35 protein-coding genes and 1 pseudogene (2 of these 36 cut by a window edge) are annotated in these 57671 nt (G+C 62.7%); 10 read left to right on the top strand and 26 right to left on the bottom strand.

The annotated features are described in order from the left end of the window. Positions 1-431, top strand: the end of a protein-coding gene (locus LCH64_RS26980) for a DUF3772 domain-containing protein (RefSeq protein WP_226501830.1). It extends 1951 nt beyond the left edge of the window; the window shows 431 of its 2382 coding nt (coding positions 1952-2382); the start codon falls outside the window, past its left edge; its stop codon occupies positions 429-431. 176 nt (positions 432-607) lie between these two features. Here the strand turns inward: LCH64_RS26980 and LCH64_RS26975 are convergent, their stop codons facing one another. The 5 genes from LCH64_RS26975 to LCH64_RS26955 form a co-directional block, all read right to left on the bottom strand. Next, positions 608-1372 (bottom strand): ABC transporter permease, encoded by a 765-nt coding sequence (locus LCH64_RS26975; protein ID WP_003224271.1) that lies wholly within the window; start codon positions 1370-1372, stop codon positions 608-610. Then, the gene (locus tag LCH64_RS26970; RefSeq protein WP_226501829.1) at positions 1372-2571 is read right to left on the bottom strand and encodes an ABC transporter substrate-binding protein; all 1200 of its coding nucleotides are present in this window, start codon (positions 2569-2571) and stop codon (positions 1372-1374) included. Before LCH64_RS26970 ends, LCH64_RS26975 begins: the two co-directional genes overlap by 1 nt. Further along, complete coding sequence (locus LCH64_RS26965; RefSeq protein WP_226501828.1) at positions 2537-3379, bottom strand: ABC transporter ATP-binding protein; 843 nt, start codon at positions 3377-3379, stop codon at positions 2537-2539. Before LCH64_RS26965 ends, LCH64_RS26970 begins: the two co-directional genes overlap by 35 nt. After that, positions 3376-4446, bottom strand: coding sequence for an acyl-CoA dehydrogenase family protein (locus LCH64_RS26960; protein ID WP_226501827.1), 1071 nt, complete (start codon positions 4444-4446; stop codon positions 3376-3378). The genes LCH64_RS26965 and LCH64_RS26960 overlap by 4 nt, the downstream gene beginning before the upstream one ends. A 65-nt stretch (positions 4447-4511) precedes the next feature. Continuing rightward, positions 4512-5057 (bottom strand): carboxymuconolactone decarboxylase family protein, encoded by a 546-nt coding sequence (locus tag LCH64_RS26955; protein ID WP_003224264.1) that lies wholly within the window; start codon positions 5055-5057, stop codon positions 4512-4514. 103 nt (positions 5058-5160) lie between these two features. Here LCH64_RS26955 and LCH64_RS26950 point away from each other — a divergent pair, with 103 nt between their 5' ends. The 3 genes from LCH64_RS26950 to LCH64_RS26940 are packed head-to-tail and all read left to right on the top strand — an operon-like array spanning position 5161 to position 6907. Next, complete coding sequence (locus LCH64_RS26950; protein WP_226501826.1) at positions 5161-6072, top strand: AraC family transcriptional regulator; 912 nt, start codon at positions 5161-5163, stop codon at positions 6070-6072. Between the two features lie 38 nt (positions 6073-6110). Further along, a complete protein-coding gene (locus LCH64_RS26945) occupies positions 6111-6392 on the top strand; it encodes a hypothetical protein (protein WP_226501825.1) in 282 nt (93 codons plus the stop codon). Between the two features lie 53 nt (positions 6393-6445). After that, positions 6446-6907: a DUF3574 domain-containing protein gene (locus LCH64_RS26940; protein ID WP_103486633.1), complete on the top strand. Its 462-nt coding sequence runs from the start codon at positions 6446-6448 to the stop codon at positions 6905-6907. Here LCH64_RS26940 and LCH64_RS26935 read toward each other — a convergent pair. The 11 genes from LCH64_RS26935 to LCH64_RS26885 all read right to left on the bottom strand — a co-directional run bounded on the left by LCH64_RS26935 (position 6904) and on the right by LCH64_RS26885 (position 20407). Continuing rightward, a complete protein-coding gene (locus LCH64_RS26935; protein WP_226501824.1) occupies positions 6904-8268 on the bottom strand; it encodes an APC family permease in 1365 nt (454 codons plus the stop codon). The genes LCH64_RS26940 and LCH64_RS26935 overlap by 4 nt on opposite strands. 41 nt (positions 8269-8309) lie before the next feature. Further along, entirely contained in the window at positions 8310-10697 is a 2388-nt protein-coding gene (locus LCH64_RS26930) for a TonB-dependent receptor (RefSeq protein ID WP_226501823.1), read from the bottom strand. Between the two features lie 806 nt (positions 10698-11503). Then, the gene (locus LCH64_RS26925; protein WP_226501822.1) at positions 11504-12169 is read right to left on the bottom strand and encodes a sulfite oxidase-like oxidoreductase; all 666 of its coding nucleotides are present in this window, start codon (positions 12167-12169) and stop codon (positions 11504-11506) included. A gap of 68 nt (positions 12170-12237) precedes the next feature. Next, entirely contained in the window at positions 12238-13293 is a 1056-nt protein-coding gene (locus LCH64_RS26920) for a substrate-binding domain-containing protein (protein WP_226501821.1), read from the bottom strand. A gap of 31 nt (positions 13294-13324) precedes the next feature. Then, entirely contained in the window at positions 13325-14350 is a 1026-nt protein-coding gene (locus tag LCH64_RS26915; protein WP_226501820.1) for an ABC transporter permease, read from the bottom strand. Continuing rightward, on the bottom strand, positions 14343-15893 hold the full coding sequence (locus LCH64_RS26910) for a sugar ABC transporter ATP-binding protein (protein ID WP_226501819.1): 1551 nt from the start codon (positions 15891-15893) through the stop codon (positions 14343-14345). The genes LCH64_RS26915 and LCH64_RS26910 overlap by 8 nt, the downstream gene beginning before the upstream one ends. Before the next feature lie 8 nt (positions 15894-15901). Continuing rightward, a complete protein-coding gene (locus LCH64_RS26905; RefSeq protein ID WP_226501818.1) occupies positions 15902-16573 on the bottom strand; it encodes a methionine ABC transporter permease in 672 nt (223 codons plus the stop codon). Next, positions 16570-17370, bottom strand: coding sequence for a methionine ABC transporter ATP-binding protein (locus tag LCH64_RS26900; protein ID WP_226501817.1), 801 nt, complete (start codon positions 17368-17370; stop codon positions 16570-16572). Before LCH64_RS26900 ends, LCH64_RS26905 begins: the two co-directional genes overlap by 4 nt. Next, the gene (locus LCH64_RS26895; RefSeq protein WP_226501816.1) at positions 17367-18176 is read right to left on the bottom strand and encodes a MetQ/NlpA family ABC transporter substrate-binding protein; all 810 of its coding nucleotides are present in this window, start codon (positions 18174-18176) and stop codon (positions 17367-17369) included. Before LCH64_RS26895 ends, LCH64_RS26900 begins: the two co-directional genes overlap by 4 nt. Positions 18177-18203: 27 nt before the next feature. Then, positions 18204-19256, bottom strand: a complete 1053-nt coding sequence (locus LCH64_RS26890; protein ID WP_226501815.1) for an isopenicillin N synthase family oxygenase — start codon at positions 19254-19256, stop codon at positions 18204-18206. A gap of 215 nt (positions 19257-19471) precedes the next feature. Further along, a complete protein-coding gene (locus LCH64_RS26885) occupies positions 19472-20407 on the bottom strand; it encodes a Gfo/Idh/MocA family oxidoreductase (protein ID WP_226501814.1) in 936 nt (311 codons plus the stop codon). Positions 20408-20586: 179 nt separating this feature from the next. Between LCH64_RS26885 and LCH64_RS26880 the strand changes: the two genes are divergently transcribed. Together LCH64_RS26880 and LCH64_RS26875 are read left to right on the top strand one after the other, a co-directional pair. Further along, complete coding sequence (locus LCH64_RS26880; RefSeq protein WP_225138720.1) at positions 20587-20850, top strand: hypothetical protein; 264 nt, start codon at positions 20587-20589, stop codon at positions 20848-20850. Next, positions 20847-21580 (top strand): annotated as a pseudogene (locus LCH64_RS26875) (Fic family protein). The gene LCH64_RS26880 and the pseudogene LCH64_RS26875 overlap by 4 nt, the downstream one beginning before the upstream one ends. 134 nt (positions 21581-21714) lie before the next feature. On the opposite strand, the gene ycaC reads toward LCH64_RS26875, so the two are convergent. Both ycaC and LCH64_RS26865 read right to left on the bottom strand, forming a co-directional pair. Beyond that, positions 21715-22347, bottom strand: a complete 633-nt coding sequence (gene ycaC, locus LCH64_RS26870) for an isochorismate family cysteine hydrolase YcaC (RefSeq protein ID WP_007966399.1) — start codon at positions 22345-22347, stop codon at positions 21715-21717. 159 nt (positions 22348-22506) lie between these two features. Further along, positions 22507-23424: a universal stress protein gene (locus LCH64_RS26865; RefSeq protein ID WP_226501813.1), complete on the bottom strand. Its 918-nt coding sequence runs from the start codon at positions 23422-23424 to the stop codon at positions 22507-22509. 261 nt (positions 23425-23685) lie between these two features. Between LCH64_RS26865 and fnr the strand changes: the two genes are divergently transcribed. Then, positions 23686-24429 (top strand): fumarate/nitrate reduction transcriptional regulator Fnr, encoded by a 744-nt coding sequence (gene fnr, locus LCH64_RS26860; protein ID WP_226501812.1) that lies wholly within the window; start codon positions 23686-23688, stop codon positions 24427-24429. A gap of 153 nt (positions 24430-24582) precedes the next feature. Continuing rightward, positions 24583-25146: a GNAT family N-acetyltransferase gene (locus LCH64_RS26855; RefSeq protein ID WP_226501811.1), complete on the top strand. Its 564-nt coding sequence runs from the start codon at positions 24583-24585 to the stop codon at positions 25144-25146. Positions 25147-25197: 51 nt separating this feature from the next. Here LCH64_RS26855 and LCH64_RS26850 read toward each other — a convergent pair whose 3' ends face one another. The 4 genes from LCH64_RS26850 to LCH64_RS26835 all read right to left on the bottom strand — a co-directional run bounded on the left by LCH64_RS26850 (position 25198) and on the right by LCH64_RS26835 (position 28835). Continuing rightward, positions 25198-26121, bottom strand: a complete 924-nt coding sequence (locus LCH64_RS26850; protein ID WP_226501810.1) for a universal stress protein — start codon at positions 26119-26121, stop codon at positions 25198-25200. A gap of 117 nt (positions 26122-26238) precedes the next feature. Further along, on the bottom strand, positions 26239-27477 hold the full coding sequence (locus LCH64_RS26845; protein ID WP_226501809.1) for a DUF4010 domain-containing protein: 1239 nt from the start codon (positions 27475-27477) through the stop codon (positions 26239-26241). 38 nt (positions 27478-27515) lie between these two features. After that, positions 27516-27725: a hypothetical protein gene (locus LCH64_RS26840; protein WP_226501808.1), complete on the bottom strand. Its 210-nt coding sequence runs from the start codon at positions 27723-27725 to the stop codon at positions 27516-27518. Between the two features lie 36 nt (positions 27726-27761). After that, a complete protein-coding gene (locus LCH64_RS26835; RefSeq protein ID WP_226501807.1) occupies positions 27762-28835 on the bottom strand; it encodes an NAD(P)-dependent alcohol dehydrogenase in 1074 nt (357 codons plus the stop codon). Positions 28836-29211: 376 nt separating this feature from the next. Here LCH64_RS26835 and LCH64_RS26830 point away from each other — a divergent pair, with 376 nt between their 5' ends. Then, entirely contained in the window at positions 29212-30135 is a 924-nt protein-coding gene (locus tag LCH64_RS26830) for a universal stress protein (RefSeq protein WP_226501806.1), read from the top strand. Positions 30136-30283: 148 nt separating this feature from the next. Then, the gene (locus LCH64_RS26825; protein ID WP_003224228.1) at positions 30284-31042 is read left to right on the top strand and encodes a helix-turn-helix transcriptional regulator; all 759 of its coding nucleotides are present in this window, start codon (positions 30284-30286) and stop codon (positions 31040-31042) included. 913 nt (positions 31043-31955) lie between these two features. Here LCH64_RS26825 and LCH64_RS26820 read toward each other — a convergent pair. The 4 genes from LCH64_RS26820 to LCH64_RS26805 form a co-directional block, all read right to left on the bottom strand. Further along, positions 31956-33911: a MacB family efflux pump subunit gene (locus LCH64_RS26820; protein WP_201137890.1), complete on the bottom strand. Its 1956-nt coding sequence runs from the start codon at positions 33909-33911 to the stop codon at positions 31956-31958. 2 nt (positions 33912-33913) lie between these two features. Next, positions 33914-35062 carry a macrolide transporter subunit MacA gene (macA, locus tag LCH64_RS26815; RefSeq protein WP_226501805.1) on the bottom strand — a complete coding sequence of 383 codons (1149 nt, stop codon included), beginning with the start codon at positions 35060-35062 and terminating at the stop codon, positions 33914-33916. Between the two features lie 66 nt (positions 35063-35128). After that, positions 35129-52972 (bottom strand): non-ribosomal peptide synthase/polyketide synthase, encoded by a 17844-nt coding sequence (locus LCH64_RS26810; RefSeq protein ID WP_226501804.1) that lies wholly within the window; start codon positions 52970-52972, stop codon positions 35129-35131. Beyond that, on the bottom strand, positions 52969-57671 hold the end of the coding sequence (locus LCH64_RS26805) for a non-ribosomal peptide synthetase (RefSeq protein WP_226501803.1). Its footprint extends 8311 nt past the window's final position; the window shows 4703 of its 13014 coding nt (coding positions 8312-13014); its start codon lies off the right edge, out of view; its stop codon occupies positions 52969-52971. Before LCH64_RS26805 ends, LCH64_RS26810 begins: the two co-directional genes overlap by 4 nt.

Genomic DNA, 57671 nt, shown 5'->3' with positions numbered 1-57671 from the left:
TCAGCATCAGCGGCGTCGAGGGCGACATCCGCCGGATCAACGTGCGCGCCACGGAAATCCAGCTCAGCGACCGCTCCATCGTCATCGTGCCCAACTCGCAACTGATCTCGCAGAACCTGCGCAACGTCACCCTCGGCGGCAGCGCCCAAGGGGTGGCGAGCCTGGAGCTGATGTTCCCGCTGGACATCGACCCCGAACAGGTCAAGGAACTGCTGCTGAACACCTACCGCGAAAACGAAAACATCCTCGACAAACCGGCGTCGTACGTACGCTTCAGCAAACTCTCGCCGGATGGCATCACCTTGACGGTGACCGGCTACGTCGGCAGCCCGCGGATTGTGGGCGGGACCAAGAGTGATCTGCTGTTCGAGATTCTCAAGCGGCTGGGGGATGCGGGGATTGCGCTGGCGAAACCAGCCTCCGCCCCGTAACACCCCCCCCCTGTGGGAGCGGGCTTGCTCGCGAAGACGCCGGCACAGGCAAAATCTCCGACAACTGACACACCACTTTCGCGAGCAGGCTCGCTCCCACAAGGGGTTCTGCGCTAAAAACAGAATGCATGCTTGTCATTAATCCATTGTGGGAGCGGGCTTGCTCGCGAAAGGCCTCAGGCCGGCGCCCAGCGCCGATGCAGCCACCGCGCAAACGCATCCAGCGCAAAGCCCAGTACACCGATCAGCAGCACCATCGCCATCAGTTCCGAATACGCCAGCCGATCTCGCGTATCGAGAATGAAGTAGCCCAGCCCGGCGCTGACGCCGAGCATTTCGCACGGCACCAGCACGATCCACAGAATGCCGATCGACAGCCGCACCCCGGTCAGCACATGGCCGAGTACGCCGGGCAGGATCACTTTGCGCAGGGTTTCCCAACGAGTGGCACTGAGGCTGCGACTGAGTTGCAGCCAGCGCGGGTCGAGCTGGCGCACGCCGGCCACGGTGTTGAGCAGGATCGGCCACACCGCAGCGAAGGTCAGCAGGAAGTAGATCGGCTGATCACCGACGCCCAGCAGCATCACCACCACCGGCATCCACGACAACGGTGAGATCATCCGCAGAAACTGAAACGCCGGCGTGGTCGCCGCTTCCAGATGCCGGTAGCTGCCGATCATCAGGCCCAGCGGCACGCCGATCAGCAGCGCCAGCAACAGGCCGACCACAATCCGTTTCAGGCTGACCAGCACATGCTCGTACAGCTCCGGGCGCAGCAGCAGTTCGCCGAGGCTGGCCAGCGTCGCCTCGGGTGAAAAGCGCAACGCCAGGCTGTCGTTGCCACCGAGCAGATGAACGCCCAGCCACCACAGCAGCAACAGGCACAACAGCCCTGCTACGCCCAACAAACCGTGCACGGTCGATGAAGATCGTTGACGCATCAGAGGCTGAACTCCTCGCTGCGTTCGAAGCTTTCCGGCAGGCCGAAGGTCTGCATGCCACCCACCGCCGCAATGGCGTTGCGCACAAAGCGGTCGTCCACCAGATCTTTAGCGGTTTGCTGCGGATCGAGGCTGGCGAGGAAGCCTTTATCACCCTCGATCAAGGTGTCCTTCAGACGCTTGACCAGTTCTTCGGTGTAACTGGGGAACGGGTACGGCTGAAAGTCGATGCGCTGCTCGTCCCACTGGCTGTGCTGGATCGCGCCGCTGGCCAGGTATTGCTCGCGGTCGCTGGTGGCCGGCGACAGCACCCGGTCGAGCACCGGTTGCGCGTGCGGCGTGTAGCGATTGGCGCCGTCCTTGGACAGCAGTTTCGCTGCCTCGGCGCGGTTGTCGCGGGTCCAGACCTGCGCCTTGACGATCGCGTTGACCACTTTCTGCGACCACTCGGGACGGTTGTTCAGATCCTGCTCATGCATGAACACCACGCAGCAGGCGTGATTGCGCCAGACGTCGCCGGTAAAGCGCTGCACGCGGCCGACCTTGAGCTCCTCGGCCAGGGCGTTGAACGGCTCGGCGACGATGTAGCCGGCGATGCGTTTGCTCGCCAGGGCCGGCGGCATATCCGACGGCGGCAGCACCAGCAGATTGACTTCGTTCGGCGCCAGCGCGGCGCTCGCCGACTTGCTCACCGGCACCAGTCCGTGGTCGCGGAACAGTTGCTGCACCACCACGTTATGAATCGAATACCAGAACGGAATCGCCACCGATTGCCCGCCCAGTTGCTTGACCTCGGTGATGCCCGGCGCCACGGTCAGACCCGAGCCGCCGACGTGGTTCCATGCCACGACCTTGGCCGGCACCTTGCTGCCGTAGCGCGCCCACACGGTCATCGGCGACAGCAGGTGAATCACGTTGACCTGTCCGGAAATGAACGCCTCGATCACCTGCGCCCAACTGCGCAGCAGCACCGGGCGTTCAGCCTGAATGCCTTCGGCCTCGAACAGGCCATTGTTGTGTGCGACCAGCAACGGCGTGGCGTCGGTGATCGGCAGATAACCGATGCGCACTGGCGCGTTCGGCTCGGCAGCGGCGCGCGCGCTGAGGCTGTTGAGCAGCGGCAACGCACCGCCGGCAGTCAGCAGCGCGCTGAGTTTGATGAAGTCACGACGTGTGTGAGTGAAGTCGTCCAGGCACATGGTCAATCTCCGACGTAGCGGGCACAGGTTGAGTGAGGGGGTTGCGGCTCGCCCGCCGAAGGGTTTTGAGGATGTCGATGCGCAGCGCGCCCAGTTCCTCGACCAGCTCGGCACGCGGCTGAGGCAGGTCGATGCGCCACTCGCCGAGGATGTGCGCCGGGCTGTTACCCAGTAGCAGAATCCGCTCGGAAAGCAGCAGGGCTTCGTCGATGTCGTGGGTGATCAACACGGCTGCGGTGTGGTGCTCGGCGATCAGTTGTAGGAGCAACTGCTGCATGTCGGCGCGGGTGATTTCATCCAGCGCGCCGAACGGTTCATCGAGCAACAGCACCTGCGGCTGACGGGCCAGACAACGGGCCAACGCGGTGCGTTGGGCCATGCCGCCGGACAACTGCGCCGGGTGCTGCTGACGTGCATGTTCGAGGCCGACCGCAGCGATGGCGTGGTCGATCCGCGCCTTGCGCTGCTCGGCCGTCAGGTGCGGCTGGCGGGCGAAGTCGAGGCCGAAGGCGACGTTCTTTTCCAGGGTCAGCCACGGCAACAGGCTCGGGTCCTGAAACGCCACCGCCACCCGTGGATGCGCGCCGGTCAGCGGTTCGCCAAGCAGGCTCACCCGCCCCTGTTGCGGCGCCTGCAAACCCGCCAGCACTCGCAGCAGACTGGATTTGCCGACACCGCTGGGGCCGAGAATGGTCACCACTTCACCGGGCTGCAATTGCAGGTCGAAGTGTTCCAGCACGGTGTGCCAGCCCTGCTCTCGCGGGTAGCCGAGGCTGATGCCGTGCGCCTCCAGCAACGGCGCAGTCATGCCGTCGCTTCCCGTTTCTGCCGCTGCAATTCGGCGCGAAGTTGCACCAGGCTTGGGGTGACAATCGGCACGAACGCCGACTCGCGCCAGCGCCGGGCGAAACCACTGCCGTGCTCCGTCAGATAGGCCTTGCCGCCGCTCGATTGCAATTCCAGTTGCACGGCATTGGCGGCGGATTCGGCCAGCGCGATGCGGATCTGGAACAACGCGCCCGGCTGGGTCAGGAAACGTCCGTCGTGCAGGCCCTGCTTGAGCGCGTCGACGGTCTGCGCCAGTTGCTCGCGTTGTTCCTGCAACGGCTCCAGCAGGATCGAGCGCCCGTCCTGCAAATGTCCTTCGACCTCGGCCAGTGCCCGTCGCGCCAGACCGATCGCCATACCGCATTGCAGACCGAGAAACGCCGGGCGCACCGCTGGCAGAAACTTGCGTGCATCTTCATGCAGCAACCATTCGCGAGCGACCGCCACTTGGGCAAAATCGATGGCGGCAGTGTTGCTGGATTGCAGTCCCATCAGTTGCAGGTCGGCGGAACGTTGCACACCGGCCGCGTCATCCGCAATCGCCAGCACGAACGGCGAACCGCCCTCCTCGTGCTCGATCGCCGCCGCCACCACAAAACCGCTTTTGCGCAGATTGGTGACCCAGTGCAGGCGCCCGTTCAAGGTCCAGCCGTCTGCGGTGTGGGCGGCGCGCACTTGCAATGCCTCGATGCCGGACAGGTACTTCATCGCGTTGGACAAACCGGTGGCGCCGGCCAGCTCTCCACTGAGCAGCGACGGCAGCAGTTTTTCCCTCAGCGCAGCGTTGGGACTGTGCAGCAGATATTCGATAAAGGCCCGTTGGCCCCAGAACACGAACGCCGCCGCCAGTGAATGGCTGGCGACAGCGGCCAGGGTTTCCACGGCATCACTGACGTGACCGCCGCTGCCGCCCAGCGCCGGGCTGATGCCGACGCGCAGCACCTCGGCTTGCGCCAATTGCGTCAGCACCTGCTGCGGATCGCCGTCGCCCGCATCCAGTGCCTGGGCGTTGTGTTCCAGCCATTGAATCAATGCCGGATTGAGCATGTCGTTTTTCTCCTTTTTACGCAGCCGCATCAACCATAGACGACGCTGCCGGAACCGCTGGCCGATTACGCGCGATACGGGGCCAGCTCGGGGTTGAGCGGCGTGTCGGCGAATACGTTGGCGAAGTTGCACAGGGTCGCCAGGCTGATGCCGAGAATCACTTCCAGCGCATTGCCTTCGGTATAGCCCGCGGCCTTGAACTGGTTGAAGGTCTGATCGCTGACCTTGCCCCGGGTGGCAATCACTTCGCGGGCAAACGCGGCCAGGGTTTCCAGTTTTTCCACGGGGACGGTGGCTTTTTCACGCAGCGCACTGACGACTTCCGGCGGCAGTTTTGCCTTATTCAGCGCGACGGCGGTATGACCTGCGACACAGAAATCGCAACCATGGTGGGTCGCCGCAATCAGTTGCACCACTTCGCGCTCGGCGAGGCTGAGTTCGGACTTGCCATTGAGCGCCGATACCGTAACGTAGGTTTCCAGCGCCGCCGGGGCATTGGCCAGCACGGCCAGCAGGTTCGGAATGAATCCGGAGTTTTTCTGCGCATTTTCCAGAAACGGTTTGGCGGCTTCGGGAGCGCTTTGCACAGTGTGTAGAGTAAGGCGCGACATGGAGTGGACTCCTGCTGTTGAGTGTCCGGCCAGTCTGTTGGTTATAAAAATTTCGATCCATATTCTAAAGTAGCGATTACTTGCTCCTGAGTGTTTCCATTAGATGATTTCGTCCAGCCCACTGGTTGATTGGTTATTAGAAAGCCTCGAACTCGACGCCAGTCTGTTTCACGTCGGCCGCTATTGCGGTGGTTGGCACGCCAGCACCCATGGGCTGGCGCGCGCAAGTTTCCACTTGATCGTGCAGGGGCGCTGCTGGCTGCACATCGACGGGCAGGAGCAGCCAATTCCGCTGAACACCGGGGATGCAGTGTTCCTGCTGCGGGATCTGAATTACCGCCTCTCCAGCGCCGAAGAGGCGAGCATCGCCCAGACGCTGCCGCGCATGGCCATGACCGCGCTCGACAGTCAGGCGCAGGACGGTGTCGGGCTGGTTTGCGGGTTCTTTCATTTCAAGTCGGGATTGTCATCGCTGATCATCGAAGGCTTGCCGGACTGGATCATCCTGCGCGCGGGCGATCCTTCTTCGAGCGCGGCGCGAGCCTTGTTCGAGTTGATCCTGCAAGAGTGCGAACGCCTGCCGGCGCCCTCCTCGGCGCTGCTCGAACGCCTGAGTCATCTGCTGTTTTTGTACGTGTTGCGCCAGCAGATGACCGACAACCAGAGCCTCGGCGGTCTGGTGGCATTGGCGCGCAATCCGCAGTTCGCGCCGTTGCTGGATCTGTTGATCGAACAACCGCAATTGCCGTGGTCGCTGGAGAGCATGGCGGCGAGTATCGGCTTGTCGCGCTCGGCGTTTTTCAAACGCTTCAATGAGCTGGCCGGGCAGTCGCCGGGGCAAGTGCTGCTGGCGTTGCGCATTCGGCATGCCTGCCAGTTGCTGCGGGCCAATCACACGGTGGAACAGGTGTGCGCGGCGGTGGGCTATCAGTCGATCGCCGCGTTTACCCGAGCGTTTGCCAAGTCGGTGGGGGTGCAACCGGGGGCTTATCGCAAGCAGCATGAAGGGCGCTGAGTGGCATATTTATATATGTCTTGATGGTGCGTTTTTCAGTGTCGATCAAGGGATCAGTGTACGCCACCAAACCTGTGGGAGCTGGCCTGCCAGCGATGGCGTTGGTAGATCCAACATCTTTGTTGACTGACCCGGCGCTTTCGCGAGCAAGCCCGCTCCCACAGTGGATGGTGTTGATCAGCGGATCTGTGTACACCGCAAAACCTGTGGGAGCCGGGCTTGCCCGCGAAGGCGGCGGTACATTGAGCATCCAGGACTCGTTGGTTTCTTATTCCATTAATAAACCAAAAAACCACTTTTTAATCTTTTATCGCTATTAAACTCGCCCCTTATAATTGCGCGTCTGCACTTAACTCATAAAAAGGGATGTTCCATGCAAAGACGCCTGTTACTGGCTGCACTGTTTGTCGCTGTCGCCGGGTGCGCCAGTCCTCCTGCTGTTTCGGTGCATACCAAAGACCCCGCCAGTTCGACCCTGCAAGGTGATGCCACGCGTCCGGCGCAGGCACAATGGATCCGCACCGAGCTGTACTTCTCGGTGGGCACCGTGGATGGCAAGGAAGGCGCGGTCAGCCCGGCGCGCTGGCGCGAGTTTCTCGACAAGGAAGTGACGTCGCGGTTTCCCGACGGTTTCACCGTGTTCGATGCCTATGGGCAGTGGCGTGATCATGGGGCGAAAGAGCCTGAGCGGCTGAGCACCAAGGTCATTGTGATCCTGCACGAGAACAGTCCGCAGAACGCCGGCAACATCGAGGCGATTCGTCTGGCGTACAAGCGCATTACCGGGGACCTGTCGGTGCTGCGCCTGTCGCAACCGGCCGACGTATCGTTCTAATCGTTCATCTGTCCGAGAGCTTGCCGAGGCGTCGACGCCAGGCGGCTCGATCCCGCCAGCAGCAGCGCGCCGACCAGCAACACGCCAATCCCCAAAAACGCGCCCCACCCCACCACCGTCACGCTCGAATAGAGCATGTACAGGCACAGCCCGAAAAACAGCAGCGGCAACAGCGGATACAACGGCACCCTGACCGGCCTCGGCACCTCGGGAAAGCGCCGGCGCAGGATGATCAACGCCAGGCTGCTGAAGCTCAGAAACAGCCAGTACACCGGGGTCAGGTACTCGACCATGGTGTTGAAGCCGCTCTGGGTGAAACTGCCGAACAGCACCAGCAACAATGCCACCGCGCCCTCCGCCAGCAAGGCCTTGCGCGGCACGCCGTCGCGTTCGTCCCACTCGCCGAAGTGGCGCAACTGCGGCACATCGCGGGCGGCGGCATAGGTGGTGCGGGCGCCGACCAGCAAGGTCGAGTTGATGCTGGCGATGGCCGCGATGCCGACCATCAGCAGAATCAGCAGCACCCCCGGCGCACCGAATGCACGGTTCAACAGTTCCACGGCTGGTGCGTTGCTCGCTGCCAGTCCAGCGAAACCCAGGCCTCGAACGAGCGCCCAGTTCAGCGCCAGATAAATCGCCATCAGCACCGTCAGCGCACCGAGCATGGCGATGAATATTCCACGTCGACCATCGCGCACTTCCGCCGACAAGGTTGCCGCATCGCTCCAGCCGCCGAACGCCAGAAACACGAAAATCATCGCTGCGGAAAATCCGGCCATACCGGTGTTTTCCGGCGTGACCGAAACGCTCGGTGGCGGTGCTTCAATCCCCTGCCACGCCAGCCACACACCGGCGCTGGCGATGCTCAGAAAGCCCAGCGCCAGCAAACCCACCAATAAGGTCTGGGTGATGAAACCGATGTGCTTGCCGGTGAGATTGAGCAGCACCAGCGAGGCGATGACCCCGCCGGCAAACAGGCCCGAGCCGTACCGACCGAGCGGCACCACGGCATTGACGTAATCGGCAAACATGAACGCCGACAAGGCGATCCAGCCGGTATGCATCACCGAGAAGCGCGACCAGGCAAACAGGAACCCCATGCGCTCGCCATAGGCCGTGCGCAGAAAGTGATAGTCGCCGCCCGGGTGCGGAAATGCGCTGGCCATTTCGGCGAAACACAAGGCCCCGCTCATCGACGCGAGACCGCCGAGCACCCAGACCCAATAGAAATATTCCGGCCCGACGTTCAGCGCCACGGTCGGCGCGGTTTTCAGGATGTCGGTGGTGATCACCATGCCCAGTGTGATCAGCAACGCCTGCAGCACCGGCAGATGGCGCTTGGGGCCGTTGGAGTGATTCATGGAGAGTTCCGCAAAAAGTCCGCCATCCGTGGCGGATCGGCTCAGAAGCCGTAGGTGGCGCTGGCGTAGTAGTACGCGCCGTTGGTGCCGATCGGCGACAGCACGTCATACGGCAGGTTGCCACCGTAGTTGATCGCCGAGCCGGAGCGTTCCGGGTAGTTGTCGGTGAGGTTGTTGCCGCCCAGGGCGACGCTGAATTTCGGGGTGAATTTGTAGGTCACCTCGGCGTCCAGTTGCCACACCGCGCCGTAGGTCTGCTCCGGTTGCGAATCGCCGAAGTCGAACACACGGGTGGTCTCGCCCTGACGGGTCAGACGCCCGAGCAGACCCCAGTGTTCGCTGGCCCAGTTGGCGGAAAACACGAAACGATCCTTGGGCGCGGCGTCGGTCAGGGTGTTGGTTTCTTCGACACCGACCAGTGCATCGTTGCCGATACCCAACGCCGTCAGTTGCGATGGCGTGCCTTTGGTGCTGGTGACTTTGGTGTGGTTGTAGGTGTACGCGGTGGTCAGGCCCAACGTCCCTTCATACAGTGGCTGGTGATAGTTGAGCACCAGTTCGGCGCCGTGGGTGCTGGTGTCGGCGGCGTTGGTGAAGAAGTTCACATCATGCACTCCGGCCACGCCGAAGTTGTCGTTGATGTATTGCTCCATGGCGTCGCTGCCGATGCGCTGCGACAGGGTGATGCGGTCCTTGACGTCGATGCGGAATACATCGAGCGAAGCGTCGAAGCGGTCGTTGAGCTGGAAGGTCAGGCCGAGGCTGAAGTTCTTCGAGGTTTCCGGATCGAGCTTCTCGGCTCCCAGCGCGCGGGCGATCGGGTCGTTGACCGAGAGCACGCGAATATCGGTGAGCGTGCCGCCTTCGCCGAAGTTGCTGGTGGTGTTCTGGAACCCGCTCTGCGCCAGCGACGGCGCGCGGAAGTTGTTCGACACCGCACCGCGCAGCGCCCACTGCTCGGTCAGTTTGTAGCGACCACTGAGCTTGCCGGTGAGTTTGCTGCCGGCATCGTCGTAATGTTCCCAGCGGGTGGCGGCGTCGACGAAGAAGCGGTCGGTGAGATCGCCCGACAACTCGGCGTAAGTCGCGAACACGTTGCGGTCCAGGTCCGACTCTTCGCTGGGGCGCAGACCGTTGGCACCATCAGCGCCGGAGCCAATGTAAGAGGCCTCGTCACCCGCGTAGGTCAGGTAGTTTTCGTAGCGATATTCGCCGCCCAGCGCCAGCACGAACGAGCGTCCGCCCAAGCGCAGTTCGCGGCTGAAATCGAGGTTGGTGGTGGTCTGGCGCAGCTCGTAATCGCCGGTGTCGAATTTCGTCGGCGAGTCCTCGCCGAGGCTGACGTTAAGGGTGCGGCGGGTGGATCCGTCGAAGCGGTTACGGCCATGGGTAACGCTGCTGTCAAAGTCCCAGTCTTCGCCGATCATGCCTTTGAAACCGGCGGTGGCGGAGACGTCCTTGTTGTCGCCCAGCGACTGCGGCAGGTAGCCGTTGGGATAGAACTGCGGCTGCTCGTAGGGGTAGCGATAGAACTCGGCGCCAGTGGTGTGGCGCTGGTTGTAAGTGCCGAAGCTGTAGGCTTTGCCGCCGGCCAGCGGCAGCTCGCTGTTGAACCACAGGTTGACGTCCCGCGCCAGGCCGTCGCCCATCACGTAATTGCGCTGGTCGGGGGTATCGGCAAAGCCATCGAAACCGGCGCGGTTGGTCGGGTTGCGATTTTTGTACTCGGTGCCGCCACGAATGAACCCACCCTCTTCGCCCAGGCGCGTGCCGATCTTGGCCGTGGTCACGCTGTTCTGGCCGTCGGTGGTGGTTCTGCCGATGGCGTCCTGATGGGTGTGAAACGCGCCGTAGCTGGTGGACACTTCGCCGCCCTCGGGAGCGTCGTCGAGGATGATGTTGATCACCCCGGCAATCGCGTCGGAACCGTACTGTGCGCCGGCGCCATCGCGCAGCACTTCGATGCGCTTGATCGCGCTGATGGGGATCGAGTTGAAGTCCACTGGTGCCGTGCCGCGACCGATTTTCGACGAGTCGTTGACCACCGCTGAAGTGTGACGACGCTTGCCATTGACCAGCACCAACACCTGGTCCGGGCTCATGCCGCGCAACTGCGCGGCGCGCACATGGTCAGCGCCACCGGAGTTGGACTGACGCGGCATGCTGAACGATGGCAGCAACGTTTGCAGCGCCTGACCCAGCTCACCGTCGGCCGCGCCGGTGGACTTGAGGTCGGCGGCGGTCAATACGTCAACCGGCACCGGAGAATCCAGCACCGTGCGAGCAGTGCCACGGGTGCCGGTGACCAGCACGGTACCCAGCCGTGTGTCATCGTCAACGCGGGTGGAAGTGTCTTCGGCTTGCGCCGGAACTTGCCAGATCGCACCGACAACCGCGATGGCCAGTAATGAACGGGAACGGTGATACATGTGACAGCTCCTTTATCGCAGCTAATACCCGGCCGTTGCCGACAATAAGGGTTCGGCAATCAATGCACGGCAATGTCTGCTGTAGTTTTAGAAATCAGGAAGGCGGTGAAGGCTGGTTAAACGTATTGAGTTGGTTAAGCGCAGAATCCCCAAAGTTAGTTGTTTCCCCTTGAAGACCGATGCTAGACGGGCTGAGGCTTGCCGTAAAAGAACCAATAACACTTAGGTTAGATCGGGCTGATTAACTGTATTTAGTCCAACACAAGTGTTGCCAGAACAACAGTAGCTCAACTAAGCAGCAACTAACTCAAGCATGAATGCTGCCCCTTGTGGGAGCGGGCTTGCTCGCGAAAACTATCGTTCAGTCGCCGAAAATATCGACTGGGCTGGCCCCTTCGCGAGCAAGCCCGCTCCCACAGGTTTGACTGGGTGAACACTGACTTCTCATCCACCGCAGATCCAATGTAGGAGTGAGCCTGCTCGCAATAGCGGTATATCAGCCACCGAAGCAGTTGAATGTTCGGGCCCCATCGCGAGCAGGCTCACTCCTACAGGTTGATCGGGGTGAACGCATAGCTTTCATCCACCACGGTTCCAATGTAGGAGTGAGCCTGCTCGCGATAGCGGTATATCAGCCACCGAAGCAGTTGAATGTTCGGGCCCCATCGCGAGCAGGCCCACTCCTACAGGTTGATCGGGGTGAACGCATAGCTTTCATCCACCGCAGATCCAATGTGGGAGCGGGCTTGCTCGCGAAGAGGCCAGTCCAGTCCCCCGAGATGTTGACTGCAGACAAGCACAAAACCTCAGTCGAACTCCTTTTCCAGCCAGGCATCCGCGGCAATGTCCAGGGCCTGCGCACTGAAGCGTTGTTCCGCAAAAGGGTCGGCGTGCAGGTGAAAGCCGTTGCGCTCCCAGAAGCCGGGTTGTTCTTCGTCGACAAACTCCAGACCGCGCAGCCATTTGGCACTTTTCCAGAAGTAGCGCCCGGCGACCACCAGCCGCAGCGGCCAGCCGTGCTGGGCGGTCAAGGGTTGGCCGGCGTAATGGGTGGCCAGCAGGCTGTGCGGGTGCAGCAGGTCGTCCAGCAACAGGTTGGTCTGGTAATCGTGATCGGCGTGGGCCATGACAAAACGTGAAGCGGGCTGGATATCGAGCTCGCTCAGCAAATCCTGCAGATGCACCCCGCTCCACTGCGTGTCGAACTTCGACCAGCGTGTCACGCAATGAATGTCACATTGCAACTCGCGCTGCGGCAACCTTTGCAGGTCAGCAAAACTCAACTCGACGACACGCCCGACCTTGCCGAACAGGCGCAGTGACCAGGTTGCCAATTCATACTCCGGCACCGTGCCTTCGTGGAGGATCGGGAAGCGCTCCGTCAACACCTGCCCCGGCGGCAAGCGTTGACCGAGCGCCGGGTCAGCCTTGGGTGCGCGGCTGTTGCGCAAGCGCATGGCTTTGTTGTGCATATTCACTCCCAAGCGCGTCAGGATGCCTGCCGCGCATACAGCGCATCACCCGGTGATAACGGCTGCATTCAGTTCGCCACAGGAATCCACTCGGCCCGCGCCACGTTGGCGCTATCACCGAACGCCGGGAGTTTCTGCGCCAGGTCGCGAACGTTTTTCACGTCAAGATCGAGCAACTGCTGACGGGTGATCAGGGTCGGTGGTACCAGCACCTGATGCCCAGGATTTTCGCCGGCAATCAACATCGCCAGACTGCGCACGCTGATCGCCCCCGCCACTTGCGGATTGACCGCGGCGGTCGCCGCCCAGGCACTGTCCGGTTCTTTCATGATCTGAATGTCGGCGGTGGAAATGTCGGCGCTGTAGATCTTCACCTTGCGCCCCAGCCCGGCCTCATCGACGGCGATTTTCGCGCCTTTGGCGAACTCGTCGAACGGCGCGAAGATCACGCTGATATCCGGATTGGCCCGCAATACCGCGCTGGCCTGATCCGCCACCGAGTTGGCAATCGGCGGGTTGAGCGTGCCGAAACGCGCCTTCTCGATGATGCCCGGATTGGCCTTTTTCACCTGACTCCAGATCTCGTCGCGGCGCTCCATCGGCGTGAAGCCGCTGATGTACACATACCCGGCATCGAACCGCGTGCCGTTGTCCTTCACCGCCTGATCCAGCGCCAGTCGCGCCAGTGCATGGTGATCCTGCTCGACCTGGGTCACTTGCGGGCTGTTCAGATCGACGTCGAACGCCACCACCTTGATGCCTTTGGCGATCGCCCGGTCAATCGGTCCCTTGAGGGTTTCCGCCAGGCCCAGTTGCACGATGATCCCGTCCACGCCGAGGTCGATCGCCTGATCGATCATCTCGCCCTGACTCGCCGCCTGCTGCCGCGCATCGAACACCCGCAGATTGGCGCCCAGCGCCTCGGTCTGTTTCTCCACGCCGCGCAGATAGGCCTCGGGAAAGTCCCCGGAAAACAGATAACCGACCAGCGCGATCTCCACCTGGCCCTTGTCGAACGGCGCCGGAGCACCCGGTAATGCCTTGGCCTGAGCGCTCAACGCCAATGCCGAGAGCACCGCGCCGGCGAGGCAATGGCGTGCGAACTGCTTGATTGAACCGTGCATACATCTTCCTTGCAGCGACAAATGAACCGGCTCAGCGCGCCCGATGCGCGAGGCCGAAGGTGAACATCAGGGCCAGCACCAGCACCAGTCCCTTGACGAAATCCTGCGCGTAGTACGGCGCGTTGAGCATGGTCAGGCCATTGAGCAGCGACGCCACCAACAGTGCGCCGACCAACGTGCCGAAGGCATTGGGCTTCTTCGCGCCGAGCACGGCAAAACCGATCAGCGCAGCGCCAAGCGCGTCGAGCACCAGACCGTTGCCGGAGCTGACATCACCCCGACCCAGGCGCGCCGCCAACAGCAACCCGCCGAGCGAGGCAAGCAATGCCGAGAGCACATACGCGAGCAGCTTGAAGCGCTGCACTGGCGCCCCCGCCAATCGTGCCGCCTGCTCGTTACCGCCAATCGCATAAAACAATCGGCCGATGCGCGTGCGCTCAAGAAACAGCCACACCGCCAGCGCCACCAACGCAGTGATCAACACCGGCACCGGCACCACGTCCCACAAGCGTCCGCGGCCGAGGGCGAGATACGCGGTACTGAACGTGCCCTCGGTTTCCACGCCACTGGGCAAGGTCATGCCCACCGCAATCGAGCGCCCGCCCGTGGGAATCAGTTGCACGCCGATCACCAGAAACATGCTGCCCAGCGTTGCGAGAATGTCCGGCACCCGCAGCTTGACGATCAGCCAGCCATTGAGCAGCCCGACCAGTGCACCACCGGCCAGACTGATCAGCACCGCCGGCACCGCGCCCCAACCGAGCACCACCATCACGTAACTGGCGATCATCAGGCTCATCGCCGCCACCGCCCCAATCGACAGATCAAGTCCGCCGACGGCCATGGTCAGCGTCACACCAAGGGCCAGCAGCGCGACGATCGACACCGACTGCAAGATGCTGAACAGATTGCCGACGCGCAAAAACGCCGGCTCCGCGACACTGAAAAACACCACGATCAGCGCCAGCAGCCACAACAGGCCGTAGCGGATCAGCGCTTGCAGCAGGCGCTCGGCGGGTGCCGTAGCGGCAGACAACAATGAACTCGAATCAGGCACTCGCTCTGCTCCTCGGCGTGGCATGAAAGGGATTTTCGCTAGCGTCGCTGCCGGCCAGCGCGGCGACCAGGGTCGCGCGTTCAAGGCCGGCGCGCGGGTATTCGGCGACCACCGCGTGATCGCGCACCAACAGAATGCGGTCGGCGATTTCCAGGGCTTCGTCGACATCGGCGCAAATCACCAGGGTCGCGCGGCCGCCGGCACTGTCGCGCAGCAGTTGGCCGATCTCGCGGCGGGCGCGCACGTCGACGCCCTGAAACGGCTCGTCGAGGATCAACACCCGGCCTTCTCCGAGCAGCCAACGGCCAAGCACGACCTTCTGTTGATTGCCGCCGGACAGCGCGCTCATCGGCACCTCGATGCCGGCGGTCTTGATCCCCAGCGCCGCGACTTGCGCCTCGACCGCTGCGGCTTCGGCGCGGTTGCGAATGAAACCGGCACGGGTGAAGCGCTCCAGAAACGGCAAGGTCAGTGTGCGGCGCAGGGAAAAGTCGGGCACCAGCGACTGACTGGCGCGATCCTCCGCTGCGAGAAACACACCGCTGTGAATCGCCGCCCTTGGCGAACCCGGCAGCCATTCCACGCCATCGAGTTGCAGGCTGCCGGCCACGGCTTTGCGCAAGCCGAACAGCACTTCGGCTATCTCGCTTTTGCCGGCGCCGAGCAGCCCGGTCAGCACCACCACTTCGCCTTGGTGCAGGTCGAAATCGAAACGCCTGGAGCGCGGCAAAATCTGCAAACCGCGCACACCAAGGACTTTTCGGCCCACGCTGCCGGGCGTGTAGAGATGCCCGTCCAGCGCCTGCCCGAGCATCGCCTGCACCGCCTCGGGTAACTGCCGTGTGCTGAATTCTCCGGCCAGTCGCCCATCGCGCAAGACAATGGCGCGATCCGCCACCCGTTGCAGATCGGACAAGCGATGGGAGATGTAAACAATCGCCACGCCACGGCTGCGCAGGGTGTCGATCAGACCGAACAGCCGTTGCGCCTCGGCGTCCGACAAGGCGGCGGTCGGCTCATCGAGAATCAGCAGACGCGGCTGCAAGGCAAAGGCCCGCGCCAGCACCACCAACTGCCGCTCGGCCTGGCCCAAGTGTTCAATCGGCTGCTCCAGCGGCAACACCAGACCCAGCCCGGCCGCGATACTCGCGGCGCGTTCCAGCAAGCGTTTGCGATTGAGCCAGAAGTCCGCGTCAGGCTTGCACAACTCATCGAGCAACAGGTTTTCCGCCACGCTCAAACCGGGCGCAATGCCCTCGTTGATCTGCTGATGCACCGCGACAATCCCGACCCGACGTGCCGACAGCGGCGAGCTGAATTGCCGGGGCTGCCCGTCGATGAAAATCTCGCCGCCATCGGCGCGCTGGCTGCCGGCGAGTATCTTCACCAGCGTTGATTTGCCGGCACCGTTGGCACCGAGCAACGCCACCACTTCGGCGGGATGAATCTGCAGGCTGACGCGATCCAGTGCGCGGTTCGAGCCAAAAGTTTTGCTTAGTTCACGCACCTGAATCAGCGGCGCGCGGGCCACGACAACACTCATAAAATTCCTTAACGTCGATGGGCCAGCGAACGTACCAGCCGGTCGCCCAGGCTCTGCACGCCCTGCACCAGAATGACCAGCACCACCACGGTGACGACCATCACTACATTGTTGAAACGCTGATAGCCGTAACGGATCGCCAGATCACCGAGGCCGCCACCGCCAATCACCCCGGCCATGGAAGAAAAACCGATCAGCATCACCAGCGTCAGAGTGATCCCCGCCAGCAACGCGGGCAGCGCTTCGGGCAACAGCACTTTGAAAATCACATGACGGATATCGCCGCCCATGGCGAGGATCGCTTCGATGCGGCCCTTGTCGACCTCATCCAGCGCGTTCTCGACGATCCGCGCAAAAAACGGAAACGCGCCAATGGTGATCGGCACCACCGCCGCGGTGCTGCCGAGGGTGGTGCCGACCAGCAGACGCGTCAGCGGAATCAGCGCAATCAACATCACCACAAAGGGCAGCGAGCGCCCAAGATTGACCAGCGAACCCAGCGCGGCATTGAGGCGTGGCAGCGGCCACAGTCCGTCGCGCCGACTGACAAACAGCAACACCCCGAGCGGCAAACCGATCAGCAACGTGAACAGCCCGGCGAGCAAGATCATGTACAGGGTTTCGCCGGTGGCGTTGAACACCAGTTGCAGGATTTCATTCCAGTCGATGCTGCGGTTCATGGCTGCGCCGCCCGTACGCCGTATTGCTTGAGGAAGCTGAGACCGGGAATGTCGTGGCCCAGCGGCAGGCCGCAGGTGGGACGTAACGAAGTGCCGAGACTCGATTGCGGATCGGCGAGCAAGCGCGGCACCGGGCCGGACTCGATCAGACGCCCGTCAGCCATCAACGCCGCGTGATCGCAGATCGACTTGACCACCTCCAGCTCATGGGTGATCAGCACAATGGTCACGCCCAGTTGCCGATTGATATCGCGCAGCAGGTCGAGAATCGACGCGGTGGTTTCCGGATCCAGCGCGCTGGTGGCTTCGTCCGACAGCAGATACGCCGGCTCGGCGGCCAGGGCGCGGGCAATCCCCACCCGCTGTTTTTGCCCACCGGACAACTGCGAGGGAAAGGCTTGCGCCTTGTCAGTTAAGCCGACCAGTTCCAGCAGCTCGCGCACCCGCACATGGCGCCACGGTTTGCCGACGTTGGCGATTTCCAGCGGCACGGCGATGTTGTCGAACACGGTGCGCGAGTGCAGCAGATTGAAGCCTTGGAAGATCATGCCGATGCGCTGACGCTGGCGGCGCAGGTCGCTGGCAGACAGCGTCAGCAGGTTCACGCCGTCGATCAGGATTCGCCCGCTGTCCGGGCGTTCGAGCAGATTGAGACAGCGCAACAGGGTCGACTTGCCCGCTCCGCTGCGCCCGAGGATGCCGTAGATCGCACCATCGGGAATGCTCAGCGACACCTGATCCAGTGCCGGCGTCGGCGCTGACGGGTAGGTCTTGCTGACCTGCTCGACGACGATCATGGCTTGGCATCCACCACCGGGATCACCGAACCCTTGAAGTTATCGGTGATGTATTTCGCCACTTGCGGCGAGGTCAGGTCCTTGGCCAGTTGCGCGATGCGCGGATCGTTCTGCAGTTTCGGCGTGGTCACCAGAATGTTGGCGTACGGATTGTGTTCGGCCTTCTCCAGCCCCAGCGCATCCTTGGCCGGCACCAGTCCGGCTTCCAGTGCGTAGTTGCCGTTGATCACCGCAAGGTCAACGTCGTCCAGCGCCCGAGGAATTTGCGGCGATTCGATTTCAAGGATCTTCAGCTGTTTCGGGTTCTCGGCGATGTCCTTGGGCGTGGCCTGATCGGCTGCCGGATCCTTGAAGCCGGGCTTGAGTTTGATCAACCCGTTGTCCTGTAACAGGTACAGCGCACGGCTCAGGTTGGTGACGTTGTTGGGCACCGCCACGGTGCCTTTTTCCGGCACGTCGGCGAAGCTTTTGTGCCGGCGCGAAAAGATGCCCAGCGGCTCGATATGCACGGTGGCGGCCACCGCGAGTTTCTGCCCCAGCGCTTGCTCCTGGGATTTCAGATACGGCAGATGCTGGAAGTAATTGGCATCGACATCGCCATGCACCAGCAGCTCGTTGGAGTTCACGCCGTTGGGAATCTCGATGACCTTGAGGTTGAGTTGCGGATCGATTGTCTGGATGTACGCGAGAATCTGCGCGTGCGGCACCGGGTCGGCAGCCACCCGCAACGGCTCCAGTGCCTGCGCGCCGAACGAAGTCACCAGCGCGCCGAGCACGGCCAGGGTCAAACCTGCTTTTTTCAACATGTGCGGAGTCCTTGAGCGAGTGATGAATCAGGCGTTGGCGGTCTTGCGCAGCGGTGCTGCAGGAATCAATGCATCGGCATAAAAGCGCCGGGCGACGTCGGGGTGCGAGCGCAAACGACCCTTGAGGTAGTTCCAGCCGACATCGCGAAACAACGGATTGAGCGGATCACTCGCCGGGCCACGCGCTTCGCGCAACAGCACGGTGGGCAACGGATACAGCGGCACCACGGCATCGAGTTGCGCGCCGAGGAAGAAGGCGATGGATAAGCGCTCGCTGCCTGCGGGCGGCGACACCACCCGATGCACCGTGGCGCGCAGATAACCGTTGGTGGCCAGCTCCAGCAGTTCGCCGATGTTCACCACCAGCGTGTTGTCGCGGGGCAGCGCATCGATCCAGCGCCCTTCCTCGACCTCCACTTGCAGACCGGCCTGCTGGTCTTGCAGCAGAAAGCTCAGGAAGCCCGAATCCTTGTGCGCGCCGACGCCTTGCTGGCTCGCGTTGGCGGCCTGGCCTGGATAGCGCATCAACTTGATGTGTTCGTTGGGCTTGTCGCCGTACAACTGATCGAACGCGTCCGCCCGCAGCGACAGCGCCTGGGCAAAGGCACGCAGCAGACGCAACGCCATGCGCGTCATCGCCTGTTGCCATTCGAGCAGCAGCGGTTTTAGTTCTGGCAGCGCCGCCGGCCATTGGTTGGGCCCCTGCAAGCGCGCCCACAACGGGCTTTCCGCGTCCAACGGCAACGCTTCGCGCTCGGCGCCGAGATCGAACTGCTCACGCCAGTCGGGTTGACCACGGGTGATCTCGGAAGCGGCACGGTTGTAACCGCGAAAGTGCGGCGAATTGATCATGCCGACGGCGGTCTTTTCTTGCTCGGGCAAGGCGAAGAACTGCCGGGCGTGATCCTGCACCTGCTTGAGCAGGTGGCTGTCGATGCCATGGCCGGTGAGATAGAAAAAGCCGACGTCACGCGCGGCGTGACGCAGGTTTTCAAGAAATTCATAACGCTGTTGCGCGGTGCCTTCGAACAACGAAAGGTCCAGCGTCGGCAGCGTGGTGATATCGAGGGTATGCGGCATGATTCACTCCCGTGTGAATCAAACCTGAAGAGCCTTTGATCGATTCAGCGTGTGCCGTCATGGCAATCGGGGGTCTATCGGTTTGATGCGTTTGATTCGTCGTGAGACAAAACTAAACGATCTTAAAAACCACGAACAAATACCCTTTTTGCATTAGCTTAGGCCTGACGCTCAAGTTCGCTGTCATCGCGCAAACGCTACCCCGCTTCGACTGGTCAACGTGCCGGATCATAAAACGGTTCGACTGCCACCCGGCTGCCGACAAAAAAACTGTCAGCCACCAGCCGCAGTGGCTGCAGATCCACGTCGCTGGCCCGATCGCCAATCAGTTGCTGGAAGTGTCGATACACCGCCGTGTACTCGCCCTCTTCCGACACCGCCTGGCGCACGCCGTCGATGCTCAGCAGCGCCCCGCCATTGTCCAGGCGCAGCAGCCCTTCGGCGCAGCGAATCTCGATGCTCCAGAGTTCGTCGTGACCGTGGTCGAAATCGAATTCGGCCCGCACGTCGAGTCTGCTGGCATCGGACATCTTGATCGACGCGGCAATCGGCGACTGGCAGTTGTCCGGTACGCGCAGTTCGGCGGACTTCACAAACAGTGGCTGCGTCAGCAGATAGGTGACAATCGACAAGGCATTGATGCCCGGATCGAAAACGCCCAGACCACCGGGTTGCCAGATCCACGTCTGACCGGGATGCCACTTGCGCACGTCTTCCTTCCAGTCGATCTGCACGCTTTGCAGCGTGCGGCTGGCGAGCCAGTCGCGGGCGGCTTCGATACCGGGGGCGTAGCGCGAATGCCAGGCGAACAACGCACTGACACCCTGTTGCTGCGCTTGATTGACCAAAGCTATCGCCTCGCCCAGCGTGGCGCACGGCGGTTTTTCCACCAACACATGTTTGCCGGCGGCCAGCGCCTGCTGCACCAGTGCGAACCGCCCCTGCGGCGGCGTACAAAACGCAATCGCATCCACCTCGGGGCCGTTCTCCAGCAACTCGCTCAACGAGTGAAAGTTCTCCACCCCGGCACAGGGTTTACCTTGCGTGGCGACCGCCACCAGGTGAAACCCGGGATTGGCGTTGATCGCCGGCACATGTTGATCCTGGGCAATCTTGCCGTAGCCCACCAGACCGAGACGGATCGGTTGCATCAGTGACTCCTGTTTTTGTCTTGTTGTCGTCAGCGAGTGCGCAGATTAGCCGTAAACGTCAGGGAATACCCAGCTGTGTCTGATCATTTGCGTATCTTCCCAGCTAGCTGCACGTTAGCTGGCACGCTCACAGAAACGACGCCGTGCTATGCTCCGGGAGAGAAAACGAGGGGTTTCAAATGACCAGATCAGCCACTGAGAGCGTCGCGACTGAAGTTCGCCTGCTCGCCAAAGCCCACAAGGTTACCGCCGACCGTGACAACCTCAGTTGCATGGCGGTGACCATCACACGCCTGGCCGGTGATGTCGTGGAACTGGACGGTGTTGAGCAATTGCTCGTCAACCTCAAAAGAAAAGGCGTTCTGAGCAAGACAGAAATCATGGCCCTGCAAGGCCGCTACCTGCAGGAAAAAAGGCGTTGCAACAAGCAACTCAGCGCATGAATTTCGACCCCTTCGGCGATTTTGAGACTGAAGGCTATCTTCAAAACTCGCTCAAACTCAAAGATCCCACTGAAGTCAAAGAATCCGAGCACCTCTCATTTGAAGCCAGTATCGACGACGCTCTCGCCTATCTCGCCAAGAAAAAGCCCATTGACTACAAGGCAGTCCTGAAAACACACGAAATACTTTTCTCGGGCTTTTACCCTTGGGCCGGGAAAGACAGAAATGAGCTAGTCCCCCATCTGGCAGTTTTCAAGGGATCGAAAGATGATCCTCATCACACGATATTTGAGCGTCCGGAGCTGATCAAACGGTCGGTCGAATACGCCCTCGAACTCGCGGCAAACAAAAAACGCTTCCGTGCTCGGCCTGGGGAAGTCATGGGTCAACTGGCTTCTGCGCACCCTTTTCTGGACGGCAATGGGCGCACGATCCTGCTCGTGTACATGGAGCTGTGCTTTCGGACCTCGCCATCAACTGGTCAATGACAAATAAAGATGACTATCTGCGGGCTCTCAGCGACGAGATTCGAGATCCTTTCCAAGGCCATCTGGATCGTTACCTGACACCTTTCATCATCGACATCTCCAGCCGTGAAGAGTGGCCTGAAATGATTGGCGGCATAAAAGGACTCGATGGTCTGGATAAAGAGGGCATCACCTACGAAAGCCTGGATGATCCTGAGGTTCAGCGGCTCTATAAAACTTATAGAGCGCAGCCCATTGAGTAAGCGTCAGTTGTGAAGCCCCCCCTTCCCTGCAGATCTTCATCATATTTGAGGTGTGCCACACGCCTGCAGCAGACTGAAACCGAAAAACAAAAGCCTGCCTTTGAGGGCAGGCTTTCACGTTCACAACGCTGCAGTCACTTCTGCTGCGCGGTCAACGCCGAGTAACTGTTCATCAAGTTCCGATAGTTCGGAATCCGCTGCGACAGCAGATTGCCCAGCCCTTCGATGTCGTTGCGCCAGTCGCGGTGCAGCTCACAGGCGACCGAGAACCAGTTCATCATTTGTGCGCCGGCCTGGGTCATGCGGCTCCAGGCGGCTTGCTGAACGGTGGTGTTGAAGGTGCCGGAGGCGTCGGTGACGACGAATACGTCGAAGCCTTCAGCCAGTGCCGACAGGGTCGGGAACGCTACGCAGACGTCGGTCACGACACCGGCGATGATGATCTGCTTGCGGCCGGTGGCCTTGATCGCCTTGACGAAGTCTTCGTTGTCCCAGGCGTTGATCTGGCCCGGGCGGGCGATGTACGGCGCATCGGGGAACATTTCTTTCAGTTCCGGGACCAGCGGGCCGTTGGGGCCTTGTTCGAAACTGGTGGTGAGGATGGTCGGCAGATTGAAGAATTTCGCCAGGTCGGCCAAGGCCAGGACGTTGTTCTTGAACTCGTTCGGCGAGAAGTCCTGAACCAGAGAAATCAGACCGGTCTGGTGGTCGACCAGCAGGACTACGGCGTCGTCTTTGTTCAGGCGGTTGTAGGTTGCAGTGCTCATGGTTGAATCCCTTTTCTTGGTTGAGGTAGTTGGCGTTGCGTTGAACATGGGCACAGATTACTGACACGACCGGGACCGATAAATCGGTTGAAAAGTGTTTCACTGTCAACTCATAACGGACAATCCTGGCGACATAACACTGACTTGCCAGCCTCCAACTCAGTTCGGCTCGAGAATTGGTTTGGCGATCATCAAACTGCACGGCGCCCGGTTCAGGACACTCTCGACGGTTGCACCGATGAAGTTCGGGCCTTGCGGGTAGGCGGTACCGAGCACCAGCATGTCGAACGCGTTCTGGCGGGCGAACTGCTCGATCATCTTGTGTGGTATTCCGGTCACCTGGTGTCGACGGTGAGACTCGATTGCGTAACGCTCGGCCAGAGCCTCAAAAGCCTCTTTCTGAGTGTCGTTGATCGCCTCGCACAAGCTGTGATCCAGACTCAGGGTCGGCACGCTCGTCGCCGCATCGCCCAGCACTGACCAGTGGCTGACATTGAGTACATGCAGGGCCGCGCCACAGGCGTGTGCCAGCGTTGCCGCCAGTTCGAGGATGCGCTCGTTGAGGCCTTGGGTCAGATACTCCAGATGCGACAAATCGACGGCGGCGAGAATTTTCAGCGGCAGTGGATGACGGGCTTCGGTGACCAGATGCACCGGAGTCGGACAGTCGCGCAGCAACAGCCAGTCCAGCGGTCGATGGAAAGCCCGATTCAGCGCCGGGACATGATGGGTATCTTTGATCACCAGATCGGCCCGATAGTCGTTGATGTACTCCAGCATGTGCGCCGGCGTGGCCCTGGCCCACACCACTTCGCTGCTGACCTGTACGCCGCTGCCCGCCTGGAACCGCGCCTGTTGCTCCAGCCAGTGGCGGTGCACCTGCAAATAGCCCTCGCGCGCCTGGGCCATCGCGTCGTGGTCAAACAGACCGGCCACCGCCAGCGCCTGCACGTAATCGAACGCCACTATGTGCAGCGCCGCACCGGTTGCCCGGGCCAGGGCAACCGCGCGATCGAAGGCCGGGGTGCGGGTCATTTCGGTGGGGGCAATCAACAACATTCGTTTGAGTCTGAGCATACGAACCTCGTCCTGGCAGTGCGGTACTGACGCAAGGGCCAGCCTGACATCCCTGTCGATCGGGTATCGACGACTTGCTCGGCCAGTATCCGGCGCCGCTCCCTGACGGCTCTGATTTTTATCAAGCAATGGTCGATCAGGGTCAGCCCGTGTCGGGGTTTGTGTCCGTTCGTCACTTGGCGCTGCCGGGACATGAATGAGATCGGTGTCCGGGTGGGTGACACCTATGCTTAACCCACCCCCGCCAGCGTGATCTCCCCCATGTCAGAAGCACCGGTTCTCCAGGCACAGCACCTCAAGACTGCTTGCTCCAACTGCAGCGTACTGGAGTTGTGTCTGCCGATCGGCATGAACGGTGCGGAGGTCGAGCGCCTGGATACGCTGATCGTGCAACGGGTCAAGGTCAAAAAAGGCGCGGCGCTGTACCGCACAGGCGATCCGCTGCGCTCGCTGTACGCCGTGCGAATCGGTTCGTTCAAGACCAGCATGCTGTCGGTGGACGGTCGTGAACAGGTTACCGGCTTTCACATCCCCGGCGAGATGCTCGGGCTGGACGCTATCAGCGCCGACGAGCATGCCTGCAACGCCTTTGCCCTGGAGGACAGCGAGGTCTGCCCGATCCACTTTGCGCAGCTGGAAAAGCTCGCGCAAAGCCTGCCGTCGCTGCAGCACAACCTCAACCGGTTGCTAAGCCGTGAAATCGTGCGCGACCACAGCATGTTGATGCTGATGGGCAACATGAACTCGGATGAGCGGCTGGCGGCGTTTCTGCTCAACCTGTCGCAACGCCTGAGCCTGCGCGGTTACTCGGCAAAGGATTTCGTGCTGAAAATGCGCCGCGAGGAAATCGGCTCCTATCTGGGGCTGCGCCTGGAAACTATCTGCCGGGGCATCGCCCACCTGCGGGATCAGGAGCTGGTGGAAATCAGCGGCCGCGACGTGCGGATCCAGAACATGGACGGTCTCAAGCAACTGGTTGCCGGCTGCTACCGCTCACCGCGCTGAGCCAATTGCCCCCTGCCCGAACGCCTCAATCGGCGACGCCATCGCGTGCGTCTGATCCAGATCAGATCCAGCCACCGGCAACCGCGTAGAAAAGAGTGAAAGAACGGTGCGTCTTCGCGCGTCAGCGTTTCAAACCGGATGGAGGATTACCCCATGCTTACTGTCAAAGATCACAACGATCGGGCCGTGGCCGCCTACGCCGCAGTCTCCGGGCAATACTGGATTGAAGCCGTGAAGGATGGACGTCATGTGTTGATCCGTCCGTTGGCGGAAAAGGATCGCGAGCGCGAATACGCCTTCATCCAGCGCCTGTCGCCCGAGTCCCGGCACATGCGCTTTCTGGCGCAGATCAGGGAGCCCGGCGCGGCAATGCTCGACCAATTGATGGACACCGATAACCGGCAGCGCACGGCGTTCATCGCACTGGTGCATGAAAACGGCCAACTGATCGAAATCGGCATCAGCCGTTATGCCGCCACCGCCGAACATGAATGCGAATGCGCCGTAACCGTTGCCGATGAATGGCAACACCTGGGCCTGGGGACGCTGTTGATGGAGCATCTGATCAAGGCTGCGCGCAGAAACGGCTTTCTCCAGATGTATTCAGTGGACTCCGCCAGCAACGAAGCGATGCGTGAACTGGCGCGGAACCTGAACTTCGAAACCCATCACGATCCTGACGACAGCCGTCAGGTCATACACCGTCTTCAGCTGTAAAAAATCGCCCGGTGCCGAGTCTGCAAACGACTCGCCACCGGGCGATTTTTTTCACGATTGCAAGGTATGTCCCGGCTTGATCGCCAGCACACTGCAAGGCGCACGATGCAGGATCTGTTCGGCAGTGGTGCCCAACAACTTGTTCAACCCATGGTGCTGCACCGTGCCCAACACGATCACGTCAATGTGATGTTCGACGGCAAACTCGCAAATACTCGGTACCGGAGGCCCCTCGACAAAGTGTCGGCAGGCCGTCGGCACACCCTGGCGTTCGGCCAGGGCAGCAAATGCTTCGTGTTGCGCGCTGCCCAAGGCTTCATAAATTCCGGTGGCCAGCGGCAAGGCGCCGTAGCCCATGTCGGAGGCATACACCGCCGCCCAGTCGTAGACATGCAGCAATTCGAGCCTGGCATCGCACTGCTCGGCCAAGCGCACGGCCGCTTCGACAATCTGATCGTTGAAGCGCAGATCCTGATCCTCGCTGCGCAGCACATCGATGATCGCCAGCACACTGCGTGGCCGTGGATGCACGTCATCGGTCACCAGATGCACCGGCACCGGGCAATCGCGCAGCAGTTGCCAATCCAGCGGGGTGTAAAACACTCGCTTCAACGCCGACTCCTGCTGCGCATCCTTGATGATCAGCGCCAACGGCATCTCGTTGACGAACTGCAGGACTTCTTCGTACGGGTGTTGCACCCAGACCACCTCACTGGTGACCTCGATGCCATGGCGCTCAAGCAATGTGGCCTGCTCGGCCAGCCACTGGCGATGCGTGCGCAGATAACCGTCCCGGGCCAGACGGATTTGCTCAGGGGCGAACAGGCCCGCCACCGCCAGCGCCTGCAGATAATCGAAGGCGACGATATGCAACGGCAATTGCATGGCGACTGACAGTGCAGCGGCCCGCTCGAACGCCGGTGTGTGGCTCATGGTAGGGGGAGCAATCAACAATAAACGTTGGGTCTGCGACATGGGGCACCTCGGCACGACGGCCATCTGGATCGAGTGAACAGATATCCAGATTGCGCGCTCCTGCTGCCGGCGAGTTGATCTTGATCAGTTCTGCATCGAACCTTCGCCGCCACTGTTTCAGTGCCACAAGGTGCCGGCCCACATCGCCAGTGTCAGCAACACCTGCCCGGGGATGACAATCGCAGCGAAACGCCTGCCTCCGCTGACCCAGGCCACCACGCATTTGCTCAACGAGTTGCTGCTGATCGCGATCAGCGCGGGACCGACAATCGCTTCCACCGGTAACAGACCGGCCTTGGCCAGCCCGGCGATAGAGGCGGTAGACGCGTGCGCATCGGCGAATCCGCTGAAGGTTGCGGTGAGCATCACGCCCACCTGGCCAAATTGGCTGAGCATGGCCGACGACACCAGGGTGATCGCCGTCATGGTCAATGCGATGATCACGGCGAGTTTCAGATTGAATGCGCCGCCCGCCGGCAGCATCTCGTCAGTGCCTTGGGTCGGTCGGGGAAACATCAGACCAGCGCTGTAAATCAGCGCCGCCACGCTGCCGGACACTAACGGCAGCCACAGGCTGCGCAACAAGGCTGGATCGACGGTGGCGAGAATCAGCCCGGTCTGAATCATGGTGGCCAGATTGGACAGCAGCGCCGCCGCGCTGAGGATCCGCAGATTATTCGGTTCCCGGGCGACCCGTTGGCCCATGGTCGCAATGGTCAGGGTGCTGGAAGCGAAACCCGAAGCCATGGCGCTGATGACGTAGCCATAACGAATGCCCAGCGTACGAACGGCGATGTGCCCTGCCGCTCCCACCAGCATCAGTAATACCGTCAAGGTGCAGATGGTGCGTAGATTGAGCGCGGCGTACGGCCCGATGTAGCGATCCGGCGTCAACGGCAGCACCACCAGCGCGGTAATCAGCAAGACCAGGCCGTCGCGCATTTCGGTTTCGCTCAACTGAGTGATCGCGAAGTGATGCAGCTTTTCGCGATACGTCAGCAATCCCGCCACCACCACGCCAATCGCCACCGCCAGTTCGGGAGCGAGTGTGCACAAAGCGCCCAGTATGAGCACGATGATCAGCGCCACTTCACTGGTCACGCCGGGGTCGTCATCGCGTCCACGCCAATAGGCGACGGTGATCAGCAAGGTCAAACCGATCGCGACAATGCCCACCAACAGCGCCGCCCCCACCACCATCGCGGCGTAGCCCAGCAATGCGCTGATCGCAAACGTGCGCAAACCTGCGCTGCCTCGACGGTCGCCGCAGCCCTTGTGCCGTTCGCGCTCAAGACCGATGAGCATGCCGATGCCCAGGGCAGCCGCCGCCTGCATGATGCCAAGGGATTCATTCATCGTCGATCCGCCCTGCCCCGTCCATCAGCCCAACGGATTCAGCCGGCGACAGCGTCCGCTGCTCTGGCCGGCTGGCCTGCCCCTTGGCGCTCGCTGGCCTGCGGCCAGGGGTGCGGAGCCTCGATGCGGGCCCTGAGCCGACTGACGAATGCCCGCGCGTCTTCGAGGTGATCGAAGCTCACCTGCCAATCGTCCAGGGACACGATCCAGCCATGCGGCGCCGCTGTTGCACTGATATCAATGTTCATCGAAAAGCCTCCGTCGAGTCGGAAAAAGGCCCTTGTTCAAGGGCTGATCGCGACCTTCATGACCCCGTCGCGCTGATGCGCAAACAGCTCGTACGCTGCCTCGATGTCATCGAGTTTGAAGCGATGGGTCACCAGCGGCGATAGATCGACCGCGCCGCTTTGCACCACCGCCATCAAGCGGCGCATGCGTTCCTTGCCACCGGGGCACAGGGTCGAGACGATGCTGTAATCGCCCAGCCCGGCGGCAAAGGCATTGAGCGGGATGCGCAGGTCGCTGGAATACACCCCCAGGCTCGACAAACGTCCACCGGGACGCAGCACCCGCAATGCCGATTCGAACGTGCCCTGGGTACCCAGCGCTTCGATGGACACGTCGACCCCGCGGCCAGCAGTCAGGGCCATGATCTGCTCGACCACGTCGCCGTCCTTGAAGTTGACCACATGGGTCGCGCCCAGCCGGCGGGCCATGTTCATGCGCTCCGGCACGCCATCGACGCCAATGATCGTGGTGGCGCCCTTGAGGCGCGCACCCGCCACGGCACACAAGCCGATCGGCCCGAGGGCAAATACCGCGACGGCATCGCCGATATTGATCTCGCCGCGCTCCGCCCCGGAAAACCCGGTGGACATGATGTCCGGGCACATCAACACCTGTTCGTCGCTGAGGCCGTCAGGGATCGGACACAGATTGGCCAGGGCGTCCGGCACCAGCACGTATTCGGACTGGCAGCCGTCGATGGTGTTGCCGAACTTCCAGCCGCCAATCGCTTTGAAGCCGTGGCGAGTGTCCGGGCCGTCCTGTGAGCCGCAACCGCACAGACAGGCGTAACTCTGTCCGCTGGGCGTAATGGCCCCGGCGATTACCCGTTGCCCTTCGACGAAACCACGCACCTGAGAACCCAGCCGCTCGATGACGCCCACCGGCTCATGACCGATGGTCAGCCCTTTGGCCACCGGGTATTCGCCGCGCAGGATATGCACGTCGGTGCCGCAGATGGTCGTGGTGGTGACGCGCACCAGCGCATCCAGTGGGCCGACTTCCGGAATCGGCTTGTCTTCAAGCACGATGCGGTTCTTTTCGACGAATATCGCCGCTTTCATGGTGGCCATGGTCAATTCCCCTGAGCGAGTCGCACCTTGAGATGCCCTCAAGCCTGCGCCGTCGTCACGGCGCCGAAGTTGATAATGGTCAAACAATGCGTGGATCAGCCCACCGCTTTCGCGAGCAAGCCCGCTCCCACACTGGATCACGGGCAGTCACCCAACCCGTGAACATCGCATACCCCCGTGGGAGCGGGCTTGCTCGCGAAGGGGCCATTACAGTCACCACATACCGCGCGTCCGATGAGCTGTACTGCCGAATCGTCCCGTTGACAAATATCAATCCCGCCCGCCACACCGGCGCCACGATGGGCGCAAGGCTCACGGCCCGAACACCGCGCCGCCTTTTCGCGTCGTGTGTGCGATCAACCACGGGAGATTTGTCATGTCTGAGCAATCGCGTTTCATGCTGGTGGTTTCGCCCCTGATGAAAAACAGCCCGGCTTTCGAACGCGCCGCTGCGCTGGCCAAGGCGTCTGACGCGGCCTTGCACATCGTTGCGTTCGATTATCTGGAAGGTCTGGCGACCGCGGGGCTGGTCAACGAACAGGCGCTGGAACAGATGCGCCTGGGCTACGTCGAGCGCCATCACCAATGGCTTGAAGACCAGGCCCGGCCGCTGCGCAAACTCGGGGTCCACATCACCACCGAGGTGGTCTGGGTCGAAAGGCCGCTGCAGGAAATCCTCATTCACCTGCGCGAACAGCCGATGGCGGCGCTGATCAAGGCACTGGAGCACGAATCGCTGCTATCGCGTCTTATGTTCACCCCGCTGGATGTGCACCTGCTGCGCGAATGCCCGGTGCCGCTGCACTTTGTCAGCCATGTGCAACATGCTCTGCCACGGCGTATTGTCGCGGCGGTCGACCCGTTCCATCGCGATGGGCAGTATCAGGGTCTGAACGACCGGATTCTGTACGAGGCCGATAAACTGGCGACGACGTGTAACGCGCAACTCGACGTGATTTACGCCCATGACCTGTCCTCGATCAGCGCCGCCGAATTCGGTTTCAATCATGCCTCGGCGTTCTTTTCCTCCAGCGCCGCCAAGGCGCTGTTCGATGCTCAGGGCGAAGCCTTCCGTGAACTGGCCGAGCGCAACGATATTCCGGCAGAAAACCAGCACATGATCATGGGCGACCCGGCCAAGGTGCTGGCCAGCTACGCCGATGCTTATGACATTGATGTGATCGTCATGGGCCGCGTCGCGCATCGCGGCATGGGCCGTCTGATCGGTAGCACCGTCGAACACCTGCTGTACCGGATGCCATGCAGTGTGTGGGTGGTGGCGCCGGAAAAGCTCGAATGAGGTTATGAGCTAATAACACCTTCATTAAACCGTCTTTCAAACGTTGTACTAGGATAGGATCCACATCCTGACATTGCGCCGACCAGGGAACATGCGCGACGCAGGTCAGGAATGGGACTGTTTCACCTGCAACTCATGGATGATGTTTATGAACTCACACCTGTTTCCCCACATCGGTAAAGTCATCGCCAGCACCGGCAGCCGGCACTTTCCGCGGATGCTGCATGACCTGATCCAGACGCAATTGGCGGTGGACGCCACCCACATTCGCCAGATGCGCGTCGAGCCGGTGGGCCGCCCCGCCCATCGCAACCCGCCGGAAACCGGCAAAGACTCGGCCCAGCAGGCTGAAACGGTATTCTGCGAACAGATTGCCGCACGCTCGAGCGAGCCGATGGACCCGCCAGCCTCGGCCAGCGCCGATGCCTCGCAGCTGCACCTGACCCGGCGCAAGGACGGCTACCGCTACGTGATTTCGGTGTATCGCAACGACCAGTCGCAGCGATTCTCGGCTCAGGAGCAGAGTTTGTTGCAGGACATTTCTCCGGTGCTGTTGCCGATGCTGGAAAAACACATTCACGCCCTGCAACCCCAGCAGGCCAACACAGAAGACCCGTCGCCCGGCGCTGACGGCGCACAACAGGGCCTGGAAAACCTGCGGCTGCGCTTCAACGAGCGTTTACAGCAACTGGGCCTGAGCCTGTCCAATCGCGAAACCGAAGTGTGCATCGGCCTGCTCGCCGGACGCACCGCGCCGGAACTGGCCGAGCAATTGCAGTTGAAGGTCAACACGGTGGAAAGCTATCTCAAGCGCGCGGCGATCAAACTGGGAATCAGTGGCCGGCATTCGTTGATGCGCTGGATGTATTCGCCGGAGGACACCAGCCACGCCACCAGCGCAGCCTGAGTCCGAAGCTGAACAGAAAACCGCCGCCCTCCCCGGACGGCGGTTTTTTACATTGGGGGCCTAATCCTTCGGCACGACTCTATCCAGCGCCTGATTCACCGCCAACTCCCCCAGCATCACCACCTAAACGCAATGCCCATACGGAATTGGATCGACGTCCGGGGGGTTGGGTGTGGCTTTGAACATAAATGAAACTCCAATTTGAACAATAGGAGCCATCCCCCTCGCTACCAAACGGCGGGTGGCGGCCATGCGCGGGTTGGTAGACCGGTCGAATTGGGAAACCCGGCGCTCACGAATGAGCCCCACGCATGCCCACCATACAAAGCTATTCCTCAAAAAAGGGACAGCAATGAAGGTGTCGCAATACAACTCGAGACGGGCTACCAAACCCCATCACTGTTTTGCAGTGACAGGGAAACGATATAACCCGGCCCATAGCCGTGTAAGCCGGCGGATTCTGGCGTACGCGTAGGTAACGGCGCAAAGCGTTGTAGCCGTTATGGCGTAACGGTTCGTGTACTTTAAACGTGGTTGCAGGGGTGCGTTTATGTGCGGGGTCTGCTCTGTTGTTTTGATGTTGTCTGGCAGGCCGCTTTCGCGAGCAGGCTCGCTCCCACAGTTGGAATGAGCGCATTCAGTTGGGAGGGTGATCGGCTTGTGGGCCGTCATCGCTGGCAAGCCAGCTCCCACTATTTGACCGAGAGCATTCAGTCAGGGATTGGTCGGCTCGTAGGCCGTCATCGCCAGCAGGCTGGCTCCCACAATTGGATTGGGTGCATTCAGTTGGGGACCGGTTGGTTGTCAGGCCGCCATCGCCAGCAGGCCTGGACGAAAAACAGGGACGGGTTCATGACCCGTCCCTTTCGATTTGTGCACTTCAGGCACGAGCCCGGCCAATCAGCTCCGGCAATCAGTCCCGCGCCAGCGCCTCGATCGGGTCCAGGCGCGAAGCATTTCGCGCCGGGACGAAGCCGAAAACGATGCCAATCAGCGTCGAGCAGATCACCGCCGTCACCACCGAGGCCATGGAGAACACCATCTCCCACTCCTTGATGAACACCGAAAACAGGTGGCCGATGGCATACGACAGGGAAATGCCGATGGCCCCGCCGAGCAGGCAGACCATCACCGCTTCCACCAGAAACTGCTGACGAATGTCCGACTGGCGGGCGCCGACCGCCATGCGAATGCCGATCTCGCGGGTGCGCTCGGTGACCGACACCAGCATGATGTTCATCACGCCAATGCCGCCGACCACCAGCGAAATCACCGCGATCAGCGACAGCAGCAAGGCCAGCGAGCGGCTGGTTTTCTGCACGGTCTGCATCACGCTGTCGAGGTTGTTGGTGTAGAAATCCTTGATGCCGTGGCGTTGCAGCATCAATTGGGTGACGTGATTTTCCACGACTTTGCTCGACTGGCCGTCCTTGATCCGCACGCTGATGCTGTCGAGAAAGCGCTGGCCGAGCAGGCGCCCGGCAGCGGTTTCGTAGGGCACCCAGACGTTGAGGGTCTTGCCTGAGGCAAACAGGTTTTTGTTCTCGGCTGCGACGCCGATCACGGTGCACGGCAGGTTGCCGATCAGGATCACCTGGCCCAGCGGATCGACGCCCTCGGCGAACAGCCGATGCCGGGTGTTGTAGTCGATCACCACCACCTGCGCCTGGCGCCGTGCATCACTCTCGCTGAAGGTGATGCCCGCCTCCAGTTTGATTCCGCGCACTTGAAAGTACTGCTCGCTGACGCCGTTGATCTGCGCGTCGAGGTCGATGTTGCGATAGCGCAGGAGCATGCTGCGGCCGACCACCGGGGTGGCGCTGTCGACGTAATACAGTTGATTCAGCGCGGTGACATCCGCCGGCACCAGTGTCTCGATCGAGGCGGCCCGCTTGTCACCGAAACTGGTGCCGGAATAGATGTCGATGGTGTTGCTGCCGATCGCCGAAATGTCCTTGAGCACGTAGTTTTTCGCGCCCTCGCCGATCGCCGAAATCGACACCACCGAAGTGATGCCGATGACGATCCCGAGCATGGTCAGCAAGGTGCGCATACGGTGTGAAATCAGCGCCACCCAGGCCATGTTGAAGGCTTCCTTGAACAGCCCGAGGCTGGCCACCAGGCGGCGGGTCGCCGGGGGCTTTGGCGGCACGTCTTCACCCGGCAGTTGCCCGGTATCGCGCTGGTTGCGGCGGTCGCTGAGGATTTCACCGTCGCTGACTTCGATGATGCGCTCGGCGTTGGCCGCGACTTTCGGGTCGTGGGTCACCAGAATCACCGTGTGCCCGGCCGCGTGCAGCTCCAGCAGGATGCGCATCACTTCCTTGCCGCTGGCGGTGTCGAGGGCGCCGGTGGGTTCGTCGGCGAGGATCACTTCCCCGCCGTTCATCAAGGCCCGGGCGATACTCACCCGCTGCTGCTGACCACCGGAGAGCTGGCTCGGCCGGTGGGTCAGGTGCCCATCGAGACCCAGACGCGCCAGCAGCTCGCGGGCGCGGGCGTGGCGTTGCGGCGCGGGGATGCCAGCGTAAATTGCCGGCATCTCGACGTTGTGCATCGCGCTCAGGTGCGGCAGCAAGTGATAGCGCTGGAAGATGAAACCGAAGTAATCGCGGCGCAGCTCAGCCAGCGCCTGATCATCAAGGTCGCGGGTCTCCTGACCGTTGATCTTGTAGCTGCCGGCGGTGGCGTAATCGAGACAGCCGAGGATGTTCATCAAGGTTGACTTGCCGGAGCCGGAGGCGCCGATGATCGCCACCATTTCCCCGGCATTGATCGTCAGGTTGATGTTCTTCAGTGCGAGAAATTCACGGTCGCCGGCGGTAAAACTGCGGGTGATGCCGGTCAGTTGCAGTAGCGGCTGCGTCATGCTCAAGCCCCCGCCACGGCGGGCAGCGGATCACCGATCACCACCCGTTCGCCTTCGCTGAGGCCCTGATTGATCTGCACTTTGACGTTGTTGTTGATCCCGGTCTGCACGTTGCGCGACTGCGCCTGGCCCTTGGCGTCCAGCACCCGCACCGGAAAACTGCCATCGGCGTTGCGTGGCCCGAGCGCGGCCACCGGCACGGTCAGTACCGATTGCGCAGTATCGAGGACGATGCGCACCTGCGCGGTCATCGAGATACGCAAGCGATGGTCGGGGTTGGGCACCTCGAACAACGCGTTGTAGAACACCGCGGTGTTTTGTTTCGGCGTACCGGCCGGCGGTGTTTCGAGGAAGTTCTGCGGTGCCGGCTCGGTGCCGCGCAGCTTGCCGTAATAGCGTTTTTCCTCGCCGAGAATGGTGAAATACACCTCCTGCCCCGGCGCAATGTGGATCACGTCGGCTTCCGACACTTGGGCCTTGATGGTCATGGTGTCCAGATCTGCCAGTTTCAGCAGCACGGGTGCCAACTGATTGGCAATCACGGTCTGGCCTTCCTGGGTGACGATGCCGACCACATCGCCATCGATCGGCGCGACGATCCGCGTATACGCGAGGTTGACCTTGGCAGTGTCGATCTGGATGTGCGCGCTCTTGATCTGCGCGTCCAGCGACAGCAGATTGGCCTGCTGCACCTCGTAGTTCGATTGCGCGGTCTCGAAATCCTGACGCGAGATCGAGGCGTCTTCCTGCAGGTTCTGATAACGCTCGTAAATCGCTTTGGTCTGCTTGAGCTGGGCTTGCGTGGCACGCTTTTGCGCCTGCAGGTTTTCCTCATCGACCTGAGCCTGACGCAGGGTGTTCTGCAGCACCAGCGGATCGATCTCGGCCAGCCACTGGCCCTTCTTCACCTTGTCGCCGACCTTGACCTTGAGCGACTTCAACTGCCCCGACACCTGAGCGCCGACGTCCACCTGCTTGACGCCTTCGAGCAAACCGGTGGCAAGCACGGTGTTTTCGATATCCGTGCGTTCGACCGGCGCCGTCTGGTATTTCGGCGCTTCGGCGGGTGCCTGCACCGTGTACAGCACCAACCCGGCCACCGCCGCCAACGCCAATCCCATACCGACTTTGCGCAACTTCGACTTTTCCATAAATAACCACAAGTCCGTTCAGGGATGAACCCGGCCAGTGGCCGGGTCTTGATAGAGAAACAACACTCAGGACAGCACTTCGCCGACCGCCAGCGACAGACCGTCATGCCACCACGCAGCGAAACTGAAGACGTTGGGCGCCTTGAGAATCGTGAAGTGGTTGCCCGGCCCGTACCACACCGCCAGATCGCTGACCTGTCGCTGCCAGCCTGCAAGCACCGCCGCCTGTTCGCGCTGATTGCCCCACTCGTCCAGCGTCGGGTCATCGACCAGCACCAGCCGCACCGGCCCGGTGTAGGCCAGACGCGGTTGATAGACCGTGCGCAAGGCACTGGCGAAGGTCCGCACCGGGCCGTGCATCGCGTTCGGCGCCGCCCGCTCCGACAACACCCCGGCGCGCACCATGCCTTCGTGCAGCAGGCGCAGTTGCGTGCTGTCATCGGCGTTGGCGAAGGTCGCAGGATCGATGCCCAGCGATTTGCCACAGGACAGTTGCAGGGTGTCGATCAACCGTTGCAGCGCAGCAGTGGCCGTGTACGGCTTGCCCGCCGTGCCGTCACCGCCCGGTGCCTCGCTGTCGATCAACGTCAGCGATGCCACCTCGCGCCCGGCCGCCTGCAACTGCGCGGCCATGGCGTGCGCGACCCAGCCGCCGAACGAATGACCGATCAGGTGCAGCGGCCCTTGCGGGTGAATCTGCTCGATGGCCTGCAGGTAGAACGCGGCAGCGGCTTCGACCGCGCTGTGCGGCACACTGGCGCCGTCCAGCCCGCGCGGTTGCAGACCGATGATCGGCCATTCCGGGCCGATGGCCTCGGTCAGGTGAATGAACCCGGTGACACTGTCACCCGCCCCCGGCACACAGAAAATCGGCGCATGCCCCGGCTGCCCGGTCTGAATCGTAAGCAGCGGTTGATACAGCGTCGGTTCCGGCGTCACCAGGGTTTCCAGCGCCTGGGTAATGGCCTGGCCGAGTGCCTGGATGTGCGGGTGCTTCATCATGGTCCGGTGATCGCCGGGGATGTCGATGCAGTGCAGCAAGCCAATATCGAAGCGCTCTTCCCAGCCGCGCGTCGGGCTCGGCAGCGACTGGCCGTCCATCAACTCCTGTGCACGGAACAGATGGATCGTCTGGCTCGCCGGGCTGACCCGGTAATGCGCCAGCGCCAGGCGATGCGCCGCTTCGCGATCAAAGTAATGCCAAGCGTCCGTCGCGCTGACCGCCGCCAGTTCCGGATCGGTCAGTTGCTGTGCCTGGCAGCGCTTGAACAGCTCGGGGAAATCCAGTTGTTCGACTTGCGCTTCCAGCGCTTGCACCGCCGCCAATGCTGCCTCGCTTTCGGCACCGAGCATCAGCGAACGGCCACGGCAATGGCCAAGCAACTGGCGCTTGTCGAGGCCCTCGCCGCTCCACATTGCCTTGTCCTGGGCGAGCGGGTTTGGCGCATAGCTGTCGAGCATGCCGATGAAATCCACCGGCTCATCGAGGCCGAGCAATTGCTGCGCGACCTCATGCGCCAGCACCCCGCCGAACGACCAGCCCGCCAGTCGATACGGCCCGTGTGGCTGCACGGCGCGGATGATCCCGACCATGCGCTGTGCCATGCACTCCAGCGTGCGCAATTGCGCTTGCCCCAGCGGTACGCCGGGCAGGCCGTAAATCGGGAACTCGCCACCAATGTGCTGGGCCAGCGTCGGGAAATACACGTCCCTGCCGCTGAATTCGTGCATCAGGAACAGCGGCGTACCGTGCGTCCCGGCACGCACCACGACCAGCCCTTCAGGCTGACTGACCGCCTCGCCCTGACTGAGCAGCGCAGCGGCAGACTCGACGCTCGGATGCTGGAACAGTTCGGCCAGCGACAGTGGCAGCCCGGCCCGTTGCATCAGATTGACCAGCTTCACCGCCAGCAACGAATGCCCGCCCAGTTCGAAGAAGTTGTCATGGCGACCGACCTGTTCGACGCCGAGGACTTCACCCCAGATCTGCGCCAGCGCGGTTTCGACTTCACCCTGTGGCGCCACGTATGGGCGGTTGATCACCGCGTCTGCACCCGGTTCCGGCAAGGCTTTGCGATCGATCTTGTCGTTCGGTGTCAGCGGCAAGGCGTCGAGCAACACGAACGCGCCCGGCACCATGTACTCCGGCAGACGCTCCAGCACATGGCTGCGCAACGTCTCAAGACTCGGTGCTTCCACGCCGGAACGCACGGTGTACCAGGCCACCAGACGCTCATCACGGACCATCACCACCGCCTCGCGAATCGCCGGATGTTCGATCAGCCGCGCCTCGATTTCCCCCGGCTCCAGGCGCAAGCCACGCAGCTTGATCTGGAAGTCGTTGCGGCCGAGGAATTCCAGTTCACCGTGGTTGTTGTAGCGCGCCAGATCTCCCGTGCGGTACAGGCGATCACCCGGCACAAACGGGCTGTCGATGAAGCGCTCGGCCTGCATTTCCGGCAAACCGTGATAACCGCGCGCCACGCCGACGCCGCCGATGTGCAACTCACCGCTGACGCCTTGTGGCACCGGTTGACCGTACGCATCGAGCACGTACAGCCGCGTGTTGCTCAAGGCTGTGCCGATCGGCACCACGCTCTCCGGCACTGGCATGTCCGGTTCCAGCGTCCAGCCCGTGCTGTCCACCGTGGTTTCAGTCGGTCCATAAACGTTGTGCAACCGCACCCACGGCAGGCGATCGCGCACCTGGCGGGCCAGCGCTGCACTGAGTTCGCCGCCACCATTGAGTACATCGGTCAGGCTGGTGCACTGCTCGACACCGTCCTGTTCGATGAACTGCTGCAGCAGCGCAGGAACGAACTTGACCACCGTCACCTGCTGCTCACGAATGGTCTGCACCACATAGGCCGAATCGCGGTTGCCATCCGGTCGCGCCAATACCAGACGCATCCCCGAACACAGCGGCCAGAAAATCTCCCACACCGAACTGTCGAAGCTGAACGGTGCCTTTTGCAGCAGCGCGCCGTGTTCGGTCGGCGGCGAAATCTGCGAACCCCAATGCACCATGTTGCAGGCGCTGCGATGCTCGATCATCACGCCCTTCGGCAGCCCGGTCGAACCCGAGGTGTAGATCATGTACGCAAGGTTCGAAGCACTGAGGCCCGGCACTGGCGAATCGTGATCCGGCAGGTGCTGCCAGGTACTGCGGTCAAGGTCGATCACCGTGGCGGCCGCTTCATCGAACAACCCGCGAGTAGCGGTCTGCACCAGCACCGCCACTGGCGCGCTGTCCTTGAGCATGTACGCCAGACGCTCCGCCGGATACCCCGGATCCAGCGGCACATACGCACCACCGGCCTTGAGAATGCCGAGCAGACCGACTACCAGATCCAGCCCACGCTCGACGCAGATCGCCACCCGCGCGTCCGGCTGCACACCGAGTTCGCGCAGGTGCTGCGCCAAACGGTTAGCACGCTGATTGAGCTCGCGGTAGGTCAGGTTTCCTTGCTCCGATTGCAGCGCGACAGCGTCCGGTTTGCGCCGCACTTGCGCTTCAAACAGCGTGTGCAACGGCTGCTCCAGCGGGCACTCGACCTCGCTGGCATTGAAGTCGATGAGCAAGCGCTGTTGCTCCTGCCGGTCCAGCAACGGCACTTGCGCAAGCACGGCCTGATCGTCGTTGACCAGTGCCGCCAGCAGCCGCTGGAAGTAGCCGACAAAACGCTGCACCGTCGACTCATCGAACAAGGCCGTGGCGTAGCGTAGCGAGCCGCGAATCCCGTCGGGCGAATCGCCGAGGCTCAGCGACAGGTCGAACTTCACAAAATGGCTTTCGCCGGCCACGCCTTCCAGGGTCAGGTCGCCGAGGGTCAGCCTCGGACCTTCGTTGTTGTCCCAACTGAGCATGGTCTGGAACAGCGCGCTGTGCGACAGACTGCGGACCGGTTTGCTGATGTCCACCACTTGTTCGAACGGCAGATCCTGATGCGCCTGAGCGTCCAGAGTCTGCGCCTTGACCCGCGCCAGCAGCGTCTCGCCGCTCGGCTCGCCCGAGGTATCGATGCGCAGCGCCAGGGTGTTGACGAACATGCCGATCAGGCCTTCGATCTCGGCGCGGGTGCGGTTGGCCACTGGCGAGCCAATCACCACGTCGTTCTGCCCGGACAAACGACTGAGCAACATCGCCCAGGCGCTCATGATCACCATGTACGGCGTCACCGCGCGACGCTGACACAAGGCTTTCAAACCGGCGCTCAACTGTTCATCGAGCAGCATGTCGACGCGGCTGCCGGAATAGTCCTGCTGTGGCGGACGCGGACGGTCAGTGGGCAGGGTCAGCAGGGCTGGCGCGCCGGCCAGGGTCTGCTGCCAGTAATCGCTCTGGCGCTGCAGCACCTCGCCACTGAGCCAGCGCCGCTGCCACACGGCGTAGTCGGTGTATTGCAGCGCCAGCGGCGGCAGCGGATCGTCTTCGCCACGGCTGAACGCTTGATACAACGCGGCCAGCTCGCGGGTCAGCACGCCCATCGACCAGCCATCGGCGATGATGTGGTGCAGCGTCAGCAACAGCACATGATGATCATCCGCCAGACGCACCAGACGTCCGCGCAGCAGCGCATCGTGCTGCAGATTGAACGAAGCGCAGGCCTGTTCCTCGATCAGGCCGCGCAAGGCGTTATCAGCCTGCGGGTGCTGACGCAGGTCTTCTACCGGCAGCAACAGACCGGTGTCCGCCGGCAGAATCAGCACCTGCGGTTGATCATCGATCTGGCTGAAGCGGCTGCGCAGGGTTTCGTGACGCGCGACGATGTGTGCCAGTGCCCGTTGCAGCGCGTCTTCATCCAGCCGACCGCGCAAGCGCAGACCGACCGGGATGTTGTAGGCGCTGTTGCCGCCGTCCATCTGCGCCAGGAACCACAGGCGTTGCTGAGCGAAAGACAGCGGCAATAGCTGATCGCGGGGCGCCGGCAAAATCTCCGGCAAGGTGCTGCGCCCCGCCCGGCTCAGCACCTCGGCGACAGCGGCCAGCTCGGGGTTGGCGAACAACTCGGCGAGTGTCAGCTCGACGCCCAACTGCTGGCGTACCTGCGACAGCATGCGCATTGCCAGCAACGAGTGCCCGCCCAGTTCGAAGAAGTTGTCGTGACGACCGACCTGTTCGAGCTGCAGCAAACCGGCCCAGATCCGCGCCAAATGTTGTTCCAGCGCCGAGATCGGCGCGACATACACCCGGCTGAGCATCGCTGCCTGGGTCGGCGCCGGCAGCGCCTTGCGGTCGACCTTGCCGTTGTTGTTCAACGGCAGCCCATCCAGTTGCACCCACGCGCTCGGCACCATGTATTCCGGCAGTCGTGCCAGCAACTGCGCGTGCAGATCGGCGCTGTCCAGGCGGCCGGCGTGCGCGGAGTAGTACGCCACCAGACGCGTGATGTCCTGACCATCGCGGCGCGCCAGCACCACCGCTTCCTTGATCCCCTGGCAGTTGAGCAGGCGGTTTTCGATTTCGCCCAGTTCGATACGGAAACCACGAATCTTCACCTGATCGTCATTGCGCCCGATGCAATCGAGCTGCCCCGGCGCCAGCCAGCGTGCGAGGTCGCCCGTGCGATACAGCAGCGCGCCCGGCTGATCGCTGAACGGATCGCGCAGGAACTTCTCGGCGGTCAGATCGGCGCGGTTCAGGTAACCCAGCGCCACGCCCTGCCCGCCGATGTACAACTCGCCGGTCACGCCCATCGGCACCGGTTGCTGATGCGCGTCGAGCACATACACCTGGGTGTTGGAGATCGGCCCGCCAATCGGCACGCTCTCGGCGTTTTCCGCCACTTCACGCACTTCGAAGGTGGTGGCGTAAGTGGTGGTTTCGGTCGGGCCGTAGCAGTGCACGATGCGTAGCGCGGGCGCCTCGGCCAACAGTCGACGGAACGCCGCCGGGTCGCCGCGCTCACCGCCGCACAGCAGAATGCGCAAGCCTTTCAGGGCCTGCGGAATCAGTTGCACGTATTGGTTGAACAGCGCAGTGGTGACGAACAGCACGGTCGCCCCGGAGGCGCTCAACTCACGACCGAATGCGTTTGGATCAAGCAAGGTCTGATGATCAATCACCAGCACCCGCCCGCCGTTGAGCAGCGGCCCCCAGATGTCCATGGTGCTGGCGTCGAACGCCGGGTTGGAAGCGAACACCACGCGGTCCTGCGCATTGAAATCGGCGTAACCGTTGTTCAGCACCAGGCGGCCGATGGCGCGGTGCGGAACCATCACGCCTTTCGGCGTGCCAGTGGAACCGGAGGTGTACATGATGTACGCCAGCGCTTCCGAGGATTGCAGCAGGTTCGGGTTGTGCGTCGGTTGGCCGCTGAGGATCAAGCGGTCAAGGTCGATGCGTGGCGCAGCGTAGTCGATGACTTCACGGCTGAGGGTCAGCAACGCTGCGGCCTGACAGTCCTCGACCATAAATGCCTGACGCTCGCTCGGGGCGTTGATGTCCAGCGGCACATAGGCCGCCGCGCATTTGGCAATCGCCAGTTGCGCCACCAGCAGCTCCAGCGAGCGTGGCAGCAGGATCGCCACGTGATCGCCCGGCTGTACGCCTTGGCTGATCAAGTGATGCGCCAGACGGTTGGCCTGGGCGTTCAGCTCAAAGTAGCTCAACGAATGCTCGCCATGCACCGCCGCCACTGCCTTCGGATGCGCCGCTGCCTGCTGCTGGAAAATCCCGTGCACGGTCAGCGTTTGCGGGTATTCGCGCGCCGTGGCATTGAAGTCGTACAGCAAGCGCTGACGCTCAGACTCGGCGAGTAACGGCACCCGCTCCAGCACGGTCTGCTCATCGTTGACCATCGCCGCCAGCAGGCGCTGCAAGTAGCCGACGTAACGCTCGACGGTCGATTGTTCGAACAACGCCGTGGCGTATTCCAGCGATCCGCGAATCACCCCGTTGACCTCACCCAGCGTCAAAGTCAGGTCGAACTTGGCCACCCGGCCCGGCGCAGCCACACCTTCGAGGCGCAGATCGCCCAGCGCCAGGTTCGGCCCGACGCTGCTGTCCCAGCTCAGCGTGCTCTGGAACAACGGGCTGTGCGCCAGACTGCGCGCCGGCCGGGTGATTTCCACCACTTGCTCGAACGGCAGATCCTGATGCGCCTGCGCCTCCAGCGTGCGCGCCTTGACCCGCGCCAACAGCGTGGCCACGCTCGGTTCACCCGAGGTGTCGATGCGCAGCGCCAGGGTGTTGACGAACATGCCGATCAGGCCTTCGATCTCGGCGCGGGTGCGGTTGGCCACCGGCGAGCCGATCACCACGTCGGACTGCCCGGACAAACGACTCAGCAACAGCGACCAGGCACTCATCAGGGTCATGAACAGGGTCACGCCGTGACGCTGACTCAAGGCTTTGAGCCCGGCGCTCAGACGCTCATCCAGCCGTACTTCGACGCTGCTGCCGGCAAAGTCCTGCTGCGCCGGACGCGGACGGTCGGTGGGCAGGGTCAGCAAGGCCGGCGCGCCGTCGAGGGTCTGCTGCCAGTAATCGCTTTGCCGCTGCAGCACCTCGCCGCTGAGCCAGCGCCGTTGCCACACGGCGTAGTCGCCGTATTGCAGCGTCAACGGTGGCAATGGATCCGGCTGACCGTGACTGAAGGCCTGATACAGCGCCATCAGTTCACGGGTGAGCACGCCCATCGACCAACCGTCAGCGACGATGTGATGCACGGTCAGCAACAGCACATGGTGTTCGTCGGCCAGACGTATCAGGCGTCCGCGAATCAGTGGATCGCGTTGTAGATCGAAGGCTGTCGCGGCTTCCTGCGCGAGCAGCGCCTGCACGCTGGCTTCGGCCTGTGGGTCTTGGCGCAGGTCTTCAATCGGCAACAGCAGACCGCTATCGACCGGGGCAATCAGCACCTGCGCCTGATCGTCGATGCTGACGAAACGGCTGCGCAGGGTTGCGTGGCGCGCAACGATCTGCGCCAGTGCGCGTTGCAGCGCTTCGCCATCGAGTTGCCCGCGCAGGCGCAGACCAAGCGGAATGTTGTACGCCGAGTTGCCGCCGTCCATTTGCGCGAGGAACCACAGGCGCTGCTGGGCGAAGGACAGTGGCAGCGCTTGATCAGGCGCCGCCGCGACGATCTCCGGCAGCGTGCTGCGCCCGGCACGATTCAACACCTCGGCCACTGCGCTGAGATGCGGATCGGCAAACAACTCGCTCAGGGGCAGTTCGACGCCGAGACGTTGACGCACCTGCGACAGCATGCGCATCGCCAGCAACGAATGCCCGCCGAGTTCGAAGAAGTGGTCATGGCGGCCGATCTGTTCGACTTGCAGGGTCTCGGCCCAGATCTGCGCCAGCGCGGTTTCCAGTTCACCTTGCGGCGCAACGTATTCGCGGGTGAACAACGCCGCAGCATCCGGTTCGGGCAAGGCTTTGCGATCAACCTTGCCGTTGTTGTTCAGCGGCAAGGCATCGAGCTGCACCCAGGCACTCGGCACCATGTATTCCGGCAACTGCGCCTGCAAATGCTCACGCAAGTCGGCGAGGTCCAGCGTGCCGTCGTGCGCGGTGTAGTAGGCCACCAGCCGCAGCGGTTCCTGACCATCGCGACGGGCGAGCACCACCGCTTCGTTGATCCCCAGGTAGCCCAGCAGACGATTTTCGATCTCGCCGAGTTCGATGCGGAAACCACGGATTTTCACCTGATCGTCATTGCGTCCGATGCAATCGAGCTGCCCCGGCGCCAGCCAGCGCACGAGGTCGCCGGTGCGGTAGAGCAACGCGCCCGGACGGTCGCTGAACGGATCGGGCAGGAATTTTTCCGCCGTCAGATCGGCACGGTTCAAGTAACCGAGGGCCACGCCCTGCCCGCCGATGTACAACTCGCCGGTCACGCCCATCGGCACCGGTTGCTGCTGCGCATCGAGCACATACACCTGGGTGTTGGAGATCGGCCCGCCAATCGGCACGCTTTCGGCATTTTCCGCCACTTCGTGCACTTCAAACGTGGTGGCGTAAGTGGTGGTTTCGGTCGGGCCGTAGCAATGCACGATGCGCAACTGTGGCGCCTCGGCCCGCAAGCGACGGAAGCTTGCCGGATCGCCGCGTTCACCGCCGCACAGAACCATGCGCAAGCCTTTCAGGGCCTGCGGAATCAGTTGCACGTACTGGTTGAACAGCGCCGTGGTGACAAACAGGATTGTCGCGCCGCTGGCGCTCAATTCACGAGCGAGCGCGTGCGGATCCAGCAGGGTCTGGTGATCGATCACCACCACGCGTCCGCCGTTGAGCAGTGGCCCCCAGATGTCCATGGTGCTGGCGTCGAACGCCGGGTTGGAGGCAAACGCCACGCGATCCTGCGGGTTGAAATCGGCGTAACCGTTGTTCAGCACCAGGCGAGCGATGCCACGGTGCGGCACCATCACACCCTTCGGCGTACCGGTGGAACCGGAGGTGTACATGATGTACGCCAGCGTCTCCGAGGACTGCGCCAGGTTCGGGTTGTGCGCAGGCTGGTCGTTCAGCGTCAGGGCATCCAGATCGATGCGCTGCAGTGGATAGTCGATGTTTTCGCCACGCAGGGTCAGCAACGCCACGGCGCGGCTGTCTTCGAGCATGAACGCCTGCCGCTCGCTCGGCGCGTTGATGTCCAGCGGCACATAGGCCGCTGCGCACTTGGCAACCGCCAGCTGCGCGAGCAACAGCTCCCGCGAGCGCGGCAGCAGGATCGCCACATGATCGCCCGGCTGTACGCCTTGAGCGATCAGGTAGTGGGCCAAGCGGTTGGCCCGATCATTCAAATCGCCATAACTCGACGTTTGCCCGCGATGCACGACAGCGATGGCGTGTGGATCTGCCGCCACTTGCCTTTCGAACAATGCGTGCACGGTCAGCGCACGTGGGTATTCCCGCTCGGTGGTGTTGAACTCGACCAGCAATTGCCGGCGTTCGTCCGGCGCCAGGATCGACACCTGGTCAACGCTCACTTGCGGTGTCTGCTCCAGTGCCTGCAGCAGGTTGCTCACCGCTCGCTGCAAATACTCGCAGATGCGTGCGGGATCAATGCCGGGGGCAGCCAGTGCGGTGAAGCCGAAACCTTCGCCGAGGTCATCGACACTCACGCTCAACTGGTAATTGGTGTGCTCCTGGGTATTGAGCAACTGCATGCCTTGCCACGCGTTCGCCGCCTCCGGGGAAGGCGTGCCGGCAGTTGCGCTGTGGCGATAGTTGAACAGCGTGCTGAACAACGGCGTGCCGGCGGGCATACCACTGCAACGCTGGGCCAGTGCCAATTGCGCATGCTCATGTTGCAGCAGCGCGTTCAACTGTTGGTGGGTGGCGAGCGCGGCTTCCTGCGCCGAGCGTTGCCCGAGATCGACGCGCAGCGGCAAGGTGTTGATGAACACCCCCAGCGCGCGTTCGGCGCCCTCACCCGCCTGCAACCGCCCCAGCAACACGGTGCCGAACACCACCGCGTCACGCCCGGAGAGTTTTCCCAGCACCTGCGCCCAGGCCAGATGCATCAGGCTCGCGGCGCTGATCCCCAAACGCCGGGCCTTGGCCCTGACGCGCTGACTCAGATCGAGGTCGAGTACCCGTCGTGCTTCTGCGGCGTGGCCCTCGGCAATGCTCTGCTGGCCGTACGGCGCGCTCGCTTCGCTGACGTCACCGAGCATTTCGCGGAAGAACGCTTCATGCGCCTGATCACTGATTGCGCCACGGCTGTGCGCCACGTAATTGCGATACGGCACCGGTTCGGCCAGACGTTGCGGCTGGCCGCTGAGGAACGCCTGCATTTCGTGTTGCAGCACCTCCAGTGCCACGTGGTCCATCACCAGGTGATGGAACAGCAACAACGCCACCACACGTTGATTGGCTGCATCCCGCGCATGTACCACGCGCATCAGCGGCGCCTGATTGACGGCCATGCGGTATTGCGCAGCGTCGAAGCGTTGGCGCAATTGCTCCAGTACATCGCCGTCCGCGTCATGCAGTTCCAGGCATTCGCACGCCAGCGGCGCCTCACGCCAGACCACTTGCACCGGGTCTTGCAGTCCGTCCCAGAACAGCGAAGTGCGCAGGATGTCGTGGCGCTGGATTACGTTCTGCAAGGCTTGGGTAAAAGTGTTCAGGCGTTGTTCATCGGCAAATGCAAACTGCGCCTGCAACACATACGGATCGCCCTGCGCGGCGGACAGATGATGGAACAGGATCCCCGTCTGCAACGGCGCCAGCGGGTAAATATCCTGCACGTTGGCCACGCCGCCGGGGATGCTGGCGACGATGCGGTCGATGCTCGACTGATCGAGCGCCACCAGTGGCAACAGCTCCGGGGTGATGCGCGTGCAGTTCGCCGTGATCAGGTTGGCCGCGACTTCGGCCTCGGGCTCGCCACCCACGGCAGCGGCCAGTGCAGCCAGGGTCGGCTGGTTGAACAGCACGCGGATGTCGGCGGTCAGGCCGGCACGGCGCATCCGCGCCACCAGATTCACCGCCAGCAGCGAGTGGCCGCCGAGTTCAAAGAAATGGTCATGGCGCCCTACCCGCTCGACCTTGAGCAATTCAGCCCAGAGCTGCGCAAGGACGATTTCCACTTCGCCGACCGGCGCTTCGTATTCACGGGCGGTCAGCGCCGCCAGATCCGGGGCCGGCAGTGCCTTGCGGTCGAGTTTGCCGTTGGGGCTGAGCGGCAGTGCATCGAGATGCACGAATACGGCGGGCACCATGTAGTCCGGCAGATTTTCCAACAAGTGGCCGCGCAGTGTTTCAATTTCCAGCGGTGCGCCGGTGTAGTAAGCGACCAGACGCTTGTCGCCCGGCACGTCCTCGCGGGCCAGCACGGCGGCTTCCTGCACGCCGTCGATCTGCGTCAGGCGTGCCTGAATCTCGCCAAGTTCGATGCGCAAACCACGGATCTTCACCTGATCGTCGTTGCGGCCGAGGTATTCGATATTGCCGTCCGGCAGATAGCGGGCGACGTCGCCGGTGCGGTACATCCGCCCATTGGCCTGGAACGGATCGTTGAGGAAGCGTTCGGCATTCAGCTCCGGGCGATTCAGATAACCGCGCGCCACCTGCACGCCACCGATGTACAACTCGCCAACCACGCCGTGCGGCACCGGTTGTTGCTGGGCATCGAGGATGTACATGCGGGTGTTGGCGATCGGTTTGCCGATCGGCGTGTTGTCCGGGGTGCTTTCCAGCGGCCCGGCGCAATTCCATGCGGTCACGTCCACCGCGGCCTCGGTCGGGCCATAGAGGTTGTGCAATTGGCTGGCCGGCAGTTGCTGCTTGAAGCGCCGTACCACGCTGCCCGGCAAGGCTTCGCCGCTGCACATGACTTGCCGCAGACTGCTGCAACGTGCGGTGTCAGCATGAGCTAGGAACACATCGAGCATCGACGGAACAAAGTGCAGCGTGGTGATGTGTTCGCGTTCGATGATTTCGCTGAGGTACTGCGGATCCTTATGCCCCTCGGGCCGGGCCATGACCAGACGTGCACCGGTCATCAGCGGCCAGAAGAACTCCCAAACCGACACGTCGAAGCTGAACGGGGTCTTCTGCAACACAGTATCGGCTGCCGACAGTTGATAGGCGTCCTGCATCCACAGCAAGCGGTTGACCACCCCGGCGTGTTCGTTGATCACACCTTTCGGTTGGCCAGTGGAACCGGAGGTGTAAATCACGTAAGCGGTGTGCTGCGGGGTTAGTTCGGCTATCGCAAGATTGTCAGTCGGCAGCGATTGCCAGTGCGGCTGATCCAGATCGATCACCGGCACGGCGACTTCGCCGAGCAACGAACGCGTCGACCCCTGCACCAGCACCGCCAATGGCGCGCTGTCTTCCAGCATGTAGGCCAGACGCTCCAGCGGATACGCCGGATCCAGCGGCACATAACCGCCACCGGCCTTGAGGATCGCCAACAGCCCGACCACCATGTCCAGACCGCGTTCGACGCAGATCGCCACCCGCGCATCCGGCCCTACGCCCAAATCACGCAGATGCCGCGCCAGTTGATTGGCCCGGGCATTGAGTTCGGCAAAGCTCAGGCGCTGCGCCTCACTTTGCAGCGCAATGGCCTGCGGCGTGCGCGCCACTTGCGCCTCGAACAGACCGTGAATGGTCTGATCGAGGTTGTACTCGACCGCCGTGTCATTGAACTCGACCAGCAAGCGCTGCTGTTCTTCCTGCGCCAGCAGCGGCGCGTGTTCCAGCACTGCCTGATCGTTGATGACCATCGCCTGCAACAGGCGCAGGAAGTAACCGGTGAAGCGCTCGACCGTGCTCTGGTCAAACAACGCCGTGGCGTATTCCAGCGATCCGCGAATGCTGCCGTTGGACTCACTGAGGCTCAGCGACAGGTCGAACTTGGCGAAGTGGCTCGGCTCGGCCACGCCTTCCAGCGTCAGTTCGCCGAGGGCCAGCGCCGGGCTTTCTAGGCCATCCCAACTGAGCAAGGTCTGGAACAACGGGCTGTGCGCCAGGCTGCGCACCGGCCGGGTGATTTCCACCACTTGCTCGAACGGCAGATCCTGATGCGCCTGCGCTTGCAGGGTTTGCGCCTTGACCCGCGCCAGCAGCGCTTCGACGCTCAGCTCGCCGGAGGTGTCGATGCGCAGCGCCAGGGTGTTGACGAACATGCCGATCAGGCCTTCGATTTCGGCGCGGGTGCGGTTGGCCACTGGCGAACCGATCACCACTTCAGCCTGCCCGGACAAACGGCTGAGCAGCATCGCCCAGGCACTCATCAGCGTCATGTACAGGGTCACGCCGTGGCGCTGACCCAAGGCTTTGAGCCCGGCGCTCAAGCGTTCGTCGAGCACGACGGCAACGCTGCTGCCGGCATAGTCCTGCTGCGCCGGGCGCGGCCGATCGGTCGGCAGCATCAGCAGTGCCGGGGCACCAGCGAGGGTCTGTTGCCAGTACTCGCTCTGGCGTTGCAGCACTTCGCCGCTGAGCCAGCGCCGTTGCCACACCGCGTAGTCGGTGTATTGCAGCGCCAGTGGCGGCAGCGGATCCGGCTGGCCATGACTGAACGCCTGATACAGCGCCATCAGTTCGCGGGTCAAAACACCCATCGACCAGCCGTCGGAGATGATGTGGTGCAGGGTCAGCAACAGCACATGGTGATCGTCGGCCAGACGTACCAGTCGCCCGCGAATCAACGGATCGTCCTGCAAGTCGAACGGCCCCGAAGCTTCGCCCTGAATCAGCGCCTGCAGGGTTTCCTCAGGTTGCGGGTGCTGGCGCAGGTCTTCGACCCGCAGCAGCAGACCGGTGTCCACCGGGGCGATCAGCACCTGCGCTTCGTCGTTGAATTGCGCGAAGCGGCTGCGCAGGGTTTCGTGGCGGGCGACGATCCGTGCCAGTGCGCGTTGCAGCGCCGCGTCATCGAGACGGCCACGCAGACGCAGGGCCACGGGAATGTTGTAGGCGGTGTTGGCGCCTTCCATTTGCGCGAGGAACCACAGGCGTTGCTGGGCGAACGACAGCGGCAACGCGCCGTCACGCGGGACCGGCACGATCTGCGGTTGTGCACAGCGCCCGGCCTCGCTCAGCACTGCCGCGACCGCCGCCAGTTCGGCATTGGCGAACAGATCGCTCAGCGCCAGCTCGACACCCAGGCGCTGGCGCACTTGCGAGACCATGCGCATCGCCAGCAACGAATGCCCGCCGAGTTCGAAAAAGTGATCCTGCCGCCCGACCCGCTCGACCTGCAGCACGTCGGCCCAGATCTGCGCCAGCGCGGTTTCCACCTCGCCTTCGGGCGCCGCGTACTCGCGAGTGAACAGCGCTGCCAGATCCGGCGCCGGCAAGGCCTTGCGGTCGACCTTGCCATTGGCGGTCAGCGGCAGCGCGGCGAGTTTGACGAACGCCGTCGGCACCATGTACTCCGGCAAACGGCTGAGCAGTTGCGCACGCAACTCGCCCACCGGCAGCGCTTCGACCTGCGCCTGTTCGGTGAAGTAAGCCACCAGTCGCGGCTGGCCGGGTTGATCTTCGCGGGCCAGCAGCACCGCTTCCTGAATCCCCGGCAACTGGTTGAGGCAGGTTTCGATCTCGCCCAGCTCGATGCGCACGCCACGGATTTTCACCTGATCGTCGTTTCGCCCCAAGTACTCGATATTGCCGTCCTCGCGCCAGCGTGCGAGGTCGCCGGTGCGGTACATCCGTGCATTCGGCGCGCGGCTGAACGGGTCACGCAGAAAACGTTCGGCAGTCATGTCCGGGCGATTCAGGTAGCCACGGGCGACCCCGGCACCGCCAACGTACAACTCGCCAGCCACGCCAATTGGCACCGGGCGCTGTAGTTCGTCGAGCAGGTACACCGTGGCATTGCTCAGCGGTTTGCCGATGTGCAGCGCATCGCCGCTTTGCACCAGACCTGAAGTCGCGACCACCGTGGCCTCGGTCGGCCCGTAGTTGTTGATTACGTCGAAATGCTGGTTGCGATTGAACTGACGCAAGCGGTCGCCGCCGATCAACAACGTGCGCAGGGTCGGGTGTTCGAGGTTCTGGCTGAAGGCGTATTCGGCCACCGGCGTCGGCAGGAAGCTCACGTCCAGCGGCTGCGCGCACCACCACGCGAGCAAGGCATCGATGTCCTCGCCGCCATCGTGGGTCGGTGCCAGATGCAGGGTCGCGCCCGCGCACAATGCCGGCCAGACTTCCCAGGCCATCGCATCGAAACCGAAACCGGCGAGGCTTGAGGTGTGACGCCCGGCGCACAGGTCGAACGCGGTGCAGTGCCAGTCGACCAGATTGCTCAGCGTGTGGTGCTCGACCATCACCCCCTTGGGCAGGCCGGTGGAGCCGGAGGTGTAGATCACGTAGGCCAGATTTGCGGTGCTCAGGCCGGGAACGTCCGGGTCATGGGTAACGCCCTGCGGCCAGCTGCAGCGGTCGAGTTCGAGCACCGGCACGGTCAGCGTCGGCAAGCGCTCGCGCAGATTGCTTTGGGTCAGCACCGCCACCGGCGCGCTGTCGTCGAGCAGGTAGTTCAAACGCTCGGCCGGGTGCGCCGGATCAATCGGCACGTAACCTGCGCCGGCCTTGAGAATCGCCACCAGTCCGATCAGGGTGTCCAGCCCACGGCGGGCGACGATGGCGACACGATCATCGGGTTTCACACCTTGTTCGATCAGGTGATGCGCCAAAGCGTTGGCCTGACGGTTGAGTTCGGCGTAGGTCAAATGCGCGTCGGCGAACACTGCCGCCAGCGCGTCCGGCCGTTCGGCCACCTGCGCCTCGAAACGTTGCTGGATGGTCTGTGCAGTCGGGAAATCCACCTGGGTGGCATTGAAGTCGAGCAGTACCTGCGCAAGCTCCGCCGCCGGCAGGATCGGCAGTTGATTGACCGGTGTCTGCGGCGCCTGCTCCAAAGCGAGCAGCAGGTTTTCCAGCGCGCAGTGCAGGTAATCGCAGATGCGCTGCGGATCGGTCTGGGTGCTGGCCAGCAGGGTCAGGCTGAAACCGTCACCGAGGTCATCGACACTCATCGTCAGCGGATAGTTGGTGCGCTCTTCTGAGTGCAGGGTGGTGATGCCCTGCCACGCCGCGAGGGTTTCGGCGCTGGCAGTGGCCACGTTGTGGCTGTGACGATAATTGAGCAGTGTGCTGAACAGCGGGGTCGGCGCCACCACGTGGCTGCAGCGCTGAGCCAGGGCCAGCGGTGCGTGTTCGTGACGCATCAGCGTGGTCAACCGTGCGTGGGTGGCGTTGACCGCCGCGCGCACATCCTGCCCGTCGATATTCACCCGCAACGGCAAGGTGTTGATGAAAATCCCCAGCGCCCGGTCAATCGCCTCGGCACCCTGCATGCGGCCCATCAGCACGGTGCCAAACACCACCTGCTGCTTGCCGGTCAGCGCGGCCAGCACCTGCGCCCAGCCGAGGTGGAACAAGCTCGCGACACTCACGCCAAGGGTTCGCGCCTGCGCCCGCAGACGCTGGCCCAATAACGTTGGCACCGGCACGCTGAGTTCGACGATTTCACTGCCGTCACCCTGCACATCCTGCAGACCATAAGGCAGCGTCGGCTCGTCGATATCGCTGAGCATCTCGCGGAAAAACGCCTCGTGCTCGGCTTCGCTGACGCCCAGACGCGCCTGCGCCACGTAGTTGCGAAACGGCACCGGGCGCCCGAGCAGCTCACTCTGTCCGGTGAGGCACGCGCGCATTTCGTGGCGCACCACGTCGAGCGCCGAGTGGTCGAGCGCCATGTGATGGAACAACAGCGTGGCGATCACCCGTTGCCCGGCTTCATCCCAGGCGTGGGCCAGACGCATCAGCGGCGCCTGAGTGACGTCGAGGCGGAAGTGCCGGGCGTCGAAGCGCTCGTGCAGATACGCCAAAACGTCGCTGGCGGCATCTGGCAGCGTCACTTCTTCCACCGGCAGTTCGGCCCGACGCCAGACCACCTGCACCGGCGCGTCCAGCCCTGCCCAATGAACAGCGGTGCGCAGAATGTCATGGCGATCGATCACCGCTTGCAGCGCTTGGGCAAACGCCTGAAAACGCTCGCGGCTGGCAAAGGCGAAATGCGACTGCATGACATACGGATCACCCTCGCCACCGCTGACGTGGTGATACAGGATGCCTTCCTGCAATGGCGCCAGCGGGTAGATGTCCTGCACGTTGGCCGCGCCGCCAGGGACTTGTGCGACGAGGTGGTCGATGGTGGCTTGGTCGAGCTCGACCAGCGTCAGCATCGCCGGGGTGATGTGCGTGGTGCCCGCAACGATGCCGTTGGCCGGCAATTCGACCTGGCCGTGCTTGCTGGCCGAGTACTGCCCGGCCTTGATCAGCTCGATCAGCGCCGGTTTGTGCTCGCGCAACAGCGCCAGCAACGCCGGGTCGTTCAGCGCCTGCTTGTTGCCATTGACCCGCAATTGGTCGTCCGCGACCGCCAGCTGGATATCTTTAGCCTTCAATGTGGCCAACAGTTCGATCACGTTCACAGGACGATCTCCATTCGTTCGGTAATTGCGGCGTAGCCGGCCAGGGTCGGATGTTCGAACAGCGACCTGACATCGGCTTCCATGCCTTCCTGACGCAGCCGGCCGATCAGACTGACCGCCAGCAGCGAGTGACCACCCAGTTCAAAGAAATGATCGTGGCGCCCTACCCGCTCGACGTTGAGCAACTCGGCCCAGAGCCGTGCGAGGGTGATTTCCACCTCGCCCACCGGGGCTTCGTATTCGCGCACAGGCAGTGCGGCCTGATCCGGCGCCGGCAGCGCCTTGCGGTCGAGTTTGCCGTTGGGGCTGAGCGGCAAGGCATCGAGATGCACGAACACGGCGGGCACCATGTAGTCCGGCAGATGCTCCAGCAAGTGGCTGCGCAGCACGTCGATTTCCAGACGTGCGCCGATGTAGTACGCCACCAGACGCTTGTCGCCGGATGCATCTTCGCGGGCCAGTACAGCGGCTTCCTGAATGCCGTCGATCTGGGTCAGGCGTGCCTGAATCTCGCCGAGTTCGATGCGCAGGCCACGGATCTTCACCTGATCGTCGTTACGGCCGAGGTATTCGATATTGCCGTCCGGCAGGTAACGCGCAACGTCGCCGGTGCGGTACATCCGTCCATTACTCTGGAACGGATCATTGAGGAAGCGTTCGGCGTTCAGTTCCGGGCGATTCAGATAACCGCGCGCCACCTGCACGCCACCGATGTACAACTCACCAACCACGCCATGCGGCACCGGTTGCTGCTGGGCATCGAGGATGTACATGCGGGTGTTGGCAATCGGCTTGCCGATCGGCGTGTTGTCCGGCGTTTGCTCTAGCGGCCCGGCGCAATTCCACGCCGTTACGTCCACTGCGGCCTCGGTCGGGCCATAGAGGTTGTGCAATTGGCTGGCCGGCAGTTGCTGTTTGAAGCGCCGTACCACGCTGCCCGGCAACGCTTCGCCGCTGCACATGACTTGCCGCAGGCTGTTGCAGCGTGCGGTGTCGGCGTGAGCGAGGAATACGTCGAGCATCGACGGAACAAAGTGCAGCGTGGTGATGTGTTCGCGTTCGATGATTTCGCTGAGGTACTGCGGATCCTTGTGCCCCTCAGGTCGGGCCATGACCAATCGGGCGCCGGTCATCAACGGCCAGAAGAACTCCCATACCGAGACGTCAAAACTGAACGGGGTTTTCTGCAACACCGTGTCGCTGGCGGTGAGTTGATAGGCGTCCTGCATCCACAGCAGGCGGTTGACCACCCCGCGATGTTCGTTGATCACGCCTTTCGGTTGGCCAGTGGAACCGGAGGTGTAGATCACGTAGGCGGTGTGATTCGGGGTCAGCTCAGTGGCCTGCAGGTTTTCCGCTGGCAACGACTGCCAGTGCGGCTGATCCAGATCGATCACCGGCACGCAAACGTCACCGAGCAACGAACGCGTCGAACCCTGCACCAGCACCGCCAGCGGCGCGCTGTCCTCGAGCATGTAAGCCAGACGCTCCAGCGGATACGCCGGATCCAGCGGCACATAACCGCCGCCAGCCTTGAGGATCGCCAGCAGCCCGACCACCATGTCCAGACCACGCTCGACGCAGATCGCCACCCGGGCATCCGGCCCTACGCCCAAATTACGCAGATGCCGCGCCAGTTGATTGGCCCGGGCATTGAGTTCGGCAAAGCTCAGTTGCTGGTCACCCGCAACCACGGCGGGCGCGTGCGGCGAACGCGCCACTTGCGCTTCAAACAAGCCATGAATGGTCTGCTCAAGGTCGTAATCGACGTCCGTGGCATTGAGGCCGAACAGCAACTGCTGGCGCTCGGCATCCGCCAGTACCGGCAGGCGGTTCAAGGCCTGCTGCGGCGCTTGCTCCAGCGCCTCGACCAGCCCCGCCAACGCCTGCTGCATGTAGCCACACACCCGCGCCGCGCCAATCTGCGCAGGGGTCATGGCCGTGAGGTCAAAGCCCTGACCCAGGTCATCGACGTTGAAGCTCAGCGGGTAGTTGGTTCGTTCCTCGCTGGAGAGGTTTTCGATGCCTTGCCAGGCCAGGCGATTGGCCTGCAACTGTTCCTCGCTGACGCTGTGCCGGTAGTTGAGCATGGCGCTGAACAGCGGCGACGGCGCCGCCACCCCGCTGCAACGCTGGGCCAATGCCAGTGACGCATGTTCATGGCCGAGCAATGCGGTCAGTTGCGCATGGGTGGCGCGCACCCCGGCACGCACCGAAACATCGCCCAGATCCACCCGCAGCGGCAGCGTGTTGATGAACATTCCCAGACCGCGATCAGCGCCGGTACCGCCCTGCATCCGCCCCAGCAGCACGGTGCCGAATACCACGCGGTCATGCCCGGAGGTCGCCGCCAATACCTGGGCAAACGCCAGATGAAACAGGCTCGCGACACTCACGCCCATCTGCCGCGCCTGGCTGCGCAAGCGCCGCGCCAAGGCATCGGGCACCCGCTGCCGGACTTCTTCGATGTCATGGCCGTCACCGTGCACATCGAGCAGACCGAACGGCAGCGTCGGTTCGTCAATTTCGCCGAGCATCGCGCGGAAAAACGCTTCGTGCTCCTGCTCGCTGACACCCAGCCGGGTCTGCGCCACGTAATTGCGATACGGCACGGCGGGGATCAGGGCTTCGCCGTGACCGAAGAGCAGCGCCTGCAGTTCCTGCTGCACCACTTCCAGCGCCGTGTGATCCATGGCGATGTGATGGAACAGCAGCATGGCGACCACCCGGTCGTTGGCCGGATCCTGCGCATACACCAGGCGAATCAGCGGCGCCTGACTGAGGTCGATGCGGAAATGCCGCGCGTCGAAATGCTCAAACAATTGCGCGAGTACGTCACCGGCGGCCGGGTCGAGTGCGACTTCCTGCAGCGGCAGTTGAGCTTCGCGCCAGACCACTTGCACCGGCGTCGCCAACCCTTCCCAGACCACTCCGGTACGCAGAATGTCGTGACGTGTCATGACCTGGCGCAGCGCGGCGGCAAAGGCCTGCAAGCGTTCAAGGCTGTCGAATGCCAGGCGCGATTGCAGCAGGTATGGATCGCCCTGTTCGGCGCTCAGGTGGTGATAAAGAATGCCTTCCTGCAACGGCGCCAGCGGATAGATGTCCTGCACGTTGGCGGCCCCGCCTGGCACCGTGGCGACGATGCGCTCGATGCTGGCCTGATACAGTTGTACCAGCGGTAGCAGGTCCGGGGTAATGCGCGTGCAACCGGGCGCAATCAGGTTGGCCGGCACCGCGACTTCGCGACCACTGCCAACGGCGGCGGCCAGCGCGGCGAGGGTTGGCTGGCTGAACAGCACGCGCACATCGGTGCTCAGGCCGAGCTGACGCATGCGCTCGATCAGGGTCACCGCCAGCAGCGAATGCCCGCCCAGTTCGAAGAAGTTGTCGTGACGTCCGACTTGTTCGACTTGCAGCACCTCGGCCCAGACCTGCGCCAGCGCGGTTTCCACCGGCCCTTGCGGCGCGGCGTATTCGCGGCTGAGCCAGGCGTCCTGATCCGGTTCGGGCAAGGCCTTGCGGTCGAGTTTGCCGTTGGCGGTCAGCGGCAGCGCCGCAAGCCGCACGTAGGCTGCCGGCACCAGTGCCTGCGGCAGGCGCGCTTGCAGATGGCTGCGCAGGTCCTCGATATCGACCGTTGTGCGGGCAGTGAACCAGGCGATCAACCGCGCCTCGCGCACCAGCACCACCGCGTCCTGCACTGCCGGATGGCTGGACAGCGCGGCTTCGATTTCACCCAGCTCCACCCGCACGCCGCGCAGTTTGACCTGATCGTCGTTACGTCCCAGGTACTCGATATTGCCGTCGGCCAACCAGCGCGCGAAGTCGCCAGTGCGGTACATGCGCGCCTGTGGCTCGTCACTGAACGGGTCTTCGAGGAAGCGTTCGGCGGTCAGCTCGGGGCGGTTCAGATAACCACGGGCGACACCCGCGCCACCGACGTACAACTCACCCGTAACGCCAACCGGCACCGGACGCTGCTGTTCATCGAGCAAGTAGATCCGGGCGTTGCTGATGGGCCGGCCGATGTGCAGCAGCGCGCCGACGGCGACCGGGCCGGAGGTGGCGACCACCGTGGCCTCGGTCGGGCCGTAGTTGTTGATCACGGCAAACGTCTGCTCACGCGAGAACTGCCGCAACTTGTCGCCGCCGATCAACAGCGTGCGCAAGGTCGGATGACCCAACTCACGACTGAAGGCGTATTCGGCAATCGGCGTCGGCAGGAAGCTCACCTGCAACGGTTGCGCGCGCCACCAGTCGAGCAGTTCATCGAGGTGTTCGTTGCTGATCGACGGCGGCGGCAGGTGCAGGGTCGCGCCGACACACAGCGCCGGCCAGACTTCCCAGGCCATCGCGTCGAAACCGCAACCGGCGACGCTCGCTGTGTGGCTGCCGGCACGCAGGTCGAACGCCTCGCAGTGCCAGTGCACAAGGTTTTCCAGGGTCGCGTGCTCGACCATCACGCCTTTCGGCTGACCGGTCGAACCCGAGGTGTAGATCACGTAGGCCAGATGCGCCGGGGTCAGCGTCGGCAGTTGCGGATTGGTAGCCGGCAGGTGTTGCCAGAGGGCGTTGTCCAGATCGATCACCGGCACCCGGCCCAGCAACTCGCGGGTCGAACCCTGCGCCAGCACCGCCACCGGATCGCTGTCCTGCAACAGGTAGGCGATGCGTTCGGCCGGGTACGCCGGATCGA

Origin of the sequence: Pseudomonas sp. MWU16-30322, assembly GCF_020515535.1 — a bacterium.
Lineage (GTDB): Bacteria > Pseudomonadota > Gammaproteobacteria > Pseudomonadales > Pseudomonadaceae > Aquipseudomonas > Aquipseudomonas fluorescens_H.
This window is presented reverse-complemented; position numbering and strand designations above follow the sequence as displayed.

Bases quoted from the DNA above. Each gene is read 5' to 3' on its own strand.
- LCH64_RS26845 (WP_226501809.1), bottom strand. From the start codon at position 27,477: ATGAATGAATCCCTTGGCATCATGCAGGCGGCGGCTGCCCTGGGCATC.
- LCH64_RS26820 (WP_201137890.1), bottom strand. From the start codon at position 33,911: ATGACGCAGCCGCTACTGCAACTGACCGGCATCACCCGCAGTTTTACC.
- LCH64_RS26865 (WP_226501813.1), bottom strand. From the start codon at position 23,424: ATGCTCAGACTCAAACGAATGTTGTTGATTGCCCCCACCGAAATGACC.
- LCH64_RS26840 (WP_226501808.1), bottom strand. From the start codon at position 27,725: ATGAACATTGATATCAGTGCAACAGCGGCGCCGCATGGCTGGATCGTG.
- LCH64_RS26970 (WP_226501829.1), bottom strand. From the start codon at position 2,571: ATGTGCCTGGACGACTTCACTCACACACGTCGTGACTTCATCAAACTC.
- LCH64_RS26930 (WP_226501823.1), bottom strand. From the start codon at position 10,697: ATGTATCACCGTTCCCGTTCATTACTGGCCATCGCGGTTGTCGGTGCG.
- LCH64_RS26880 (WP_225138720.1), top strand. From the start codon at position 20,587: ATGACCAGATCAGCCACTGAGAGCGTCGCGACTGAAGTTCGCCTGCTC.
- fnr (WP_226501812.1), top strand. From the start codon at position 23,686: ATGTCAGAAGCACCGGTTCTCCAGGCACAGCACCTCAAGACTGCTTGC.
- LCH64_RS26975 (WP_003224271.1), bottom strand. From the start codon at position 1,372: ATGCGTCAACGATCTTCATCGACCGTGCACGGTTTGTTGGGCGTAGCA.
- LCH64_RS26950 (WP_226501826.1), top strand. From the start codon at position 5,161: ATGATTTCGTCCAGCCCACTGGTTGATTGGTTATTAGAAAGCCTCGAA.
- LCH64_RS26960 (WP_226501827.1), bottom strand. From the start codon at position 4,446: ATGCTCAATCCGGCATTGATTCAATGGCTGGAACACAACGCCCAGGCA.
- LCH64_RS26890 (WP_226501815.1), bottom strand. From the start codon at position 19,256: ATGCCGCATACCCTCGATATCACCACGCTGCCGACGCTGGACCTTTCG.
- ycaC (WP_007966399.1), bottom strand. From the start codon at position 22,347: ATGAGCACTGCAACCTACAACCGCCTGAACAAAGACGACGCCGTAGTC.
- LCH64_RS26825 (WP_003224228.1), top strand. From the start codon at position 30,284: ATGAACTCACACCTGTTTCCCCACATCGGTAAAGTCATCGCCAGCACC.
- LCH64_RS26900 (WP_226501817.1), bottom strand. From the start codon at position 17,370: ATGATCGTCGTCGAGCAGGTCAGCAAGACCTACCCGTCAGCGCCGACG.
- LCH64_RS26935 (WP_226501824.1), bottom strand. From the start codon at position 8,268: ATGAATCACTCCAACGGCCCCAAGCGCCATCTGCCGGTGCTGCAGGCG.
- LCH64_RS26895 (WP_226501816.1), bottom strand. From the start codon at position 18,176: ATGTTGAAAAAAGCAGGTTTGACCCTGGCCGTGCTCGGCGCGCTGGTG.
- LCH64_RS26905 (WP_226501818.1), bottom strand. From the start codon at position 16,573: ATGAACCGCAGCATCGACTGGAATGAAATCCTGCAACTGGTGTTCAAC.
- LCH64_RS26830 (WP_226501806.1), top strand. From the start codon at position 29,212: ATGTCTGAGCAATCGCGTTTCATGCTGGTGGTTTCGCCCCTGATGAAA.
- LCH64_RS26855 (WP_226501811.1), top strand. From the start codon at position 24,583: ATGCTTACTGTCAAAGATCACAACGATCGGGCCGTGGCCGCCTACGCC.
- LCH64_RS26955 (WP_003224264.1), bottom strand. From the start codon at position 5,057: ATGTCGCGCCTTACTCTACACACTGTGCAAAGCGCTCCCGAAGCCGCC.
- LCH64_RS26835 (WP_226501807.1), bottom strand. From the start codon at position 28,835: ATGGCCACCATGAAAGCGGCGATATTCGTCGAAAAGAACCGCATCGTG.
- LCH64_RS26885 (WP_226501814.1), bottom strand. From the start codon at position 20,407: ATGCAACCGATCCGTCTCGGTCTGGTGGGCTACGGCAAGATTGCCCAG.
- LCH64_RS26910 (WP_226501819.1), bottom strand. From the start codon at position 15,893: ATGAGTGTTGTCGTGGCCCGCGCGCCGCTGATTCAGGTGCGTGAACTA.
- macA (WP_226501805.1), bottom strand. From the start codon at position 35,062: ATGGAAAAGTCGAAGTTGCGCAAAGTCGGTATGGGATTGGCGTTGGCG.
- LCH64_RS26925 (WP_226501822.1), bottom strand. From the start codon at position 12,169: ATGCACAACAAAGCCATGCGCTTGCGCAACAGCCGCGCACCCAAGGCT.
- LCH64_RS26965 (WP_226501828.1), bottom strand. From the start codon at position 3,379: ATGACTGCGCCGTTGCTGGAGGCGCACGGCATCAGCCTCGGCTACCCG.
- LCH64_RS26940 (WP_103486633.1), top strand. From the start codon at position 6,446: ATGCAAAGACGCCTGTTACTGGCTGCACTGTTTGTCGCTGTCGCCGGG.
- LCH64_RS26850 (WP_226501810.1), bottom strand. From the start codon at position 26,121: ATGTCGCAGACCCAACGTTTATTGTTGATTGCTCCCCCTACCATGAGC.
- LCH64_RS26920 (WP_226501821.1), bottom strand. From the start codon at position 13,293: ATGCACGGTTCAATCAAGCAGTTCGCACGCCATTGCCTCGCCGGCGCG.